Genomic DNA, 44,303 nt, shown 5'->3' with positions numbered 1-44,303 from the left:
GCCCGCCATGACGTTGACGTTGTCGGTGAGGTCCTTCCAGACGCCCGACACGCCCCGGACCTGCGCCTGGCCGCCCAGCTGGCCCTCGGTGCCCACCTCGCGGGCCACCCGGGTGACCTCCTCGGCGAAGGCCGACAGCTGGTCCACCATCGTGTTCACGGTGTTCTTCAGCTCGAACATCTCGCCGACGGCGTCGACGGTGACCTTGCGGCTCAGGTCGCCCTTGGCGACCGCGGTGGTGACCGCCGCGATGTCGCGCACCTGGGCCGAGACGCGGCTCGACATGGTGTTGACGGCCTCGGTGAGGTCGCGCCAGCTGCCCGACATGCCCCGGACGTTCGCCCGCCCGCCCAGGCGCCCCTCGGTGCCGACCTCGCGGGCCACCCGGGTCACCTCGGAGGTGAACAGGGAGAGCTGGTCGACCATGCCGTTGATCGCCTTGCCCAGGCGGCGCACCTCGCCCCGCGAGCCGCGGTCGAGGTCGATGCGGCGCGACAGGTCGCCCTTGGCCACGGCGTCGATCACGTCCGCCGCGCCGGTGACCGGCCCGACCAGGGCGTCGATCAACGCGTTGACCGAGTCGACGCTCTCGGTCCAGGAGCCCACGCCCGGACCGGGGGTGAGGCGCTCGCCGAAGCGGCCCTCCCTGACGACCTCGCGGCGGACCCGGTGGAGCTCGTTGGCCAGGTGCTCGCGGCGGTCGGCGACCTCGTTGAGCAGCAGGCGGATCTCGCTCAGGATTCCAGGTGGCGCGTGCGGCACCCGGCGGCGGAAGTCTCCGTCCCGCCACGTGATGAGCGTCTGCAGGATCGGCTGTAGATCTGATTCGCTGTAACGCCGTTCCTCGACGTCGGGCATCGCGTCGGCCGTGGTCATTAGACCTCCTTGACTCCCGAGGGGGGCTACCGCGGGCAGCACCAGTCTGTCACGGTGCGCAACTTCGAGTCCCACCTTCGATTTACCCCATGTCAGCGGGAAGTGTGGTAGTCACGGAACAATGACCAGTGTTCCCCGCGCTGTCCTGGCCGCGACCTTCGCTCCGGGAGATACCGCAGTACCCGCCACGAAGAGGTTCACTCGTGAAGTGATGACCGCATGGGCCGCGTTGTCCGTCCTGGACTCCGCGGAACAACTGGCGGGTGAGCTGGCCGCCCATGCCGTGGAGGGCCCTTTCGAGGTGGTCTGGAACCACATGGGTGACGGCGTCCAGGTGGAGGTGCGGCAGAAGGGCGCGGCGGAGGCCGGTTCCGTCGGCCCCGTCAGCCCGGGGGTGCCGGTGGAGGAGTGGGGGGTCAGTTTCGCGGGCCAGCACCGCACCCACTGGGCCCGTCTCGCCCTGCCCGGCTCCAGCGGCCATGTGGCCACCGAGTGGGCCGAGGAGGAGACCGGCAGGGGGCCGATCGGCTGGCTGCGGTTCCTGGCCGACGCCAGCGACCTGCTGGCCGGCACGCTCAACCCGGACATGGTGCCCGCGATCATCGCGCAGATCGCGGTGCCCCGGCTGGCCGCCTGGTGCGCCGTCTACACCTGGCCCGACAGCAGCGGATCGCACCGCCCGGCCTACCTGTGGCACACCGACGAGAGCCGCATCGACGACCTCCGCCAGGACCTCGCGGGCCTGAACATCCCGGATACCGGCGGCTCGATGCAGCTGGGCGACTCGCACGTGCTGGTCGTCCCCCTGCTGGCGCGGGGCCGGGCGCTGGGCGCGATGTGCCTGGGCCGGTCCGACCGGTTCGCCGAGGACGTCATCCAGTACGCCGGGGACATCGGCCGCCGCGCCGCGCTCGCCCTGGACAACGCCCTTCTCTACGCCCAGCAGGCGGAGGCCAACCAGGCGCTGCAGCGGAGCCTGCTGCCGCCCAACGACCCCGGGGAGATCCCCGGCCTCGACTCCGCCGTGGTCTACGAGCCGGCGGGTGAGACCAACGAGGTCGGCGGCGACTTCTACGACCTGTTCGCGGCCGGGGACGGGAGCTGGCGGTTCGCGGTCGGCGACGTCTGCGGGACCGGTCCCGTCGCCGCCGCGGTCACCGGGCTGGCCCGCCACACGCTGCGCCTGCTGTCCAGGGAGGGGTACGGCGTCGCCGCGGTCCTGGGCCGGCTCAACCAGGCGATCCTGGAAGAGGGGGAACGGGCCCGGTTCCTCACCCTGCTCCACGGGGAGATCACCCCCGTGCCCACCGGGCTGGAGCTGCGCCTGGTCTCGGCCGGTCACCCGGAGGCCCTGCGGCTGAAGCCCAACGGGGTCGTGGAGCCGGTGGTGACCTCCCAGTCGCTGCTGGGCGTCTTCCCCGAGGCGGCCTTCGAGGCGGACCTGGTCCACCTCGACCACGGCGACGTGCTCCTCGCGGTGACCGACGGGGTCACCGAGCGGCGCCAGGGCAGCAGACTGCTCGACGACGACGGAGGGCTGGCCAAGCTGCTCGCCGAGTGCGTGGGCCTGTCGGCGGGCGCCGTCGCCACGCGGATCCGCCGGGCCGTACAGGAGTTCGCCCCCGAGCCGAGCGCCGACGACATGGCGATCGTGGTCCTGCGGGCCCGCTAGGCGGTCACCGCCGGTCCCGGGGCGGGGTCAGTCGTGGTGGAGGTGGGCGGCGCCGCCCGCGCCGTCGGGCTTGATGTGCCTGCGGACGAAGTCGAGCTGGGCGGCCATCTGGGCGATGCGCTCGGAGACGACCAGCGAGCCGTGGCCCGCGTCGTACCGGTAGACCTCGTGCGTGTGCCCCCGCCCGGCGAGCCGGGACACGTAGCCCTCGATCTGGCGGATCGGGCAGCGGGGGTCGTTCTCCCCGGCCAGGATCAGTACGGGCGCCTCGACGCCGTCGACGTAGGTGATCGGCGAACAGTTGGCGTAGCGCTCCGGCTGCTCGGCGGGCGAGCCGCCCAGCAGCGCGCGGTGGTAGGCCCGCAGCGACTCGGGCTCGTCCTCGTAGGTCGCCAGATGGTCGGCGATCGGCACGGTGGCCAGGCCCGCGGACCACACCGTGGGCTGGGTGCCCAGGCCGAGCAGCGTGAGATAGCCGCCCCAGGAACTGCCGGCCAGCACCAGCCGCTCGGGGTCGGCCAGACCGCGTGCGATCATCGCCTCGCGGACGGCGGTCACGTCGGCCAGCTCGATGTGGCCGACCTCGCCGGCGAGGGCGTCGCGCCAGGCGGAGCCGTACCCGGTGGAGCCGCGGTAGTTGACCCGCACGACCGCGAAGCCGTGGTCGACCCACGCGGCCACCTGCGGCACGAAGGAGTCGTCGTCCTGCGAGGTGGGCCCGCCGTGCAGGAGGAAGACGGTCGGGTACGGCCCGGCGCCGCGCTCGGGCCGCGAGACCAGGGCGTGGATGCGCCCGCCGGGCCCGTCCACGTCCACGTCCTCGACCGGGACGGAGGGCGGCGAGGAGGGCCCGCCGTGGCCCAGCACCACCTGGCCGTTGGTCGACCGGATGACCGGCGGGTGGGACCCGCTGGACCAGGAGTACTCCACCGAGCCGTCGGGGCGGGGCGCGGCGGCCTCGATCACGCCGTGCTTGGTCTCGATGGCGGTGAGCACGCCCCCGGGCAGGTCGTAGCGGTGCAGGTGGGTACGGGCGCGGTTGGCCCGCACGACCAGCAGGGAACGGCCGTCGTCGTACCAGTCGGCGGTGATCTCGCCGGGGTCGGGCAGCCAGATCTCCCGCTGGTCGTCGCTCACCGGGTCCCAGACCAGCGGTTCGCGGCGGCCCCGGCGCTCGTGCAGGGCCAGCAGCCGCCGGTCGCCGGCGACGGGGGAGAAGCCCAGGCCGACGATGCCCTTGCCGGGACCGTCGTGCAGCTCGCCGACGACCTGACCGCACTGCCGGATCACCCGCAGCGCGGGGTGCCGGGAGTCGCCGTGCTCGCTGTGGTTGATCGCGACCAGCGAACCGTCCAGGGACATGGAGCACACCGAGGCGGCCTCGGCGTGCTCGTAGATCACTTTCGCCGGGGAGCCCGGCCGTACCACGGAGACGGTGAAGCCCTTGCCCGGCCGGGCCATGCCGATCACCGCGTCGCCCGTCGCGGACAGCGCGATGCCGGCCGGGTGACCGGGTTCGAGGTCGATCGGCTCGTCCGGGCCGCCGCCGAACGGCTGGCGCATCCAGCCGCCCCACTCGTCGCCGTCGGTGTCGGCGAACCACCAGATCCACTGCCCGGTGGGATCGATCGTGCCGTGGGCGGTGCCCTTGGGGCGTGAGGTCACCTGGCGGACGGAACCGTCGGAGCGGTCCCAGGCGTAGATCTCCCAGGCCCCGGAGGCGTTGCTGCGGTACACCGAGCGAGCGGGAGCCTGCCTGGCCCACACCGGCAACGTCACCCGCGGCGCCCGGAACCTGGCCTGCCAGCGTTCCTCCGCCTTCATATGGCGCGTCCCTCCGTCAAGGCATCGGCTTCACGCGGACGAGCGCGGGCTCGCCGGATCGCCGTCCAGTATGTCGCGTCCACCCCTGGTCTGCTTTGAAATAGCGGAATTTCGGACTAAATGTCACTTCAGTAACATGTGTTATGAAGGTGGCTGTCAAGTCACCTTCCTTGCCTACACCCGCACGGCGAAGGTAGACATGCGGAAAGAGGCGATCACCTCGCTGTTCTCCGGCAGCCGCGCGACTCTCTCCCGCATGACCTCGGGATCGGTGTGCCGGGCGCTCGGCCCCATGCCCACCACGGCCTCGACGGCGGCACGCCCCAGTTCCATCGCGAACTCGTGGACGTCCTGCCCGGTCTCCACGAAGTGGCCGCCGAGGCTCTCGGTCACGCGGCGCTCCTTCGACTCGTCCACCGACAGCAGGCCCAGCCGGTCCACCAGCGGTTCGAGGTGCCGTGAGGTGGGCGTCACGACGACGAGCACGCCCCCGGGCCTCAGCACGCGCGCGAACTCCGCCCCGTTGCGCGGGGCGAAGACGTTGAGCAGGACGTCGGCGGAGCGGTCGCGGACGGGCAGCGGGCGCCACACGTCGGCCACCACCGCCCCCAGCCGGGCGTGCGCCCGCGCGGCCCGCCTGACCGCGTGCTTGGAGACGTCCAGGGCGATCCCGGCGGCGTACGGCAGGCGGTCGAGCACCCGGGCCAGGTAGTAGCCGGTCCCGGCCCCGGCGTCCACGATCACCGGCCCCTCGTCCTCCGCTCGCGGGGCCGTACGGCAGGCCTCGGCGACCGTGTCCGCCAGCGGGCCGAAGTGCCCCGCCCCGAGGAAGTCGTCCCTGGCGGCCACCATGGCCGGGCTGTCGGCCGTCCCGGGGGTCTGGGAGCCGGTCAGGAGGCTGACGTAGCCCTGCCGGGCGACGTCGAAGGCGTGCCCCAGAGGGCAGCGCAGCACCCGCTCGCCGAGGGCCAGCCCGTCTCCGCAGACCGGGCAGATGAGGTGTTCGACGACGTCAGCCAGCATGACCCCATCATCCCGCCTCACGGCGACGTGATCGTACTGTCATCCCCCGTCCCTACGATGACCGCCGTCCTGCCCGAGGTGCCCGCGGACGGAAGGAGCCCGCCGTGTCCGGAGATCCGCCGGCAACCCCCGCCGCGAAGGCGGTGCGGTTCCGGCCCCGCAGAGCGGCGTGGTTCCAGTGGGCCGCGGCCTTCGCCCTGGCGCTGGCCGAGGTCGTCTACTGGCGGTTCATCGGCCCGGATTCCTACAGCTACGGCTATGCCCTCCTCGGCGACCCGGCAAGGTGCCTGGGAAACGAGTTCATGGACGACCACGGCTACGAGATCCTCGCAGTCGTCTTCGCGATCCCCCTCTTCTGGCTGGGGATTCTGCCGTTCGTGGTGGTGTCCTTCGCGGCGTGGCTGGCCGGCAACCGGTGGGGCCGGCCGCGGATCGGCCGGATCGTCACCCGCGTCGCCGTCGCCGTGATCGGGCTGGTCGCCTTCCTTCCCCTTCTGCCGACCGGGCTGGACGCCGCACTGGATGTCATGCTGGGCACCAATTGTCTGGATGTGTGGGGCGGGCCCGCCATCCTGTCCATTTCCCTCGGGCAAGCCCTGGTCACCCTCGTGTGCCTGGTCCTCATGCTGCGTGCCGTACGGCCGTCGCGTGCTCGCCGCTCCGCCGTGGCCCGGGTGGCGCTGAGCCTCCTCCTGGTGCCGCCGCTGCTCTTCCTCCCCGTCTCGGATGCCGTCCCGGGCCGGATCTCCGGCTCTGAGATCTGCCATGACGACGAAGGTCTCGAGATCGAGGACCTGACGGGGGAGGCGAAGTTCCTCTGCCAGGTCCGGGGCGGTCCCTGGGCGGAGTACGGCGGGCTCTCCGAGTTCGAGGGCATGCCGGACGAGCAGGTGCTCGTATACGGCCGCCACCTCTGCGCCGCGGTGGTGCGGGCCGGCCGCGACACCTACAACGCCGAGGTGTACGACGACGTGGGGTTCTCGTACAGCGTGAACCTGGCCGACGCGCTGGAGTCGATCTGCCCGCAGGCGGTCGCGTTCCGGAAGGAGCGGGAGGAACGGCAACGTCTGGCCGACGAGCGGGAGCAGGCGGCGCTGGACGCCAAGTGCGCGGCCTACCCCCGGCACCGCCCGCTGATCAGGCCGGTGCGGCGGGCGGTGGGCGCCGTGGACACCGACTACAACGCACTCGTCGCCCTTGAGGACGAGATCGAGATGATCGAGTCCAGCCCGCTGTGGGTGGAGGGCCTGGCCGGGGCCGAGCCCGGGATCCTGCAGGTGACGGTCGGCGACGAGTTCGTCCCCGTGTGTGTGACGGCCGAGGTCTACGACCGCCGACCTCCGCTGGAGCGGCGCGGCTGGGACGAGGTGGAGGAGATCTCCTACCGGAGCACCCGCGGGCGGTTGAGGTTCGTCGACTTCTACGGCGGGCCACGGCTGGTCGACCTCACCGCCGCGGGCAAGGGCGCCTATCGGGTCCGCGTCCACGTGCGCGGCAGCGGGGAGGCCTGGAAGAAGGAGCCCATGGAGCAGTTCCTGATCATGGTATATCCCGCCAAGCGGCGATAAGCGGGACGCAAGTGCTTTTCAAGTGACCTCCGGTACAAATGGTGCCCATGAGGAAGAGAACTGTCATCGGTGGTGGATTGCTGGCTCTCGTGCTCGCGGGGAGCCTGACCGGAACGGCCCAGGCCGCCGCGGGGGACCGCGTGCACCACTGGGGCCCGGTCCAGTCCAAGAGCGGCCACGGCGGCCACGCCAAGGCCGACGTGTGGCTGAGCAGCTTCGACTCCGAGCGGTTCGTGGTCTCCGGCAAGCTGTACGACCGCGACTATCACTCCGGTCACTGCGCCTACGTCCGTGCCAAGTTCCACTACGCGAGCGGCGGCACCGGCTGGTCGCAGGTCCGCTACACCTGCTCCTCCAAGGGCGCGAACTTCAAGCTGTCCTCGGACGGCGAGGTCACCCGGGCCGACGTGCGGGTCTGCCTGGTCAGCTACAAGACCAACGCCATCTTCAGGTGCCACACCGACGCCATCAAGGCCTCGACCGTCGCCAACTGGCCGCAGTAATCCCGTTGGAGTCGGATCCCGGTGGGCTCCCGCCGGGATGTGACCGGATTGTCGTCTTATATCCCTAGAGTTGCTCGCCGTGACTCGGCGATCTCGGCTGCTCTGGAGTGCCGCCCTGCTGTGGGCGGTGGCTCCGGCCGTCCACTCGTGGATCCTGGAACTCCACTCGTGGATCCGGGACCTGCTGACCCCGCCGGAGGAGTACGGGGAGTACGGCGAGTCGGGCGTCATCTACGGGATGGTCCAGCTCTTTTCCGGCGGCCGCATCTTGAAGATCGCCGCATTGCTGGAGGACATCCACGACATTCCGATCTTCGCCCTCGGCGTCGCGCCGTACGTCCTGCTCAGCCTCGGGGCGTGCCTGCTCGCCGCCCGGCGGGGCAGGCCGGGCCCGGGCCGGGTGGTGACCCGGTTCCTCCCCGCCGTCCTGGTCCTGGTGTACTGCGCCCGCCCCCTGTTCTTCCTGACGGAGGCCGCCAAGGGGTCCACGTATGTATGGGAACCGCAGAGGCGACTTTTCTCCGCCACCGTCTGGGACCTCTGCCAGCTCGTCGCGATATTTCTGATGGTGCTCGCGCTCCGATATGCCGGGGCGGGCAAGGAGACGGTCGTCCACCGGACGGGCTGAGGGCTCCGGGGTCAGGTGGTCTGGCGGACCTGCTGGAGGAAGGCGGCGTTGGAGGGGGTCTCGCCGAGGCGGTCGAGGAGGACCTCCAGGGCCTGCTGCCTTTCCAGGCCGCCGAGGGTGCGGCGCAGGCGCCAGGAGAGCTGCCGCTCGGCGGGGTCGAGGAGGATCTCCTCACGCCGGGTGCCGGAGGCGTCCAGGTCCACGGCGGGGTAGATCCGCTTGTCGGCCAGGTCGCGGCGCAGGCGCAGTTCCATGTTGCCGGTGCCCTTGAACTCCTCGAAGAGGTTGTCGTCCATCCGGGAGCCGGTCTCGACGAGGGCGGTGGCGAGGATGGTCAGCGAGCCGCCGTCGCGCAGGTTGCGGGCGGCGCCGAAGAAGCGGCGCGGCGGCAGGAGGGCGGCGGCGTCGATGCCTCCGGCGAGGGTGCGGCCGCCGCCGGGGGCGAGGTTGTTGTAGGCGCGGCCCAGGCGGGTCAGCGAGTCCAGCAGCACGACGACGTCGTGGCCGGTCTCGGCCAGGCGCTTGGCGCGCTCGATGGCCAGTTCGGCGACCGCCGTGTGGTCGCGGTCGGGGCGGTCGAAGGTGGAGGCGGCGACCTCTCCCCGGATGGACTCGCGCATCTCGGTGACCTCCTCGGGCCGCTCCCCGACGAGCACGACCATGAGGTGGACGTCCGGGTGGTTGCGGGAGATCGCCGCGGCCAGCTCCCGCAGGACGAGGGTCTTGCCCGCCTTGGGCGGGGCCACGATCAGGCCGCGCTGCCCCTTGCCGATCGGGGCGAACAGGTCGACGACCCGGGTGGTGAGCGAGTCGGTCTCCAGCCGGAGCCGCTCGTCCGGGTGGACCGGGGTCATGTCCGCGAAGTGCGGCCGGGCGGCGGGGACCGGGCGGGCGGCGCCGGTCTCGACGCCGTTGACGGCCAGTACCCCGGCCAGCTTCTCGTACGGCCTGTGCGCGGTGGCGACGACGTGGTCGCCGGGGCGCAGGCCGTACTGCCTGACCTGGGCCGGCGGGACCTTCACATCGGCGCGGCCGGGGAGGTAGCCGCCGGTCCTGAGGTAGGCGACCTTGTCGCGGACGTCGAGGAGGCCGGACACGGTCTCGGCGGGAGACCGAGGGGGAGCGGGGGCCTGGGCGGGAACGGAGACTGCGGGCGCGCCGCTCTCGAAGTCCTCGGAGACGGGGGACGCGGGCGCGCCGTTCCCGGAGACGGGCGAGGCGGCGCTCTTACGGCGGCGCGGAGGCTTCTTGACGATGGTTTCTACGGTCATGGGTGACCTTTCACGATGGAACGGACGTACGGAAACGTCCAGAGAGCCCCACGCGGACGCGTGGGCGAAGAACCGGGTGCGCGCGGTGCGCGCCGGAGGAGAACCGCATGCCACGAGGGATGCGGTATGAGAAAAAGGGCGGATCGGTCGCATGCGGCCTGGCCGACTGTGCGTCACGCCCGATATGACAGTAGCACCGCTGATTCATCTCCAGAAGGAGGAAAGGTGCTCCACCAGTCCATAACGGTGGCAGGTGTCGAGGTGTTCCCGCTGTGCGACGCGGTGGGGCCGATGGGAGAGGCCATCCGGCGCCCGCTGCCGGAGATGTTCCCCGGGGGCTGTCACGAGGACGGCGAGTGGACCCTGCACTTCCACTGCTACCTGCTGCGCGACGCGGCGGGCCGGACCGTGCTGGTGGACACCGGGATCGGGCCGGCGGACTCACCGGCGGCGGGCTGGGCCCCCGTGCCGGGAGCGCTCACCTCCGAACTCGCGCGGGTGGGGGTCGCGCCGCAGGAGGTGGACGCGGTGGTCATCACCCACCTGCACAGCGACCACGCGAGCGGGGCGGTGGCAGGCGGCGTGCCGGTCTTCCCCAACGCCCGGCACCTGCTGCAGCGGACCGAGGTCGAGGCGGCCGCCGAGGGGGTCCTCGACCATGTCGTGCGGCCGCTGGGCGAGCGGGTCCAGATCGTCGACGGGCGGGCGGACGCGCTGCCCGGCATCCGGGTGCTGCTCGCCCCCGGCCACACCCCGGGACACCAGGTCGTCCAGGTGGGCGAGCTGACCCTCACCGGCGACCTGGTCCTGCATCCCGTGCAGCTCGCCGACCCGAAGGTGCCCTATCTCTACGACGGAGATCCGGACCTCGCCGCCAGGACCCGGACCGAGGTGCTGGAGCGGATCAGGGCGGAGGGCGGCATGATCGGCACGGCCCACTTCGCGGAGCCGTTCACCAGGCTCACCTGACGGAGCCCGGCGGTGAAGGGCGGCGGATCCGCCAGGAAGGCGTCCGCCGTCGCCTCTCTCACGGCCGGCCGTACGCGGGGCGCGCCGTACGGGTCTCTCCCCTTCACACCCTGACCGTGTGGAGGGGAGAGGCCCTGCTGCGCCGAGCCGCCGTGCCTCCATGAAACTTTCATGACCCGGGACACCGGCGGGATGAATTTCGATCATGGCCTTGGCCAGGGGGAACGCGGTCCGCGGCGGGGTTTTCCCGGACGGCCGGGCGACCGTGATTTCAGCTTCCTCCATGGCCTATACATCGCAAACTGCTAAAAATCGCTCAGGTCTTGCGGTGTGCGGGCGGAAGCGGCCCGCCACCCCACCGACCCGTGAAGCGCAGAGCGCCCGAAAGGCCGTCCGCGGTCTCCCGCGACGGCCGACCTCGAACGCGAAAGGCCACTGTTGTGAAATTCCCCATGCGCCCACGCCGAGCCCGCGGTCTCCTGACGATCGGCGCCACCGCCGGGCTCGTCATCGGGACGCTGGCGGCCATGCCGGCCGCGGGCGCCACGGCCGCCACCGGTTGTGCGGTCACCTACACCACCAACAGCTGGCAGGGCGGGTTCACCGCCAATATCAGCATCAAGAACCTCGGGGACCCCATCAAGGGCTGGACCCTCGGTTTCACCTTCCCGAACTCCGGTCAGAAGGTCGTGCAGGGCTGGTCGGCGACCTACGGCCAGACCGGCTCCGCCGTCACCGCCAAGAGCCTGGACTACAACGGGTCGCTGGGCACCGGGGCCTCGGCGGGCATCGGGTTCAACGGCAGCTGGAGCGGGAGCAACCCGGTGCCGACGTCCTTCACCCTCAACGGCGTCACGTGCACCGGTTCGACCGGCCCCACGGCCACCCCGACCGCCACTCCGACCGTGAAGCCCACGGCGACGCCCACCGCGACCCCGACCGCCACGCCCACCGTCACCCCGACGTCGGGCGGCGGTACCCCGCTCGGGATCAACGGCAGGTTGCACGTGTGCGGCGTCAAGCTGTGCAACCAGTACAACCGCCCGATCCAGCTGCGCGGCATGAGCACCCACGGCATCCAGTGGTTCTCCAGGTGCTACAACGACAGCTCGCTGAACGCCCTGGCGAACGACTGGAAGGCCGACCTGTTCCGGATCTCGATGTACGTGCAGGAGCAGGGGTACGAGACCAACCCGTCGGGCTTCACCGACCTGGTCAACAGGTACGTCGACATGGCCGAGTCCCGCGGCCTGTACTCGATCATCGACTTCCACACCCTGACGCCGGGTGACCCCAACTACAACCTGGCCCGCGCCAAGACCTTCTTCGCCTCGGTCGCCGCGCGCAACGCCGCCAAGAAGGGCGTCATCTACGAGATCGCCAACGAGCCCAACGGGGTGAGCTGGGCGTCGATCAAGAGCTACGCCGAGCAGGTCATCCCGGTGATCCGGGCGGCGGACCCGGACGCGGTGATCATCGTCGGCACCCGCGGCTGGTCGTCGCTGGGCGTCTCGGACGGCTCCAGCGAGTCCGAGATCGTCAGCAACCCGGTCAACGCCACGAACATCATGTACGCCTTCCACTTCTACGCCGCCTCGCACAAGGACAACTACCGGTCCACGCTGAGCCGGGCGGCGGCGAGGCTCCCGATGTTCGTCAGCGAGTTCGGCACGGTGAGCGCCAGCGGTGACGGCGCGGTGGACGTCACCAGCACCAACGCCTGGCTGGACCTGCTGGACAGCCTGAAGATCGGCTACGCCAACTGGACCTACTCGGACGCCGGCGAGGGCAGCGCGGCCTTCAGGCCGGGCACCTGCTCGGGCGGGACCTACACCGGCACCGGCGTGCTCACCCAGTCGGGCGCCCTCATCCGGGACCGGATCCGCACCGCGGACAACTTCCCCACCGGCTGACCCGATCGCCCCGGATCCCCGCATCCGGACGCCCTCGATCAGGAGGCCCGCCCGTTTCCCGGGCGGGCCTTCCCTCGTTCCCGGCGGGTCAGGAGTCCCCGGCGGGTCAGGAGTTCTGGGCGGCGAGCAGCAGGCGGCGGGTGATCGTCCGGTAGCGGAGCACCTGGACCGCCCCGAGCAGCCAGAACGGATACTGCACGGCGAACGCCCAGCGGTAGGCGTCCGGGCCGCTCCCGCCGTACAGGTCGAGGGCGATGCCGATCAGGGCGATCACCGACATGGACGCCACGAAGCCGCCGCCGTTGACGATCCCGGTCGCCGCGCCGATCCGGGTGGCCGGGTTGAAGGTCCTGGCGTAGTCGAAGCCGATCATCGAGCCGGGGCCGTTGGCCGCCAGGACCACCACGAGCAGGACGAGCAGCCAGAGCGGGGCCCGGCCGGGCCAGGCCAGTACGGCGGTCCACGCCCCCGCGGTGGTGCCGATCACGATGAGGACCATCCGGGAGCGGTGGAACGGGAAGCGTCCGGCCAGATAGCCGAGCAGCGGTCCGCAGGCCATGCCGCACAGCGTCAGCGTGGACAGCAGCACGCCCGCCGTCGACGGGTCCAGGCCCTGTCCCTGAACCAGGAACGGGTACCCCCACAGGAGCAGGAAGGCGGCGGCCGAGCACTGGGTGGCGGCGTGGGTCCACATGCCCAGCCGGGTGCCGGGCTCGGCCCACGCGGCCTTCAGCCCCGGCGGCTCGTCCCCGGCCGGCTCCGGGCGGGAGTCGCGCAGGAACGTCAGGAGCAGCAGCACGGCCACCGCCCCGAGGGCCGCGGCGCCCAGGAAGGTCGGCGTCCAGCCGTACGAGCGCAGGGAGTGGATCAGCGGGACCGTGGAGGCGAGCGCGCCGAGCTGCCCGACCAGGCCGGTGATCTGGACCAGCAGGGGGTTGACGCGCGCGGGGAAGTGCAGGCTCACCAGCCGGATCACGCTGATGAACGTCATCGCGTCCCCGCACCCGATCAGCGCCCGGCCCGCGACGCCGGGCAGGAGCCCGGAGGAGAAGGCGAAGACGAGCTCACCGGCGGACATCACCGTGGCCCCGATGAGCAGCATGCGCTTGGAGCCGAGCCGGTCGACCAGGACGCCGACGGGCACCTGCATGCCGGCGTAGACCAGGAGCTGGATCATCGCCAGCAGGGAGAGCCCGGCCGCGCCCACGCCGAGCCGTGCGGCGGCCTCGATGCTCGCGACGCCGAGGGACTGGCGGTGGAAGACGGCGATGACGTAGGCCAGGACCCCCGTGGCCCAGAAGATCAGAGCTTTGGACCGTGGCGTCATGTACCAAATATTACTTTTGCGCAATTTGTGGTTGAGGACGGGGTGGCGGATTGTCGGTGCGGGTGGGTACCTTCGAAGAAGGCGCCGTCCCGCGCCCGACCTCCTTCACCGGTGCTCACGCCACCGGCTCGCGGAGGTAGAGGGGGCCCTGGAGTTCTCGGGACGCCGGTTGTGCATGCCCCAGATCCGGCGGGGCGGCGGGAGCGTGGGTCCCGGCGCGACGCCGTGTCCAGGAGCATGAGATGACCGGCAACAAGTCCTTCAAGAACCGCGTCCGCACCCGCATGGCCAAGACCGGCGAGAGCTACACCGCCGCCCGCCGCCGGCTCCTCCCCGCCGCCGGCGAGCAGGAGCCCGCCGCCGAGGAGCGGCCGCCCGCCGTGCCCGCCGCAGAGCAGGAGCCCGCCGCTCCGGCCGCCGACCGGGGGGTGCCCGCTCCCGACGCGGACGCCCCGGCCTCCGCGGTCCGCGACACGATCGTCTCCGACGACGCGATGACCGTGCGGACCGGCCGGTCCCACGAGGAGTGGTTCGCGCTGCTGGACGCCTGGGGCGCCACCGGCCGGACGCACGGGGAGATCGCCCGCCGGCTGGTCGAGGAGCACGGCGTCGAGGGCTGGTGGGCGCAGAGCATCACCGTCGCCTACGAACGGGCACGCGGCCTGCGGGCCCCGGGCCAGTCCCGCACCGGTGACTTCTCCATCAGCGCCGGCAAAATCATCAACGTCCCGGCCGAGCGCGTCATCGAGGCCTTCACCGACGACGACCTGCGCGCCCGGTGGCTGTCCGGCGCCCCCTTCGAGATCCGCACCTCGCGCCCCGGCAAGTCCGTCACCGCCAACTGGGAGGGCCGCGCCGCCCTCACGATCGGAGTCATCGCCAAGGGCGGGAAGAAGACCCAGCTCGGCCTCCAGCACGGCAAACTCCCCGACGCCGCCACGGCCGCCGAGATGAAGACCTACTGGCGCGAGCGCGTCACCGCCCTGAAGCGGCTCCTCGAGGGCTGACCTCCCCCGGCTCCCGGACCGGCCCGTCCGGGAGCCCGTTCCGCAGCCGGGGATAGCGGATCAGGAGGCTGGCGTGGACGTCCTGGTCGCCGAGGGTGGCGTAGGTGTGGGGGACGTCCGACCGCCAGGTGACGTAGTCGCCGGGGCCGGCCAGGAGGGGGGTGTCGGCGGGGCCGGCGCGCAGGAGGCCGGCGAAGACGGTGAGGTGCTCGGTGACGCCCTGGTGGTGGGCGGGGGAGAGCTGCGACGATCCGGCGGGGAAGACGAGGCGGTAGAGCTCGTAGGTGGCCCCCTCCTCCTCGAAGGCCTGCAGGAGTACGCCCTGCACGGCGGTGCCGTGCACCACGGGGCCGGTGCCGACGACGGAGGCCAGGCCCACGCCGAGCTGGGCGGTCACCGCCCACAGGGTCTCCAGCGTCGGGTTGCGGGTGCCGTTCTCCAGGCCGGAGAGCGTGGCCTTGCCCACCCCCGCCCGCCGGGCCAGCTCTGACAGTGAGATGCCGCGTTCCTCCCGAAGGCTGCGGATTCGCCGGCCTACGTGGGATGTGCCGGCGTCCGCGGTCGGATAAGGGTTTTGTGCGCCGGAGGTCATAAAGCTATCCTGCAACATGACGATCGTTCCGTTTACGGAACGACACGACGGCCCCGGACCGGGACGGCCCGGGAAGTGTGAGAAGGACGACGGATGAACCGCCTGTTGCAGCCCGTGCTGGCCGGTGTGGTGACCGCGCTGGTCGGCTTCGCCAGTTCCTTCGCCGTCGTGCTGGCCGGGCTGCGGGCGGTGGGGGCGGACCCGGAGCAGGCGGCGTCCGGTCTGCTCGCGCTCTGCCTGGCCGTGGGCGGCACGGCGATCTGGCTGAGCCTGCGGCTGCGGATACCCGTGGCCATCGCCTGGTCCACGCCCGGTGCGGCGCTGCTCGTCTCCACCGGCGTCCCCGAGGGGGGATTCCCCGCCGCCGTCGGCGCGTTCGTCGTCTGCGGGCTGCTCATCGTGGTCGCCGGGCTGTTCCCGGTGCTCGGCCGCTGGATCGCGGCCATCCCGGGGCCGATCGCGGGCGCGATGCTCGCGGGGGTCCTGCTCGACCTGTGCGTGGCCCCGGTCAGGGCACTGGTGGAGATTCCGCACATGGCCGTGCCCATCGTGCTGACCTGGGCCGTGCTGAGCCGGGTGGCCCGCACGTGGGCGGTGCCGGGGGCCCTGCTCGTCGCGGTCGCGGCCATCGCGCTGACCGGGCCGGGGCTCGGTGCGGTGGACGTGCGCCCGGTGGCTGAGGTGACCGCGCCGTCCTGGAGCCTTCCGGCGATGGTCAGCATCGCGCTCCCGCTGTTCCTGGTCACCATGGCCGCGCAGAACGTGCCGGGCATGGCGGTCCTGGCGGGGTACGGCTACCGCCCGCCGCTGAGGGGGGTCCTGACCGCCACCGGCCTGGCGAGCGCCGCCGCCGCGCCCCTGGGCGGGCACGCGGTGAACCTGGCCGCCATCACCGCGGCCCTGGCCGCCGGCCCCGACGCCGACCCCGATCCCGGCCGCCGGTGGATCGCCTCGGCCACCGCCGGGGTCTCGATGATCGTGCTGGGCGTCGGGGCGGGACTGGCGACGGCCCTGGTCCTGCTGTCCCCGCCGGTGCTCATCGAGGCCGTCGCCGGGCTCGCCCTCGTCGGCGCGCTGGCCTCGGCGATCACCGCGGCCGTCGCCGAGCCGGAGGGCCGGGAGGCCGCGGTGGTCACCTTCGTGGTCACCGCCTCGGGGATGACCCTGCTGGGCGTGGGGGCCGCCTTCTGGGGGCTGGTGGCGGGAGGGCTGATGACGCTCCTGCACCGGCGCAGGACCCCGCGCGCCGTACCTGAAGCGGTGTCGGACGAATCCCGGCCGGCGGGGTCGGACGCGGGCCGCCGGAGGTGAAAAAGTCCGGACTCGCGCCGTCCCCTTAGAAATCCCCATATTCTGGGACATGATCGAGTCGGGAGGCACACGTGTCCGAACCGCGTCCGCTGCGCCCGGACGAGCCGGCACTCCTGGGGGACTACCGCCTGCTCGGGCGGGTGGGGCAGGGCGGGCAGGGAGTCGTGTACCTCGGAGAGTCCTCTTCGGGGGCACGGGTGGCGGTCAAGATCCTGCACGGCCACGCCGCCGGCGATCCCAAGAACCGCAGGCGCTTCCTCCGCGAGGTGGAGGCGGCCCGGCAGGTGCCCCAGTTCTGCACCGCGCCCATCCTGGACGTCGGCCTGGCGGGCGACCAGCCGTACGTGGTGAGCGAGTTCATCGAGGGCGAGTCCCTGGAGCAGCGGGTCGCCTCGCGCGGGCCGCTCGACCCGCGTGACCTGGAGCGGCTGGCGGTCGGCACGGCCACCGCCCTGGCGGCCATCCACCGCGCCGGGATCGTCCACCGCGACTTCAAGCCCGCCAACGTGCTGCTCGGCCCGGACGGGCCGCGGGTGGTCGACTTCGGCATCGCCCGCAGCGTGAACATGACCGCCACGTCCGCCAGCGTGGTCGGCACCCCGCCGTACATGTCGCCGGAGCAGCTCTCCGGGGACGACGTGGGCCCGCCCTCGGACATGTTCAGCTGGGCCGGCACCATCCTGTTCGCCGGGACGGGGAGGACGCCGTTCGGCCGTGACATCGCCATCGCGGCCCTGGTGTACCGGATCCTCCACCAGGAGTGCGACCTCACCGGCCTGCCCGAGGGCCTGCGGGAGATCGCCGGCCGGTGCCTGGCCAAGGCGCCCGAGCGGCGTCCCACGGCCGAGGGGGTCCTGCTCGAGCTCATCACCGGCAAGGGCGCGGCGCGTCCCGGTGCGGCGATGCCCGTGAGCGACCTGCTCAGCACGGCCATGGGGATGGCGCAGCCGTCCGTCCCGGGCACGCCGTCGCGGGACGTCCCACCGGCCGGACCGCCGGTTTGGGAACGGTCCAACACGGGACCGTCCCCCACCGGCCCGTCCCCCACCGGCCCGTCCAGTGGATCCTTCCGGATGCCGCCACCGGCCGCCGACGTGTCCGCAGGCCCGTCCGGTACGGCCCCGCCCGCCCATCCGCCCGGCGGGCAGTTCCACGCGGCACCGCCCCACACCGATCCCTCCGGCGGGCAGTTCCACGCGGCACCGCCTCACACCGATCCCTCCGGCGGGCAGTTCCACGCGGCGCCGCTCCCCACGGGTCCTTCCTGGGGCGGGCCGCCCCACACGCACCCGTCCGGCGGGCAGTTCGCGCCGCCTCCCGGCGGGGGCGGGATCTCCCGCCGGAGCCTGCTGATCGGCGGGGCCGCGCTGGCCACCGGGGCGGTGGCGGCGGCCGCGGTGCTGGTCCCCCGCTACCTGGACGACCGCAACGGCACGGTCGGGAGCTCGCCCGGCCGGAGCACGGGGACCGGGAACACGGGAACCGGGAGCACCTCCCCGGCCACGCCGGAGACGGCGGGCCCGTCGGCCTCCCCGTCCCCGACGTCGCCCACGGCCACCCCGAGCGCGTCCGCGCTGATCTCCACCGGCGCGGGCCGGCCGCTGGTGCTCGGCAACGGTGAGCTGGTGCAGGGCCTGGCGGTCTCGGCCGACGGCCGTACGGTGGCCGCCGGATGCTGGGACGGCAGGATCCGGCTGTGGGAGGTGCCCTCCGGCAAGATGATCGGAGAGCTCAAGGACAGGAAGTTCTACGTCGAGGGCCTGGCGCTGAGCCCGGACGACCGGACGCTGATCAGCGTCGGCGGGGTGAGCGACACCGAGACGCACGTGTGGGACCTCGACTCCAGGCGCCGCGTGTCGAAGTCCGTGATCGGCTCGGTCTTCGTGAGGTTCAGCCCCGACGGCAGGCGGTTCGTCACCGGCAGCGGGTTCGAGTGGGTCCGGCTGTGGAGGACCTCCGACCGCAAGCAGGCGGGCGCCTCCATGCGTCACGACGAACTGGTCAAGAACGCGGACTTCAGCCCCGACGGACGCCTGCTGGCCACCGCGGGGTGGGACCGCACGGTCCGGTTCTGGCGCACCTCCGACGGCACGGCGGTCGGCGGCCCGCTGAAGGGGCACACCGAGGAGGTCAACGCCGTCGTGTTCCTCGACGACGGGGAGACCCTGGCGAGCGCGGGATACGACAAGGTCGTGCGACTGTGGGACGTGTCCTCCCGCAAGGCGAAGAAGGAGACCTTCAAGGGGGCGAAGTCGACGATCAACGCCATGGCCGTCAGCCCCGACGGGACCCTCCTCGCCGCCGCGACCGACAAGGAGGGAGTCCGGCTGTGGGACGTCGCCACCCGGCGCGAGTTCCGCCAGCCGCTGGACCGGGGGCAGATCCAGAACGTGGCCTTCAGCGGCAACGGGCTCGTCCTGGCGGTGGCCATGGGAAACGACGTGCTGCTGTACGACGTCGGCGGCCTGCGCACCGCCTGACCCGTCGTCCGCGCGGTCAGGCGGTGCGGCGGCCGGTTCAGCCGACGGTGACCGTCGTCCGCCCGGCGGGTACGGCGTCGGGGTCGTCCGGGCCGCCCGGGGCGTCGTCCTCGCCGGAGCCGTGCTCCAGCGTCGGCAGCCAGCCCAGCCAGCGCGGCAGGTACCAGTTGGCCTCGCCGAGCAGCCGCATGGTCGCGGGCAGCAGGACCGCCCTGACGATCGTGGCGTCGATCAGGATGGCCGCGGCCAGGCCGATGCCCATCTCCTTGAAGGAGAGCAGCGACATCGTGCCGAAGATCGCGAACACTCCGACCATGATGAACGCCGCGCTGCTCACCACCCCGGCGGTCGTCCTGATCCCGTGGGTCACCGCCTGCTCGGTGGGCATGCCCCGGTCGAAGGCCTCACGGATCCGGCTCAGGATGAACACGTGATAGTCCATCGAGAGCCCGAAGAGGATCACGAACAGGAACAGCGGCAGCCAGCTCACGATCGAGCCGGTCGACTCGAAGTTCAGCAGGTTCTCGCCCCAGCCGTACTGGAAGACCATGACCAGCACGCCGTACGCCGCGGCCACCGACAGCAGGTTCAGCACGATCGCCGTCACCGCCACCACCAGTGACCGGAACGACGCCAGCAGCAGCACGAAGGCCAGCAGCAGGACGAAGGTGAAGACCAGCGGCACGGACCTGCCGAGCTGGGTGTTGAAGTCCATCACCCCGGCCACGCTGCCGTAGACGTAGGTCTCGGCGACCAGTCCGACGGTCGGCGGGACCACCCGTTCCCGCAGGGTGCGCACGGCGTGCTCGGAGACCTCGTCGGAGGGGCCCGCGCCCTTCAGGCCGAGGCGGATGATCCCCACGGTCCTGTCCGGGTTCGCGCTGACGCCGAAGAAGGCGGGGTCGATCTCGCCGGTGCCGATCGCCATCTCCCGCAGGCGCCGGACCTCCTTGAGGACGTACGGCGCGGTCACGTCGTCGGCCTTCAGCACGATGGTGGCCGGGGCCTTGTTGCCGGGGAAGGCGCCCTTGATCCGGCGGGAGGTCTCCACGATCGGGTGGTCGCCCTGCACGTCGGAGGTGCCGGGCTCGCCGGTGCGCAGGTCGAAGGCGGGGATCGCCAGGCCGACCAGCAGGCCCCCGGCCAGCAGGACCGAGACGACCGGGCGGCGCAGCACCGCGGTGAGGACGGCGTTCCACACGCGCCCGCCGCCTTCGCGTCCGCCGAGGATCCGCCGCCAGGTGCGCCCGGTGAGCCTGCGGACGCCGCCGTGCACGACCCGGGCGTCGATCTTGTCGCCGATCAGGGACAGGATGGCGGGCAGCACGGTCATCGAGCCGATCATCGCGACCAGCACCACCAGGATCGTGCCCTGGGCGAAGCCGATGAAGATGCCGTTGCCGGTCAGGAACATGCCCGCCATGGCGACGATCACGGTGACGCCGGAGATCAGCACCGCCCGCCCGGAGGTCGCCGCCGCGATCTCCAGGGCCCGCTCCCTGCCCCTGCCCTTGGCCCGCTCCTCGCGCTCGCGGCGGATGTAGAACAGGGAGTAGTCGACGCCGACGGCCAGGCCGATCAGCAGCATGAGGTTGGTGGTGGCCGAGTCGACGTGCAGGAGCTGGCTGGTCAGCGCGAGCAGGCCGATCGAGCCGAGATAGGCGGTGAAGGCCACCACCAGCGGGACCACGGCGGCCAGCAGCGCGCCGAAGGCGGCCAGCAGGATGCCGAACGTCAACGGGATGGACAGCAGCTCGGCCCGGATCAGGTCGTCGTCGAGCACCTCGCCGACCGTCAGGCCGCTGCTCGCCCTGCCCGCCTGGCCGACCCACAGGGAGGGATGCGCCCGCTGGACGCCGGCCACGGCGTCGATCACGGGCTGGACCCGCTCCTTGGCGGTCTTCCCCTCGCCCTTCATGTCGAAGGTCACCAGGGCCGAACGCCGGTCCCGGCTGATCGGGGAGGGCTCCTGCGCGTCGTACGGCGTGCGCACCTTCTCCACCAGGCCGGTGGCGAGCACCGCCTCCTTGACCTCCTCCGCCACCGCCCGGAAGTCGGCGGGAGCGGTGGAGCCCCGGGCCTGGATCAGCACCGTCTCCCCGGCGACGTCGGGGAACCCGGCCGCGTCCAGGACCATCGCGGCCTTGCGCGACTCCCCGTTGTCGTCCTCCCAGGGCTCCATCCCCCTGGTGCCGACCGCGTTGCCCGCCAGGGTCGCGGCCACGACGAACCCCACCCAGATCAGCAGCGCGGACCAGCGATGGCGCGCGCTCCAGCCGCCCACCGCGGCGGCGATATTCCTCCGGCGTGCCATTCCCGCTCCCTGCTCATTTTTATTCATGAAGGTAGAGGCCGGAAGGACGGAGGACATCGTCCCCGGTGACCGGTCGCGGCCCCCTCCGTGAGGGTAGGGAAGGTCATCCTTGAGACGTAGGGGTTTTCCGGGGGACGTTCCGGAGGACGGCCCGGATCCGGCGGTGGTGGACGGTCAGCGCCGCGGCGGCGACCACGCACAGCACCGCCACCGCGACCATCACGGAGGTGTAGCCGGCGGTCTGCTCCAGTCCCGCCCCGCCCAGCGGGCCGAGCGCGGTCATCAGCGCGATCGGCAGGGTGGCGGCGCCCGCGATCGCCCCGTAGCCGGCGACGCCGAAGTGCTCGGCGAACAGCACCGGGCGGGCGATCGTGCCCACGCCGTACCCGATCCCGAACAGCAGGACGCAGGCGACCGCCCCGGCCGCCGTTCCGCCCAGCACCGGGAGCAGGGCGGCGCCCGAGGCCTGCACGGTGAACATGACGGCCGCGACCGTCGCGGCCGGCCAGCGCCGTTGCAGGCCGGTGGTGGCCAGGCGGCCGGTCACGGAGAGTACACCGACCAGGCCGGTCACCAGGGAGGCGAAGGGACCGGGATGGCCGAGCGAGGTCAGATAGGAGACCAGGTGCAGGGCGAGGGTGTAGACCGCGCCGCTCTGCGCCACGAACGCCCCGGTCAGCAGCCAGAACGCGGGGTCGCGCAGGGCGTCGCCGACCGCCCCGGTCTTCGGCGGGTGCGCGCTGTCCGGGCCGCGCCTGACGACGAGCAGGTGCAGCGGTACGGTGACCGTCCCGAGGACGACGGCCAGCACGACCAGGGCCTGGCGCCAGCCGTACCACTCGTTGAGCAGTCCGGCCAGCGGCGAGAAGATCGTCGTGGCGAACCCGGCCACCACGGTCACCGCGAGCAGCGCCGTGGCCCGGCTCCTGCCGTCGAACCAGCTCACCACGACGGCGAAGGCCGGTTCGTACAGGGTCAGCGCCATGGCCACCCCCATGCACGCGAACACCGCGTACAGGGCGGGCAGGCTCTCCACCCGGGACCACGCCAGGACGGTGAGCGTGCCGAGGACCGAACCGCCCGTCATGAGCCAGCGCCCGCCGTACCGGTCGAGCAGTCTGCCGACGAGCGGCGCGGCGGCGGCGTTGACCACGATGGCGAGGGTGAGCGCGGCGGTGACCTGCGCGGAACCCGCGCCGAGGTCGCGGGCCACGGGGGTGAGGAAGATCGCGAAGGCGTAGAACATCACGCCGTAGCCGACCGTGGAGGTGACGGCCAGGGCGGCGACGAGGTCCCAGGGTCGTGATCCGGTACGGCGGAGCACGGCTATCGGCCGTTCGATCGGATCATGATTCTGGAGTTTATAGAAGGTGATTTTTCAGGTTATTTAGGGGTCGCAGGAAAAGATTCCGCCGGCACGGATGCGGCCGTGCCGGCGGAGATCAGAGATTCTTGTTCGGTTGTCCGCGCTCATCGATGTCCGCGTCTACCTGCTGTCCACCGTGCGCTGGTGGCGGCCGGCCACGAGCTGGTCGTTGGACTGACGGGGAACGTCGACCCGCGGGTGCGGGCCGGTCGGCTCGTCACGGTCGTCGACGCCGTTCCGGTTGCGGTCCACGGCCGGAGCCGGGGCCGGGGCCGGAGCCGGGGTCGCAGGGGCGGACTCGAGCTTGCGCTCCAGCTCGCGCTTCTCCTCCTCCAGCTGGGCGACGCGGTCACGCGCCTCCGTCCGGGTGGCCCGCAGCTGCCTGCGGTGCGCCGCGGAACGGCGCATGCCGGCGAACAGCAGGGCGATGCCGAGCAGGAGGACCGCTCCGGTGGCGACACCGGCGAAGAAGAACTCCAGCTGCGTGAACTGGACCGTGCGGTCGAAGACCGTGAACGACGCGGTGGCGGTGGATGCGGCGGTCTCGTCCCAGGAGACCGCGATCGCGGCCGCGCCGGCGAGCACGATCAAGAGAAGTCCCAGCACTATCATCGTGACCTCACCTCGGGTGTTTGTGTCGTGGGGGTCCGCTGCCCCCGGAGCGCCGGATTATTCGCGAGCCCGTCCGTGTTCGACGGGATGTGACGGACATCGACGTGGTGGTGATCGGGGCCGGACAGGCCGGACTGTCCACATCCCACTTCCTGACCAGGGACGGGATCGACCACGTGGTGCTCGACCGGTCCCCGCGCCCGGGCGGCGCCTGGCAGTTCCGCTGGCCGTCCCTGACCCTGGGCGCCGCGCACCGCGTGCACGACCTGCCCGGCCTGCCGCTGGGCGTCGCCGACACCGGCCGCCCGTCGTCGGAGGTCGTCTCCGAGTACTTCGCCGCCTACGAGCGGGCCTTCGGCCTGCCGGTGCGCCGGCCGGTCGAGGTGCGACAGGTGCGCGAGGGCCGTGACGGCCGGTTGCTGGTGGCGTCCTCAGGCGGCGAGTGGTCCGCGCGCGCCCTGGTCAACGCCACCGGCACCTGGGAGCGGCCCTTCTGGCCGCGCTATCCGGGCCAGGAGACGTTCCGCGGGCGGCAGCTGCACACCGTCGGCTACACCCGCGAGGAGGACTTCGCCGGCGAACGGGTCGTGGTCGTCGGCGCCGGGGCCTCGGCGGTCCAGCTCCTGATGGAGATCGCCCGGGTGGCCCGGTCCACCACGTGGGTCACCCGCCGGCCCCCGGTCTTCCGGGACGGGCCGTTCGACGAGGAGGCGGGCCGTACGGCCGTCGCCCGGGTGGACGCCCGCGTGCGCGCCGGGCTCCCGCCGGGCAGCGTGGTCGGGGCGACGGGCTATCCGCTGACCCCCGAGGTCGGAGCGGCCATGGCGGCCGGCGTCCTGGACCGGCTGCCGATGTTCGACCGGATCGTCCCCGAGGGGGTCGTCTGGGACGGCGACGGTTCCGGTCGCTTGGGCGAGGGCCGCCTGGTCGAGGCCGACACGATCCTGTGGGCCACCGGGTTCCGGCCCGTCATCGGCCACCTGGCGCCCCTGCGGCTGCGCGAGCCCGGCGGCGGCATCCGGGTCGAGGACACCGTGGCCGTCCGGGACCCCCGGGTGCACCTGGTCGGATACGGGCCCTCCGCCAGCACCGTCGGCGCCAACCGGGCCGGCCGTACCGCGGCCCGGCACATCCGCCGCCTGCTGGCCGGCCCCCTGGCCGCCTGACGGGCGTCCGGAGGACGGCTTACGCCGACGGCGCACGAGGCCTAAGCTGACCGGATGGATCGCACGCGCCTGTACCGGGACGGCGTCCTGGTCAAGGAGAACTTCCCGATCGACGACATCTCCGAGTGCGTCGGCGATCCGGGGGCCGTCGTCTGGTTCGACCTCTGCGAGCCGGCGGGCGGGGACCTGGCCAAGATCAGCGAAGAGCTCGGTCTGCACGAGCTGGCCGTCGAGGACGCGCTCCACGATCGCCAGCGTCCCAAGGTGGACGCCTACGACGGCCACCTGTTCATCACGGTCTACGCCGCCGGACTGGTGGACGGGGAGATCGACTTCGTCGAGCTGTCGCTGTTCGTGACGAGGAACGCCCTCGTCACGGTGCGGTCGAGCGCGGACTTCGACATCGACGCGGTGCTCAGACGCTGGGACGCCGACCCCGAGATGGCCAGGTACGGCGTGGCGTACCTGCTGCACGGCCTGCTCGACCACATCGTGGACGGCTACTTCGAGGTGCTGCAGCCGCTGGACGACCGGGTCGAGGCGCTGGAGGACGAGCTCTTCGACGGGGGGGTGACGGACCTGCGCGGCCGGCACCGCGAGACCTTCACCCTGCGCAAGAACCTGCTCAGGTTCCGGCGGATGGCGTTGCCGGTGCGCGAGGTCGTCGGCGGGCTGATCCGCCGCGGCGCCGAGGTGATCGACCCCGCGCTGATGCCGTACTACCAGGACGTCTACGACCACACCCTGCGCGCCTCCGAGTGGACCGACTCGCTGCGGGAGCTGGTGGGCAACATCCGCGAGGCCTACCAGAACCAGCAGGGCTTCAAGCTCAACGAGATCATGAAGAAGGTCACCAGCTGGGCGGCCATCATCGCGGTCCCCACTCTGATCACCGGTTTCTACGGGCAGAACGTGCCCTATCCCGGCTCGGGCGAGCCGATCGGGTTCTGGTCCTCGACGATTCTGATCATCGTGGGCGGCGTTCTGCTCTACCGTGCCTTCAAGAAGCGCGACTGGCTGTAGGCACCCGGCCCGGGGCCCGGTGTCAACCAAGCCGATCGCGGGAATGAGTCAAATCTGGGCCTTGTGACCCTGTGGAGGCGCCGGTGAGCGTGCGGGGGGTTGCCTTCGCTCTGCTGGGAGCTCTGGTGATGTTCTCGCTGACGACCCGGGAGGACGTCGGGACCGTCGAGGCCAGGGCGGCGCCGCTGGACAACCCCGAGGGGATCAGGCCGGGGCTGGCGCCGGTCACCACAGGGGACAGGAGCGAGGCCAGGCGGCTGATCGGCAGGCTGCGGGTGGCCCGGATGGGCTCGAAGGCCGGCTACAGCCGCACCCGGTTCGGCAAGAACTGGGCGGACACCGCCGCCGGCGTGCCGTACGCCCGCAACGGCTGCCGCACCCGCGACGACCTGCTCGCCAGAGATGGGGAGAACATCAGATACCGCGGCGGATCCGAGTGCGTCGTGGTCGCGATGGACCTGCGCGACCCCTACACCGGCAGGACCCTGCGGTGGAGCAAGCGGCGGGCGGACGAGGTCCAGGTCGACCACGTCGTCCCGCTGTCCTACGAGTGGAGGATGGGCGCCTCCCGGTGGACCCCGGCCAAACGGGCGCGGATCGCCAACGACCCGCTCAACCTCCTGCCCGTCGACGGCGACGTCAACGAGGACAAGGGCGGCTCGGGCCCGGCCGGGTGGCTGCCGCCGTGGCGGAAGGTCCGCTGCGCCTACGTCGTGCGCTTCGCCCAGGTCGCGCTGAAGTACGACCTGCCGGTGACCCGGGCCGACAAGGCCGTCATGCTGTCCCAGTGCCGCTAGGGAGCGCCTGGATCTCCGGGCCGCCGGGGCGCGAGGCCGTCCAGGAGAAGGGCGAACAGGTGCTCGCGCCGCTCCTCCAGGGACGGGGCCTGGTCGGTGATCCAGCTCAGGGCGTTGGCGAGGGCGAACAGGTCGGTGCGGTCGACGTCCGCGCGGACGCGGCCCGCGGCCTGGGCGCGTTCCAGCAGGCGGCGGGCGTCGGCGCGGGGTGCGCGGTCGGCGGTCCGGAGGTCCTGACCTACGAGGAGATCGCCCGCCCCGAGCCGGGTCCGGCGAGGCGCTGATCCGCGTCCACGCCGCCGCGGCCGGCACGCGGGGGAGTCGGTGGTGACGCCCGTCAGAAGCGCCGCAGGATCGCCTGCTTGGCCAGGGCGAACTCCTCCTCGGTGAGCACGCCCTCCCGGTGCAGGTCGCCCAGTTCGCGCAGGCGCCGCAGGAGCGCGTCGTGGTCGGTCGTCTCCGCGGCGGGAGGGGCGGGCTCCGGGGTGACCTCGGCGGCCCTCTCGACGGCCTGTTCCGGAGAGGGGGCGGCGGGGACCTCCGCGGGATCGGGGGCCGAGGGATGCGGCAGCCGGGCGAGGACGGCCGCCAGGAACAGGGCGGTGGTGCGGGTCTCCTTCTCCAGGCCCCACAGCACCAGGCAGTGCGGGTCGTGCTTGGGGGCCAGCTTGGGAGCGAGCTTGTGCGCCGAGCCCCTGACGTGGAAACGGACATGGCCGTTCTCCAGGCCGGCGGCCGGGATCCACTCCACGCCCGTCAGGTCCTTCAGCGTGAACTGCTGCGGACCGGCCTCCTTCTTCGAGCCCTCCACCGCCCAGTTCCACTGGATGCGGATCGTCTCGCCGTCGAACGTGGCCGTCCCGTCGCCGGCCGCCACCGTCCGCGGCACGTCCGGGCCCGGCATCAGATAGCGGTCGGCGGGACCGGACGGCACCTGCTCGATGATCAGGGCGTTGCGGACCTCGTCCACGAGGTACTCGGCGGCGCCGCCCCGGCCGGGGTCGACGGTCATCTGGTAGGGATCGGCCGCCTCGGAGATCCGGCCGCCCGCGGCCTGGGTGAAGGGGTCGGCGCCCTCCCTCAGGCGCAGCCGGAGCCGCCCGCCCTTCTTGCCGGGCTCGTAGGAGATCCCGGCCACCGCGGCCAGCGGGACGGTCACCTCTCCCATCAGCTGCCGCAGCTTGTTGACCCCCCGATCGCGGCCGGGCACGATCCGTACGATCTCCCCGTCGAACGTCCACGCCCCGTCGCGTCCCATGACCTCAGCCATGACCTGATCTTATGCGGCCCCGGAGTCCGGATCTGTCCGGACTCCGGGCCCGGCGCCGAGGGGCGGGTCCGGCGGCGTCCGGGCGGGTCTTCTATCCTTCGGAGGCGAACCCCCGATCCCGCGGCGAAGGAACACCCGTGACCTCTTCGGCCTCTGCCATCTCCCCGGCCCTGAGCGGCGACGAGCTGGCCGTTCTGCGCGACCGTGCTCTCCGCGACTACGACGAGCTGGTACGGCGCGGCCTGTCCCTCGACCTCACCCGGGGCAAGCCGTCCCCGGCCCAGCTCGACCTGTCCGCCGAGCTGCTGACGCTGCCGGTGAAGGGCCACCACGCGGCCGACGGGACCGACACCCGCAACTACGGCGGGCTGCAGGGCCTCGCCGAGCTCCGCGAGATCTTCAGCGGCCCGCTCCAGGTCCCGGCGGCGCAGCTGGTCGCCGGAGGGAACTCCAGCCTCACGTTCATGCACGACAGCGTCGTCCACGCGCTGCTCAGCCCGCTGCCGGGGGCCGCCCGCCGCTGGGCGGACGAGCCCCGGATCGCCTTCCTGTGCCCGGTCCCCGGCTACGACCGGCACTTCGCCCTGTGCGAGCGCTTCGGCATCGAGCTCATCCCGGTGCCGATGACCGCCGAGGGGCCGGACATGGACGTCGTGGAGCGCCTGGTCGCCGGGGACGCCCAGATCAAGGGCATCTGGTGCGTGCCCAAGTACAGCAACCCGGACGGCGTCTGCTACGGCGACGAGACCGTGCGCCGCCTGGCGGCCATGGAGACCGCCGCCCCGGACTTCCGGATCTTCTGGGACAACGCCTACGCCGTCCACCACCTGACCGACACCCACGCCGAGATCGCCGACGTGCTGGCGCTGTGCGCCGAGAACGGCAACCCCGACCGGCCCTTCGTCTTCGGCTCCACCTCGAAGATCACCTTCGCCGGCGCCGGGGTGTCCTTCTTCGGCTCGTCCCCGGCCAACGTGGCCTGGTTCCTCGGTCACCTGGGCAAGGGCACCATCGGTCCCGACAAGATCAACCAGCTCCGCCACGTGGAGTTCCTCCGCGACGAGGCCGGGGTGCTGGAGCACATGCGCCGCCACCGCGAGCTGCTGCGGCCGAAGTTCGACGCGGTCGAGGCGATCCTGTCCAAGGAGCTGGGCGGGACCGGCCTGGCCTCCTGGTCCACCCCGGCGGGCGGCTACTTCGTCAGCCTCGACGTGCTGGAGGGCTGCGCCCGCGAGGTGGTGCGCCGCGCCGCCGAGGCCGGCATCGCCCTGACCCCCGCCGGCGCCACCCACCCCTACGGCGACGACCCCCGCGACGGCAACATCCGCATCGCACCCAGCTATCCGAGCCTGGAGGAGCTGGAGGCGGCCATCACCGGCCTGACCGTCTGCGTGCGCCTCGTGGCGACGGAGAAGCTGCTGGCGGACGCCCGGTAACCACCTCTCCGCACGCGGTCTCCGATCCCGGTCGGAACCGGATGTCACACAACGCGGGGCTGCCTCGTCCTCATGGCGTGAACGATGAAGATCTCGGCCGTCACGTGGGCGACGAGGAACCGCGCATGGGCGACGAGGGGTTGCGCGTGGGCGACGAGGAGCTCGCCGCGGAGTTCACCGCCATCCGGCCCCGGCTGGTGGGGGTGGCCTACGGCCTTCTCGGCAGCGTGGACGAGGCCGACGACGTGGTGCAGGACGCCTGGCTGCGCCTGGTCCACGCCGACCGGGCGCAGATCCACGACATCACCGGGTGGCTGGTGGTCACGGTCTCCCGGCTCGCTCTGGACGTGCTGCGCTCGGCCCGTGTGCGCCGGGAGGAGTACGTGGGGCCGTGGCTGCCCGAGCCCGTCGTGCAGGGCGGGGACCCGGCGGATCGCGTGACGCTGGACGAGTCGATGAGCATGGCCATGCTGGTCGTGCTGGAGTCGCTCAGTCCGGCCGAGCGCACCGCGTTCGTCCTGCACGACGTGTTCGGCCTGCCGTTCACCGAGGTGGGCCGGGCCGTGGGGCGCACCCCCGCGGCCTGCCGTCAGCTCGCGGCCCGGGCCAGGAAGCACGTCTCGGCGCGCGCCCCCCGGTTCGACGTGGACACGGCCGAGCACCGCAAGGTGGTGGACGCCTTCGTCGAGGCGACCGGCGGCCGGAACATGGACGCCCTGCTCGCGCTGCTCGATCCGGACGTGGTGCTGGTCAGCGACGGCGGCGGAGTCGTGAGCGCGGCCCGGCGGCCGATCCTCGGCGCGGCGAAGGTCGCCCGTTTCGTCCTCGGTACGGCCGAGCGCTTCGGCGCCGGTCAACGGCTGCGCCCCTCGACGGTCAACGGCTCGCCGGGGCTGCTCCGGTTCCACGGGGAGGAGCTCGTCGGCGTGCTGAGCCTGACCGTCTCCGGCGGGCGGATCACCGAGATCGACATCGTGATGAATCCGAACAAGCTGAGGAGACTCAAGTGAAGCCACGGATGAACGTCGCGGAACTCGCCCCGGAGGCGTACAACGCGATGCTGGGCCTGGAGCGGTTCCTGCGCACGAGCAGCCTGCCGCACAGCACGCTGGAGCTGGTGAAGCTGCGCGCCAGCCAGATCAACGGCTGCGGCTTCTGCGTGGACATGCACTCCCACGACATGAAGCAGGCCGGGGAGAGCGACGAGCGGATCTTCGCGGTCGCCGCCTGGCGGGAGGCGCCGTACTTCACCGACGCCGAGCGCGCCGCGTTCGCCCTGACCGAGGAGGCCACCCGGCTGGCCGACCGCGGCGAGGCCGTACCCGACGCGGTGTGGGACGAGGCGGCGCGGCACTACGACGAGGAGACGCTGGCCGCGCTGGTGGTGGCGATCGCCACGATCAACGCGTGGAACCGGATCGGCGTGACCACCCGCCTGGTCGCCGGCTCCCACCGCCACGCCTGAACCCGGCCCGGGCCCGGACTGCCGGGCCCGGGAGTCCGGGTCCCTCCCGGGGTCCTCATCTCGTTCCCGGGACCCCGGTCCGGCTCAGGACGAGGTCGTCACGGCTCTCGGAGATGCTCCGCGATCCGGCTGCGGGACCCGACGGACTTGGCCCGGGTCTGCAGGCCGTGCTCGCCGTCGCCGAGATCCTCCCCCTCCGCGGGATCACGCGGGATCGAGCGCAGGATCTCGTCGATGCTGTCGTAGGTCCCCAGCGGCAGCGCGGACAGCGCCTTGATGGCCTCATCCCGCGCTCCGGCGCCGATCGCGTGCCGTACCACCGTCTGCTTGTCGGCCGGATAGTCCAGGCTCATCAGAGCGCTGCGGACGAGATCGGGGTCGGTTTTCAGCGTCATGTCACTCCCCCTCCCCGCCCCGGGTCGGCCGTTCGGCCTTGGGACCGTCGGCACGGTCGCCGCCGACCTTGCGCGGACGCTTGGCCGGATCCGAGTGCATGGTCTTGTCGACGCGGTTCTTGAGCTCCTTCTCGCTCATCCCCCGATCGTGCTCCAGATTCTTGCGGAGCCGGGCGCGTTCGGTGTCATATGAGTGACTGCCAGGACGAGGCATGAAATATCACTCCTTTCCCCCATACCTCGGTCCGTTACCCCGCTCACCTGCGGTCACACCTCCATCACGGAGCGCCTCATCCCGGGAGCGCGAGAACCCCGGCGGCCGGTGGCTCAGTGCTCGAGTTCGCCGAGCAGGAGGCGGTTGCAGAAGTAGCACTTGTAGAAGATCGTCCCGACCTCGCGCCATCTGCGGTCGAGGAGGAGGATCCGCAGGACGGTGTGCGGGACGCCCGCGCCGGCCTCCTCCATGAACGCCTCCCACTCCCGCCGGCCCGGCAGGAACACCCGGGAGCGGGCGATCCTGCGCAGTCTGTCGGGGTCGGCGTCGGCTCCGAGCGCCTGCAGGGCGTCGGCGAGGTCCTCGATCGCGTCGTCGCACTCGGCGTGGAGGGACCTGATCGGCGGCATGCGCGAGGAGAGACCGGAGAAGTAGAGCCTGGCGAGGTCGGCGGCCGTCCGGAAGGGGTTGTCGTCGTCGATGCGGTCGAGGTCGGGCAGGAGTTCGACGAGGCGCTCGGCCAGCTCGTCGAACCGGTCGCCCCAGTCCTGGACCGGGTCGTCCGCGTCGCCGGAGGGGCCGCGCCGGCGGCGGTCCCGATCCGTGCGCCGGGGGAGCGGGCGCAGGTCCCGCTCGGTGAGGGGCTCAGACCGCAGATACATGACGAGCACGCCGACGATCACGGCCACGGTGATGATCGTGACGGCGGCGAGGAGCCACAGCACGATCGTCACGACGGCCCCGACGATCGCCCCGGCCGCCTCGCCGGCCGAGGGATAGTTGATCGCCACCCAGACGAAGACCCCGACGGCGCCGCAGAACAGCAGCATCTTGATCAGCCGCCAGCCCGCCCGGCTGCCGAGGAAGGCCAGGAGTACGGCCAGCAGGACGGCGAAGAGCGGATCCTTGAGCACGGTGAGCGCGCCGTCCCACACGTCGGTGCCTGCCAGGTCCATGGCTGCGCCTCCTCCGGCGTCCTGCGGCGGCCTCGGTCAGGACAGCAGGATGGGCGAGGAGGGTTGCAGCCCGGTGGAAGAACGCTTATCCGGTGATCTCGGGGCGGTGCCAGGGCAGCACGATCGGCTCCTGCGGCGGGCCGGAGAGCAGCCGGTCCAGCAGGTCCGCGAGATCGACGGGGATGGTGAACTCGCCGCCGGTCCGGAGCTCGGGCAGGGTCCACCAGCGGAAGGTGTCGAGCAGGGAGTGCTCGAGATCCTCCATGCCGGAGACGTCCACGATCGGCTCGGACAGGCGCAGCAGGAAGTAGGAGTCCTCGGCGAAAAACAGCCTGCCGTCGCGGTGGCGCCAGTAGCCGGAGCTGACCGCCACCACCGGGCCGAAGTTCTCTGGGGAGACGGTGTTGCCGGTCTCCTCGCGCAGCTCCCGGGCGGCCGCCGCGGTGAGGGTCTCCCCCGGGTCCACACCGCCGCCCGGTGTGAACCAGGCGTACTCGGGGCTCTCGGTCGGGCCGCGACCGCGCCACAACAGGATCCGGTCGTCGTCGTCGAGCAGGAGGACGCGGGCGGTGGGACGGTAGATCGCTTCAGGCACGAAGGTGAGCATAGACACGGCCGCCCGGAGGCGACCATCGCTTTCTCCGCCCGGCCGCCCGGGTCGTACGGCGCCGCCGAGGCCGGTTGCGCGGGCCGTACGGCGTCACCCGGGTCGTACGGCGTGGCCGGGCTACGCCCCGCGTGGTTTAGCGCGGACGTGCACGCGCTCGCCCTGGGGCCCGAACAGGCTGAGGACCTCCACCGGCGCCTCCCCGGTGCTGCCGAACCAGTGCGGCAGCCGGGTGTCGAACTCCGCGGCCTCGCCCGACTTGAGCACGATGTCGTGCTCGGCGAGCACCAGCCGCAGCCTCCCGCTGAGCACGTACAGCCACTCGTACCCCTCGTGCGTGCGCGGCTCGGGGTCGCACCGGGTGACGTCGATGACCATCTTGAACGCCTGCAACCCGCCGGGGTGCTGGGTCAGCGGCACGATCGTCGAGTCGTCCCTCTTGAACGGCTTGAGCCGTACCCGCGGGTCGCCCACCGGCGGCGCGCCGACGAGCTCGTCGAGCGGCACCTGGTAGGCGCGCGCGAGCGGCAGCAGCAGCTCCAGGTTGGGCTTGCGCTCGCCGGATTCGAGACGGGACAGGGTGCTGACCGAGATGCCGGTGGCCTCCGCGAGCCGGGTCAGGGTCATGCCGCGCCTGGCGCGCAGCTCGCGCAGCCGCGGGCCCACGGAGGCCAGGACCGCGGCGTCGTCGTTTGCCATATCGGCAACTTTACTTTGCTGTCTTCATCGGTGGAGGGCACCGTGGGCACGGCCCGCACCACGTCCGGTACGGCCGAGCCCACGGAACGGAGTCCACGGTGAAGTCACCTGTCGCGGGAGGAAACGAGGCGCCCACCGGACCCGCGGAACGGGCGCCCTCGGTCCGGTGGGCGCTCGCCGGCCTCTCGCTGTCCATGCTGCTGTCCTCACTCGGCATCAGCGTCGCCAACGTCGCCCTGCCGACGCTGGCGCAGGCTTTCACCGCCTCCTTCCAGGCGGTCCAGTGGATCGTCCTCGCCTATCTCCTGGCCATCACCACCATGGTCGTCAGCGTCGGGCGGCTGGGTGACATCGTCGGCCGCCGGCGGCTGCTGCTGGCGGGGATCCTGCTGTTCACGGCGGCCTCGGTGCTGTGCGGCGTCGCTCCGTCGCTCTGGACGCTGATCGCCGCCAGGGCGGTGCAGGGGCTCGGGGCGGCCGTCATGATGGCCCTCACCATGGCGTTCGTCGGCGAGACGGTCCCCAAGGACAGGACCGGCAGCGCCATGGGGCTGCTCGGGACGATGTCCGCGATCGGCACCGCCCTCGGCCCGTCGCTCGGCGGCCTTCTGATCTCCGGGCTCGGCTGGCGGGCGATCTTCCTGGTCAACGTGCCGCTGGGCGTCCTGGCCCTCGTCCTCGCGCGCCGCCACCTGCCCGCCGGCGGCCGGGGGCCGGAGACCGGCCGGGTCCGCTTCGACCGGGTGGGCACGCTGCTGCTCGCCCTGGCGCTCGGGGCCTACGCGCTGGCGATGACGACCGGGAACGGCGCCTTCGGCCCGCTCAACACGGTCCTGCTGCTGGCCGCCGTCGCCGGAGCCGGGCTTTTCGTCCTCGTCGAGACGAGGACGGCCTCGCCCCTGATCCGGCCGGCGATGTTCCGCGATCCGGCGCTGAGCGCGAGCCTCGCCATGAACGCGCTCGTCTCGACGGTGATGATGGCGACGCTGGTGGTCGGGCCGTTCTATCTGTCCCGCGCGCTCGGTCTCGGCGCGGCCGCCGTCGGGCTCGTCATGTCGGCCGGCCCGCTCGTCTCCGCGCTGACCGGTGTGCCCGCCGGCCGGGTCGTGGACCGTCTCGGCACGCGCCGTATGACCGTCGCCGGGCTCACCGGCACGGCGGCCGGCTGCCTCGGCCTGTCCGCGGCGCCGTCCGCGTTCGGCGTTTTCGGCTACGTCGTCCCCATCGCCGTCACCACCGCCGGCTACGCCCTGTTCCAGGCGGCCAACAACACCGCCGTCATGGCGGACGTCGGCCCCGACCGGCGGGGTGTCGTGTCGGGCATGCTCACCCTGTCGCGCAACCTCGGGCTCGTCACCGGCGCGTCCGTCATGGGCGCCGTGTTCGCGCTCGCGTCGGCGACGACCGACATCACGACGGCGGGCCCCGAGGCCGTGGCCACCGGCATGCGCACCACCTTCGCGGTCGCGGCCGTCGTGATCGTCGTCGCCCTCGTGATCTCGACCCTCAGCCGGTCACCGTCAGCGCGTCCTTCCCTCCAGGCAGGCCCAGCTCCCCGGTAGGGACGCGGTAGGTCTCCCGGGCGGTGGCGACGGCCACGGCGCTGATCGTGCACAGGATGCCGGTGAAGATCGCGACACCGACCCAGCCCTGCAGGCCCAGCCAGCCCTCCGGGGTGACGATCCCGGCGGCGGTGGCCACCGCGAAGCCGGCGATGGCGAAGCCGATCTGGGTGCCGATCGCCATGCCGGACAGCCGGACGCGGGTGGTGAACATCTCGCCGTACAGCGAGGGCCAGATGCCGTTGGAGGCGCTGTAGACGACGCCGAGGGTGAGGATCCCCACAAGGAAGATCAGGGGGTAGCTCTTGGAGTTGATGGCCGCCAGGTAGAAGAAGATCATGATCGGGCTGCCGACGGCGCCGATGAGGAAGACGGGCTTGCGGCCGATGCGGTCCGACAGGGTCGCCCAGAGCGGCAGCGCCAGGAGGGCGACGGCGTTGGCGGCGGTGCTGACCCAGAGCATGGTGGCCTTGTCCAGGCCGACGGCGTCGCCGGTGGCGTAGTTGAGCGCCCAGACGGTGAAGATGGTGCTGACCGTGGCGATCAGGGCGGCGCACACCACCCGGAGCACGCTGCGCCAGTGGTCGCGGAAGAGGTCGGCCAGCGGGAGCTTCGGCACGGTGCCCTGGGCGACCTCCTGCTCGAAGGCGGGGGTCTCGTCGAGCTTGCGCCGGATGACCCAGCCCACCACGGCGACGGCGACGCTGAGCCAGAACGGCACCCGCCAGCCCCAGCTCAGCAGCTGCTCCTCGGGGAGGGCGGCGACGGGGATGAAGACGAGGGTGGCCAGGATCTGGCCGAACTGCGTGCCGTTCAGGGTGAAGCTGGTGTAGTAGCCGCGGCGGTTCTGCGGGGCGTGCTCCAGGGTCATGGAGTTGGCGCTGGCCTGCTCGCCGGCGGCCGACAGTCCCTGCATGACGCGCAGGATCACCAGCAGCACGGGGGCGAGGCCGCCGACCTGCTCGCGGGTGGGCAGGCAGCCGATGAGGAAGGTGGACACGCCCATCAGGATCAGCGTGAACACCATGATCTTCTTGCGGCCGAACCGGTCGCCGTAGTGGCCGAGGAAGAACGCGCCGACCGGCCGGGCGGCGTAGGCGACCCCGAAGGTGGCCAGCGACTGGAGCGTCGCGGTGGCCGGGTCGGAGGCGTCGAAGAAGACCTTGGAGAAGATCAGGGCGGCGGCGCTGCCGTAGATGAAGAAGTCGTAGTACTCCAGCGCGCTGCCGATCCAGGCGGCGACGGCCGCCTTGCGAGGTGTGCCCCGATGAACGGCGTGTGGAGAGTCGGTCACGATGGCTCCTTGGTGTCTGTCGCCGTGTCGGTAACCGGCACCCCCCACCGCCGGACCATGTTACGAACTAGATAGTTAATTAATGTGGCTGCAATGGTGCGGTGGCCTGCCCGGCGTGTCAAGAGGGCTTCACGTACGGGGTTGCGTGGCCTATAACTAACTCACTGGTTCGTACATTAGGGAGTGCCGCCCGGCTCACCCGCTGGAGGAGAGGAACCGATGAAGTCGTATCTGATCGGGCTGATCGGTTCCGGCATAACGACGTCGCTGAGCCCGGCCCTGCACGAGGACGAGGCCGTCCACCACGGGCTGCACTACGTCTACCGGGTGCTCGACACCGACGTGCTGGGCGGGGACGTGGGCGAGCTGGTCCGTACGGCCCGCCGCATGGGCTACGACGGGCTGAACATCACCCACCCGTGCAAACAGGCCGTCATCCCGCACCTGGACGAGCTGTCGGCCGACGCGGCCACGCTCGGCGCGGTCAACACCGTGGTCTTCGACGGCGACCGGGCCGTCGGCCACAACACCGACTGGACGGGCTTCGCGGAGTCCTTCGCGCGCGGCCTGCCGGACGCGCCGGCGCGCCGGGTCGTCCAGCTCGGCGCCGGGGGCGCGGGCGCGGCCGTCGCCCACGCGCTCCTGACCCTGGGCGCCGACCGGCTCACCGTGGTCGACGCCGAACCGGAGCGCGCGGCCCGGCTCGCCACCGGGCTGGCGGGCCGGTTCGGGGCCGGGCGGGCGCGCTGCGCGGCCCGGGACGACCTGCCCCGGCTGCTCGCCGACGCCGACGGCCTGGCCCATGCCACGCCCGTCGGGATGGAGCGCCATCCGGGCCTGCCGTTCCCGGCCGAGCTGCTCCGCCCCGGCCTGTGGGTGGCCGACATCGTCTACCGGCCGCTGGAGACCGAGCTGCTCAGGCAGGCCCGCGCGGCCGGCTGCCGGACGCTGGACGGCGGCGGCATGGTCGTCTTCCAGGCCGCGCACGCCTTCCGGCTGTTCACCGGCCGCGCGCCCGACGCCGAGCGGATGCTCGCCCATCTGGTCGACCTGGTCGCCGCCTGAGGGAGGGAACGTGCGCAAGTCCATCGCCACCGTGTCGGTGAGCGGCACTCTGGCCGGGAAGCTGGAGGCGGTCGCCGCCGCCGGGTTCGACGGTGTGGAGATCTTCGAGAACGACCTGCTGACCTGTCCCCTGCCGCCGGAGGAGATCCGGTCGCGCGCCGCGGACCTCGGCCTGACGATCGAGATGTACCAGCCGTTCCGCGACTTCGAGGCCATGCCGGAGCTGGACCTGCGCCGGGCGGAGCGCAAGTTCCAGATCATGGAGCGGCTCGGCGCACGCCTGCTGCTGGTCTGCTCCAACGTCTCCCCCCGCGCCGTCGACGACGACGATCTCGCCGCGGAGCAGCTGCGGCTGCTGGCCGAGCGGGCGGCCGGGCACGGCATCCGCGTCGCCTACGAGGCGCTGGCCTGGGGCCGGCACGTGAACGAGTATCTGCACTCCTGGCGGATCGTGCGCATGGCCGACCACCCGAACCTCGGGGTCTGCCTGGACAGCTTCCACATCCTGTCGCGCGGCTCCGACCCGATCGGCATCGAGGCGATCCCGGGCGAGAAGATCTTCTTCCTCCAGCTGGCCGACGCGCCGCTCCTGGCCATGGACGTGCTGCAGTGGAGCCGCCACTACCGCTGCTTCCCCGGCCAGGGGGGCTTCGACGTGGCCGGGCTCCTCACCCACGTGCGGAACGCCGGTTACACCGGGCCGCTGTCCCTGGAGGTCTTCAACGACCACTTCCGCCAGGCCGACGCGCACCGGACCGCCGTGGACGCGATGCGCTCGCTGGTCGCCCTGGAGGGCTCCGCCCACCCCGCCGATCCGCCCACCGGCTTCGCCTTCGCCGAGCTGGCCGTCCCGCGGGACCCGGCCGGGCTGCGCGACCTGCTCACCGCCCTGGGGTTCGCCCGATCGGGCACGCACGGCAGCAAACCCGTGGAGCTGTGGGAGCGGGGCCGGGCGCGGCTGCTGCTGAACCGCACGGGCGGGGAGGCCGCGCTGTCCGCGATCGGGCTGGAGAGCCCCGAGCCCGCCGACGCCGTCAAGCGCGCCGAGTCGCTGCTGGCGCCGGTGCTGCCGCGGGAGCGCGCACCGCGCGAGGCGCCGCTGGAGGCGATCGCCGCCCCCGACGCCACGCAGATCTTCCTGTGCCGCACGGCGCAGCCGTACGGCTGGCGCGAGGACTTCACGCGGGACGGGCCGGCGGCGGGGTCCGCCATGAGCGGGCAGGAGGGGGAGATCACCCATCTGGACCACGTCGCGCTCGCCCAGCCCTGGCACTACTTCGACGAGGCCGAGCTGTTCTACCGCAGCGTGCTGGGCCTCACCCCGCAGGAGAGCCTCGAATTCCCCGACCCGTACGGCCTGCTGCGCAGCAAGGCGATGACCGGCCCGGGGGGCGGGCCGCGCATGGTGCTCAACGTCGCCCAGGTGGGCGCCGGGCAGGCACCCTCCCAGCACATCGCCCTGGCCTGCGACGACATCCTGGCGATCGCCCGCAGGCTCCGGGCCGGGCGCCCGGACCTGCTGCTGCCCATCCCCGGCAACTACTACGACGACCTGGAGGCCCGCCACGACGTCGACCCCGCGCTGCGCGAGCTGGGCGTGCTGTACGACAGGGACGAGGACGGCGAGTTCCTGCACCTCTACACGGTCACCGTGGGGCGGGTCTTCTTCGAGATCGTCCAGAGGGTGGGCGGCTACCACGGGTACGGCGCCGTCAACGCGCCCGTCAGGCTCGCCGTACAGCACGCACCTGCTCACTAAGATGGACGGATGACCTCTCAGCCCGCCTCAGCGGAACGGCAGCGCGACGCCGACCGTACCCGGGCGGAGATCCTCGAGGTCGCCCAGCGGGAGTTCGCACGGCGCGGATACGCCGGGGCGCGGGTGGATGAGATCGCCGATCTCATCCGCACCACCAAGCGCATGATCTACTACTACTTCGGCAGCAAGGAACAGCTCTACATCGCGGTCCTGGAGAAGGCCTACACCGAGGTCCGGGAGGCCGAGCGGCTGGTCGACGTGGAGCACCTGGCCCCCGTCGAGGCCATCCGCACGCTGGCCGAGCTCACCTTCGACCACCACGACGCGCACCGCGAGTTCATCAAGCTCGTCGCGATCGAGAACATCCACCGGGCCGAGCACATCCGCAAGTCCGAGGTGCTGGCCAACCTCGGCACCCCGGTGCTCGACCTCATCGGCCGCATCCTCCAGGCCGGTACGGCGAGCGGCGACTTCGTCACCGAGGCCGACGCCGTCGACGTGCACATGATGATCAGCTCGTTCTGCTTCTTCCGGGTGGCCAACCAGCACACCTTCGGCGCCCTCTTCGGCCGCGACATGGCCGCCCGGGAGCACCGCGACAGACTGCGCCGGATGGTGGGCGAGATGGTGGTGGCCTATCTCCGCGGGGCCGGTTCCCCGGAGGACCCCCGGTAAGACCCCAGGTCGGACGCGTCGCCGCCGGCGCCCCATCCTCCGAACGGAGGATGCCGGCCGTCGTCCGTCCGCCGCGGACATGCGCCCTGTCGCGCGATTCGGTGACCGGGCCCTTCCTCGCACACTCGGTGGGAACCCATCGAACCGAGGAGGAAAGATGGTCACCACCCTGGGACTGCGGCCGGTCCGGCAAAGCGAACGGCAGCTCGCCCCCGATCTCGCCAGGGGGGTCATGCTGGCGCTGATCGCCGTGGCCAACTCCGCGATCTACCTGTACGGCCGGCCGTACGGCATCCGGCAGCACGTCATCGAGCACGACCTGCTGAACCGGGTGACGGCGACGCTGAGCATGACATTCGTGGACGGGCGGGCCTACCCGATGTTCGCGGCGCTGTTCGGCTACGGCATGGTGCAGATCTGGAACCGGCGGCGCGACGACGCCGAGGGACGGCGGGTCCTGAAGCGGCGGAGCCTGTGGCTGCTCGCGTTCGGGGCGGCCCACGCCGTGCTGCTGTTCTCCGGGGACGTGCTCGGAGTGTACGGACTGCTCGGGCTCCTGATAGTCCGGCTGCTGCGCGTGCGTGACCGGACCCTGCTGATCCTGGCCGGAGTCTGGCTCGTCCCCGTCGCCCTGCTGTCCGCCCTGGCCTACAACACGCCCCAGGCCACGGGGCAGCGGACCATCTTCTGGTCCCTCGCGATCGAGGACCCGCTGACGGCGCTGGCGTTGCGGCCGATCGAGTGGGTGATGACCCCGGTCGGGATGACGGGCGTGTTCACCGCCGGGCTCGTGGGCCTCTGGGCGGGGCGGCGGGAGCTGCTGGCCGTACCGGACGGGCTGGTACGGCGGGCCGCGGTGTGGGGACCGGTCATCGGGGTGCTCGGCGGGCTGCCCGTGGGCCTGACCGCGACCGGTTTCCTCGCCGCGGGCGATCCCGTCACGGTGATGGCGCTCAACGCCGTCCACGTGGTGTCGGGCATCGCCGCAGGTCTGGGCTACGCGGCACTGATCGCCCTGCTCGCGCGGCGGATCGGGACGCGGCGCGGCCGGTTGGTGACCGCGCTGTCGGCCTGCGGCCAGCGCTCGATGACGAGTTATCTTCTCCAGTCGGTGCTCTTCGTGGCGCTTCTGCCCCCTTATACGATCGGGCTCGGCGGGCGGCTGGGCTCCGCCGCCACGGTCGCGCTGGCGATCGGCGTGTGGGCCGCGACGGTGGCCGTGGCCGAGTTCATGCGCAGGACCGGAGCGCGCGGGCCCGCCGAGACGCTGCTGCGGCGCCTGACCTATCCGCGCGGCTGAGAGCGAGGGTGGCATGCTGCGCATCGACGTCTGGGACAGGGCATGGCGCATCCTGCCGCTGGTCCTCCTGGGAGTGGCGGCCCTGATCGCGGTGACCGACCCGTCGGTGCCGCCGCGGGACCGGGCCGTCACGGCCGCGCTGTCCGCCGCCGTGGCGGTGTGGCACTGGTGGATGGTGCTGGCGCACCCCCACTGGCCGGAGCGGACGCTGGCGCCGATGGCGCTCTACTTCGCCGGGTTCATCGTGCTGACGTGGGCGCTGTTCTCGCGTCATCCGGTGTACGGGCTCCTGGTGCTCGCCTGCTTCCCCACGGCCTTCGCGACGCTTCCCGGCCGGTACGCCTATCTCGGGGTGGCCGCCACGGCGATCGTCATCGTGGGCGGCCCGCTCGCCCTTCTGGACGCCGGTGATCCCTGGCCGATCGTGCTGGCGCTCAGCGGAGCGGCGCTGGCGGCGTTCATCGGCTGGAGCATCAGGGCCCTGGAAACCGAGGTCAAACGCCGGAACGCGGCCAACCGGGCACTGGAGAGCGCCAACCGGGCACTGGAGAGCGCGAATCTCCGTCTCGCCCAGCTCGGCGAGGAGAACGCCGAGCTGCAGGGAAAGCTGCTGGCCGCGGCCCGCCAGACCGGCGTCGCCGGCGAGCGCGGCCGGCTGGCGAGGGAGATCCACGACACCGTCGCCCAGGGCCTGGCGGGCATCGTCACCCAGCTCGAAGCGGCCGAGGAGGCCGCGAACGACGCCGAGACGGTACGGCGGCGCCTGGCCGTCGCGCGGGACCTGGCCAGGGAGAGCCTGACCGAGGTCCGCCGTTCCCTGGACGACCTGCGCCCCGGGCCGCTGGCGGAGACCAGGCTGCCCGAGGCGCTGTCGGCGCTGGTCTCCGGCTGGGGCGCCGCCAACGAGCTGCCCGCCACGCTCACCGTCACCGGCACCGCCCGGCTGCTGCACCCCGAGGTCGAGGTGGCCCTGTACCGGGCCGTGCAGGAGGCCCTGGCCAACGTGACCCGGCACGCCGGGGCAGGCAAGATCGGTGTCACCCTGTCGTACATGGAGGATGTGGTGGTGGCCGACGTCCGGGACGACGGGGTGGGGTTCACCCCGTCCGAGGCGGGCGGCTCCGAATCGGGCGGCGGGGGTTTCGGGCTCACCGCCATGCGGCAGCGGGTCGTCAGGCTCGCCGGGAACGTCGAGGTGGAGTCGGCGCCGGGTCAGGGCACCGCGATCAGTGTGACGGTCCCCGCGATCCCCGCCGCCGCCGAGCGGGAGGCGACATGAGCGTACGGCTGGTGATCGTGGACGACCACCCCGTCGTGCGCGACGGCCTGCGCGGAATGTTCGTCGAGCAGGCCGACCTGGAGGTCGTGGGCGAGGCGGAGGACGGCGAGCGCGGGCTCGCCGTGGCCGAACGGGAGCGCCCCGACGTCGTGCTGACCGACCTGCGCATGCCCGGCCTCGGGGGAGCGGATTTCATCCGGCTGCTGGCGGAGCGGGTGCCGTCGGCCCGCGTACTGGTCCTGACCACCTACGACGGCGACGACGACGTGCTGCCCGCGCTGACCGCGGGCGCGATCGGCTATCTGCTCAAGGACTCTCCGCGGGAGGAGGTCTTCCGCGCCGTGCGCGCGGCGGCGGCGGGAGAGACGGTGCTGTCCCCGTCCGTGGCCGCCCGCGTGCTCAACCGGGTCCGCACGCCGGCTCCCGCCGAGCTGAGCGAGCGTGAACGGGCCGTGCTCGGCCTGGTCGCGCGGGGCTGCACCAACAAGGAGACGGCCGCGGAGCTGTTCATCAGCGAGACGACGGTCAAGACCCACCTGGCGCACATCTACACGAAGCTGGGCGTCTCCGATCGGGCCTCGGCCGTGGCGACCGCCTACAGCCGCGGCCTGCTGCCGTGACACACCGGGCCGGCCGGGTGGTGGCCGCAATGTGGCGGTCTCGGCATCGTGGAAGTACAGATGCGGGAATACGCTGTGCGTCGTATCACCCAGGGAATTTTCGTGCCGGCGACGAAGAGGCGCCGGCCGGGAGAACCAGGGGGGTCCGATGTCGATCCTTCCCGCTTTCGCGACGATGTCGCGGGTGCCGCGAAGGAACGGATCCCGGCGAAGGCGTGGATCCCGGTGCCGGAGGACGACCGGCATGGCCGCGGCCACGTGCGTGGTGCTCTCCGCCGCACCGCCCGCCCCGGGTGGGCCGGTCCCGCCGGAGCCGGCACCCGGCCGGCCCGGCGACGTGCGGGCCGCCGCCTGCACCCTGACGCCGACCGGCGGCACCGTCGTCAGGAACGTCGGCGGCACGGGCCGGCCGTACCGGGTCCATGTTCCCGCCGGGCTGACCGGGCGGGCACCGCTGCTGCTCAGCCTGCACGGCGGCGGCCAGGAGCCGGTGGCGCACGAGAACGCGAGCGGATGGAACGGCTTCGCCGCCGAGAGGAAGTTCATCGTCGCCTACCCGCGGGGCGGCTCTCCGCTGAACGCCCCCTCCTGGTTGCTCAGCCCGGCCTCCGGGGACGTCGCCTATCTCCGCGACGTCGTCGGCGACATCGCACGGCAGTGGTGCGTCGACCCCCGGCGGGTGCACGCGGCGGGCTTCTCCAACGGCGGGCAGATGGCCGGCCGGCTGGCCTGCGACGAGTCGGACCTGATCGCCTCCGCGGCGACGCACGCCGGTCCTCTGCTGACCCTCCGGTGCGCGATGCGGCGTCCGATCGGGTTCGGGATATCCGTTTACCAGGGCGACATCCTGTGGCAGCTCATGCAGGGCCATCGCGACGCGTGGATCGCCGACGACCGGTGCGCCCGCCCTCCCCATCAGGAGTCCGGGGCGGGGGTCCTCGTGGGAGAGCGGTACGACTGCGCCGGCGGCACCGGGATCTACTGGCGGGTGTACGGCGACGGCGCGCACCGGTGGCCGACCGGCGAGCAGGGCGCCGACCTCCGTGAACGGATGTGGGCGCTTTTCCAGGCCCATCCCCTTCCCTGACGCGAATAGTGATCGAAGCAGAATTAACGGCTTTGTCGCGTGCGGGCTGGGGCACAATGTCAGCGCTGAGGTTTTCTCCCGACCGGGAGGTCCAGAGATGCTGGACGAACAGGAAAACGGAGCGGTCGCGGCGCTGCTGGAGGCGCTGGCCGGTCGGATGGGGGAGGACCCGCTGGGCGCCGACGTCCGGCGGGTGGCCACGGTGTTGCGCACGCGCCGTGACGGAGTCCGCGGGAGCGGGCCCGGAGTGCCCCAGCGCGGCCGGGTGCGGAATCGGACAGCAGAGCAGCGTGACCAGGCGGCCGATCAGCGTGACCAGGCGGCCGATCAGCGTGACCAGGCGGCCGATCAGCGTGACCAGGCGGCCGATCAGCGTGA

41 protein-coding genes are annotated in these 44,303 nt (G+C 72.1%); 24 read left to right on the top strand and 17 right to left on the bottom strand.

Features of this window, described 5'->3' with window-relative positions:
• A partial coding sequence (locus tag Pta02_RS18010; RefSeq protein ID WP_203876006.1) for a HAMP domain-containing protein occupies positions 1–876 on the bottom strand: 876 nt, incomplete at its 3' end.
• 211 nt (positions 877–1,087) lie between these two features.
• Between Pta02_RS18010 and Pta02_RS18005 the strand changes: the two genes are divergently transcribed.
• Positions 1,088–2,548, top strand: coding sequence for a PP2C family protein-serine/threonine phosphatase (locus Pta02_RS18005; RefSeq protein WP_239130851.1), 1,461 nt, complete (start codon positions 1,088–1,090; stop codon positions 2,546–2,548).
• Between the two features lie 27 nt (positions 2,549–2,575).
• Here Pta02_RS18005 and Pta02_RS18000 read toward each other — a convergent pair whose 3' ends face one another.
• Entirely contained in the window at positions 2,576–4,372 is a 1,797-nt protein-coding gene (locus tag Pta02_RS18000) for a S9 family peptidase (RefSeq protein WP_203876005.1), read from the bottom strand.
• A gap of 174 nt (positions 4,373–4,546) precedes the next feature.
• Positions 4,547–5,395 (bottom strand): putative RNA methyltransferase, encoded by an 849-nt coding sequence (locus tag Pta02_RS17995; RefSeq protein ID WP_203876004.1) that lies wholly within the window; start codon positions 5,393–5,395, stop codon positions 4,547–4,549.
• 104 nt (positions 5,396–5,499) lie between these two features.
• Between Pta02_RS17995 and Pta02_RS17990 the strand changes: the two genes are divergently transcribed.
• From Pta02_RS17990 to Pta02_RS17980, 3 genes are all read left to right on the top strand, one after another.
• Positions 5,500–6,963, top strand: coding sequence for a hypothetical protein (locus Pta02_RS17990; RefSeq protein ID WP_203876003.1), 1,464 nt, complete (start codon positions 5,500–5,502; stop codon positions 6,961–6,963).
• A 47-nt stretch (positions 6,964–7,010) separates the two neighbouring features.
• Complete coding sequence (locus tag Pta02_RS17985) at positions 7,011–7,466, top strand: hypothetical protein (RefSeq protein WP_203876002.1); 456 nt, start codon at positions 7,011–7,013, stop codon at positions 7,464–7,466.
• Positions 7,467–7,545: 79 nt separating this feature from the next.
• The gene (locus Pta02_RS17980) at positions 7,546–8,094 is read left to right on the top strand and encodes a hypothetical protein (protein ID WP_203876001.1); all 549 of its coding nucleotides are present in this window, start codon (positions 7,546–7,548) and stop codon (positions 8,092–8,094) included.
• Positions 8,095–8,105: 11 nt separating this feature from the next.
• On the opposite strand, the gene rho is transcribed toward Pta02_RS17980, so the two are convergent.
• Positions 8,106–9,365 carry a transcription termination factor Rho gene (gene rho / locus Pta02_RS17975; protein ID WP_203876000.1) on the bottom strand — a complete coding sequence of 420 codons (1,260 nt, stop codon included), beginning with the start codon at positions 9,363–9,365 and terminating at the stop codon, positions 8,106–8,108.
• A gap of 225 nt (positions 9,366–9,590) precedes the next feature.
• On the opposite strand from rho, the gene Pta02_RS17970 reads away from it, so the two are divergent.
• A complete protein-coding gene (locus tag Pta02_RS17970) occupies positions 9,591–10,334 on the top strand; it encodes an MBL fold metallo-hydrolase (RefSeq protein ID WP_203875999.1) in 744 nt (247 codons plus the stop codon).
• A gap of 452 nt (positions 10,335–10,786) precedes the next feature.
• A complete protein-coding gene (locus Pta02_RS17965; RefSeq protein WP_203875998.1) occupies positions 10,787–12,247 on the top strand; it encodes a cellulase family glycosylhydrolase in 1,461 nt (486 codons plus the stop codon).
• A gap of 106 nt (positions 12,248–12,353) precedes the next feature.
• Here Pta02_RS17965 and Pta02_RS17960 read toward each other — a convergent pair whose 3' ends face one another.
• Positions 12,354–13,574 (bottom strand): MFS transporter, encoded by a 1,221-nt coding sequence (locus tag Pta02_RS17960; RefSeq protein WP_239130849.1) that lies wholly within the window; start codon positions 13,572–13,574, stop codon positions 12,354–12,356.
• A gap of 242 nt (positions 13,575–13,816) precedes the next feature.
• Here Pta02_RS17960 and Pta02_RS17955 point away from each other — a divergent pair, with 242 nt between their 5' ends.
• Positions 13,817–14,581, top strand: coding sequence for a hypothetical protein (locus Pta02_RS17955; protein ID WP_203875997.1), 765 nt, complete (start codon positions 13,817–13,819; stop codon positions 14,579–14,581).
• Here the strand turns inward: Pta02_RS17955 and Pta02_RS17950 are convergent.
• On the bottom strand, positions 14,550–15,173 hold the full coding sequence (locus Pta02_RS17950; RefSeq protein ID WP_239130847.1) for a helix-turn-helix domain-containing protein: 624 nt from the start codon (positions 15,171–15,173) through the stop codon (positions 14,550–14,552). The genes Pta02_RS17955 and Pta02_RS17950 overlap by 32 nt on opposite strands.
• A gap of 93 nt (positions 15,174–15,266) precedes the next feature.
• Here Pta02_RS17950 and Pta02_RS17945 point away from each other — a divergent pair, with 93 nt between their 5' ends.
• On the top strand, positions 15,267–16,484 hold the full coding sequence (locus tag Pta02_RS17945; RefSeq protein WP_203875995.1) for a benzoate/H(+) symporter BenE family transporter: 1,218 nt from the start codon (positions 15,267–15,269) through the stop codon (positions 16,482–16,484).
• A gap of 71 nt (positions 16,485–16,555) precedes the next feature.
• Entirely contained in the window at positions 16,556–18,964 is a 2,409-nt protein-coding gene (locus Pta02_RS17940) for a WD40 repeat domain-containing serine/threonine protein kinase (protein ID WP_203875994.1), read from the top strand.
• A gap of 37 nt (positions 18,965–19,001) precedes the next feature.
• On the opposite strand, the gene Pta02_RS17935 is transcribed toward Pta02_RS17940, so the two are convergent.
• The 3 genes from Pta02_RS17935 to Pta02_RS17925 all read right to left on the bottom strand — a co-directional run bounded on the left by Pta02_RS17935 (position 19,002) and on the right by Pta02_RS17925 (position 23,250).
• Positions 19,002–21,278 carry an MMPL family transporter gene (locus Pta02_RS17935; RefSeq protein WP_203875993.1) on the bottom strand — a complete coding sequence of 759 codons (2,277 nt, stop codon included), beginning with the start codon at positions 21,276–21,278 and terminating at the stop codon, positions 19,002–19,004.
• Positions 21,279–21,381: 103 nt separating this feature from the next.
• Positions 21,382–22,602, bottom strand: coding sequence for an MFS transporter (locus tag Pta02_RS17930; protein WP_239130845.1), 1,221 nt, complete (start codon positions 22,600–22,602; stop codon positions 21,382–21,384).
• A 162-nt stretch (positions 22,603–22,764) separates the two neighbouring features.
• Positions 22,765–23,250: a hypothetical protein gene (locus Pta02_RS17925; RefSeq protein WP_203875992.1), complete on the bottom strand. Its 486-nt coding sequence runs from the start codon at positions 23,248–23,250 to the stop codon at positions 22,765–22,767.
• Positions 23,251–23,345: 95 nt separating this feature from the next.
• Here Pta02_RS17925 and Pta02_RS17920 point away from each other — a divergent pair, with 95 nt between their 5' ends.
• From Pta02_RS17920 to Pta02_RS17910, 3 genes are all read left to right on the top strand, one after another.
• Positions 23,346–24,422 carry an FAD-dependent oxidoreductase gene (locus Pta02_RS17920; protein ID WP_307837476.1) on the top strand — a complete coding sequence of 359 codons (1,077 nt, stop codon included), beginning with the start codon at positions 23,346–23,348 and terminating at the stop codon, positions 24,420–24,422.
• A 54-nt stretch (positions 24,423–24,476) separates the two neighbouring features.
• On the top strand, positions 24,477–25,445 hold the full coding sequence (locus Pta02_RS17915; RefSeq protein ID WP_203875991.1) for a magnesium transporter CorA family protein: 969 nt from the start codon (positions 24,477–24,479) through the stop codon (positions 25,443–25,445).
• An 83-nt stretch (positions 25,446–25,528) separates the two neighbouring features.
• Positions 25,529–26,242 carry an HNH endonuclease family protein gene (locus Pta02_RS17910; RefSeq protein WP_203875990.1) on the top strand — a complete coding sequence of 238 codons (714 nt, stop codon included), beginning with the start codon at positions 25,529–25,531 and terminating at the stop codon, positions 26,240–26,242.
• Here Pta02_RS17910 and Pta02_RS42310 read toward each other — a convergent pair.
• Positions 26,239–26,427: an SbtR family transcriptional regulator gene (locus Pta02_RS42310; protein WP_373872394.1), complete on the bottom strand. Its 189-nt coding sequence runs from the start codon at positions 26,425–26,427 to the stop codon at positions 26,239–26,241. The two genes, Pta02_RS17910 and Pta02_RS42310, sit on opposite strands and share 4 nt — an antisense overlap.
• A 152-nt stretch (positions 26,428–26,579) precedes the next feature.
• The gene (locus Pta02_RS17900) at positions 26,580–27,512 is read right to left on the bottom strand and encodes a DUF4429 domain-containing protein (protein ID WP_203875988.1); all 933 of its coding nucleotides are present in this window, start codon (positions 27,510–27,512) and stop codon (positions 26,580–26,582) included.
• A gap of 158 nt (positions 27,513–27,670) precedes the next feature.
• On the opposite strand from Pta02_RS17900, the gene Pta02_RS17895 reads away from it, so the two are divergent.
• The 3 genes from Pta02_RS17895 (at position 27,671) to Pta02_RS17885 (ending at position 30,413) form a co-directional block, all read left to right on the top strand.
• Entirely contained in the window at positions 27,671–28,948 is a 1,278-nt protein-coding gene (locus tag Pta02_RS17895; protein WP_307837477.1) for an aspartate aminotransferase type Ic, read from the top strand.
• A gap of 77 nt (positions 28,949–29,025) precedes the next feature.
• Entirely contained in the window at positions 29,026–29,958 is a 933-nt protein-coding gene (gene sigJ, locus Pta02_RS17890; protein ID WP_239130837.1) for an RNA polymerase sigma factor SigJ, read from the top strand.
• Positions 29,955–30,413 (top strand): carboxymuconolactone decarboxylase family protein, encoded by a 459-nt coding sequence (locus tag Pta02_RS17885; RefSeq protein WP_203875986.1) that lies wholly within the window; start codon positions 29,955–29,957, stop codon positions 30,411–30,413. The genes sigJ and Pta02_RS17885 overlap by 4 nt, the downstream gene beginning before the upstream one ends.
• Before the next feature lie 98 nt (positions 30,414–30,511).
• Here Pta02_RS17885 and Pta02_RS17880 read toward each other — a convergent pair whose 3' ends face one another.
• The 5 genes from Pta02_RS17880 to Pta02_RS17860 all read right to left on the bottom strand — a co-directional run bounded on the left by Pta02_RS17880 (position 30,512) and on the right by Pta02_RS17860 (position 33,284).
• Positions 30,512–30,808 carry a DUF2795 domain-containing protein gene (locus Pta02_RS17880; RefSeq protein WP_203875985.1) on the bottom strand — a complete coding sequence of 99 codons (297 nt, stop codon included), beginning with the start codon at positions 30,806–30,808 and terminating at the stop codon, positions 30,512–30,514.
• Between the two features lies 1 nt (position 30,809).
• Complete coding sequence (locus tag Pta02_RS17875) at positions 30,810–30,947, bottom strand: hypothetical protein (RefSeq protein ID WP_203875984.1); 138 nt, start codon at positions 30,945–30,947, stop codon at positions 30,810–30,812.
• 188 nt (positions 30,948–31,135) lie between these two features.
• On the bottom strand, positions 31,136–31,978 hold the full coding sequence (locus Pta02_RS17870; RefSeq protein WP_203875983.1) for a hypothetical protein: 843 nt from the start codon (positions 31,976–31,978) through the stop codon (positions 31,136–31,138).
• Between the two features lie 85 nt (positions 31,979–32,063).
• Complete coding sequence (locus tag Pta02_RS17865; protein WP_203875982.1) at positions 32,064–32,573, bottom strand: NUDIX domain-containing protein; 510 nt, start codon at positions 32,571–32,573, stop codon at positions 32,064–32,066.
• Positions 32,574–32,705: 132 nt separating this feature from the next.
• Complete coding sequence (locus Pta02_RS17860; protein WP_203875981.1) at positions 32,706–33,284, bottom strand: helix-turn-helix domain-containing protein; 579 nt, start codon at positions 33,282–33,284, stop codon at positions 32,706–32,708.
• Positions 33,285–33,382: 98 nt separating this feature from the next.
• Here Pta02_RS17860 and Pta02_RS17855 point away from each other — a divergent pair, with 98 nt between their 5' ends.
• A complete protein-coding gene (locus Pta02_RS17855) occupies positions 33,383–34,846 on the top strand; it encodes an MFS transporter (RefSeq protein WP_203875980.1) in 1,464 nt (487 codons plus the stop codon).
• Here the strand turns inward: Pta02_RS17855 and Pta02_RS17850 are convergent.
• Positions 34,791–36,140, bottom strand: coding sequence for an MFS transporter (locus Pta02_RS17850; protein ID WP_239130835.1), 1,350 nt, complete (start codon positions 36,138–36,140; stop codon positions 34,791–34,793). The genes Pta02_RS17855 and Pta02_RS17850 overlap by 56 nt on opposite strands.
• 219 nt (positions 36,141–36,359) lie before the next feature.
• Between Pta02_RS17850 and Pta02_RS17845 the strand changes: the two genes are divergently transcribed.
• The 8 genes from Pta02_RS17845 to Pta02_RS17810 form a co-directional block, all read left to right on the top strand.
• On the top strand, positions 36,360–37,205 hold the full coding sequence (locus tag Pta02_RS17845; RefSeq protein ID WP_203875979.1) for a shikimate dehydrogenase: 846 nt from the start codon (positions 36,360–36,362) through the stop codon (positions 37,203–37,205).
• Between the two features lie 10 nt (positions 37,206–37,215).
• A complete protein-coding gene (locus Pta02_RS17840; RefSeq protein ID WP_203875978.1) occupies positions 37,216–38,964 on the top strand; it encodes a bifunctional sugar phosphate isomerase/epimerase/4-hydroxyphenylpyruvate dioxygenase family protein in 1,749 nt (582 codons plus the stop codon).
• Between the two features lie 9 nt (positions 38,965–38,973).
• A complete protein-coding gene (locus Pta02_RS17835; protein WP_203875977.1) occupies positions 38,974–39,639 on the top strand; it encodes a TetR/AcrR family transcriptional regulator in 666 nt (221 codons plus the stop codon).
• Positions 39,640–39,796: 157 nt separating this feature from the next.
• A complete protein-coding gene (locus Pta02_RS17830; RefSeq protein ID WP_203875976.1) occupies positions 39,797–40,939 on the top strand; it encodes a DUF418 domain-containing protein in 1,143 nt (380 codons plus the stop codon).
• 13 nt (positions 40,940–40,952) lie between these two features.
• Complete coding sequence (locus Pta02_RS17825) at positions 40,953–42,218, top strand: sensor histidine kinase (protein ID WP_203875975.1); 1,266 nt, start codon at positions 40,953–40,955, stop codon at positions 42,216–42,218.
• Positions 42,215–42,838 (top strand): response regulator, encoded by a 624-nt coding sequence (locus tag Pta02_RS17820; protein WP_203875974.1) that lies wholly within the window; start codon positions 42,215–42,217, stop codon positions 42,836–42,838. Before Pta02_RS17825 ends, Pta02_RS17820 begins: the two co-directional genes overlap by 4 nt.
• Positions 42,839–43,082: 244 nt before the next feature.
• Complete coding sequence (locus tag Pta02_RS17815; protein WP_203875973.1) at positions 43,083–43,925, top strand: CE1 family esterase; 843 nt, start codon at positions 43,083–43,085, stop codon at positions 43,923–43,925.
• A 97-nt stretch (positions 43,926–44,022) separates the two neighbouring features.
• Positions 44,023–44,303 (top strand): hypothetical protein (locus tag Pta02_RS17810; RefSeq protein ID WP_203875972.1); only part of this gene is annotated, 281 nt, incomplete at its 3' end.

Origin of the sequence: Paraplanobispora takensis (assembly GCF_016863195.1) — a bacterium.
Lineage (GTDB): Bacteria > Actinomycetota > Actinomycetes > Streptosporangiales > Streptosporangiaceae > Planobispora > Planobispora takensis.
Note: the sequence above shows the minus strand (reverse complement) of the source record. Positions and strands in the feature narration are given on the sequence as shown.

Bases quoted from the DNA above. Each gene is read 5' to 3' on its own strand.
- Pta02_RS18005 (WP_239130851.1), top strand. From the start codon at position 1,088: ATGACCGCATGGGCCGCGTTGTCCGTCCTGGACTCCGCGGAACAACTG.
- Pta02_RS18000 (WP_203876005.1), bottom strand. From the start codon at position 4,372: ATGAAGGCGGAGGAACGCTGGCAGGCCAGGTTCCGGGCGCCGCGGGTG.
- Pta02_RS17995 (WP_203876004.1), bottom strand. From the start codon at position 5,395: ATGCTGGCTGACGTCGTCGAACACCTCATCTGCCCGGTCTGCGGAGAC.
- Pta02_RS17985 (WP_203876002.1), top strand. From the start codon at position 7,011: ATGAGGAAGAGAACTGTCATCGGTGGTGGATTGCTGGCTCTCGTGCTC.
- rho (WP_203876000.1), bottom strand. From the start codon at position 9,365: ATGACCGTAGAAACCATCGTCAAGAAGCCTCCGCGCCGCCGTAAGAGC.
- Pta02_RS17965 (WP_203875998.1), top strand. From the start codon at position 10,787: ATGCGCCCACGCCGAGCCCGCGGTCTCCTGACGATCGGCGCCACCGCC.
- Pta02_RS17960 (WP_239130849.1), bottom strand. From the start codon at position 13,574: ATGACGCCACGGTCCAAAGCTCTGATCTTCTGGGCCACGGGGGTCCTG.
- Pta02_RS17955 (WP_203875997.1), top strand. From the start codon at position 13,817: ATGACCGGCAACAAGTCCTTCAAGAACCGCGTCCGCACCCGCATGGCC.
- Pta02_RS17950 (WP_239130847.1), bottom strand. From the start codon at position 15,173: ATGACCTCCGGCGCACAAAACCCTTATCCGACCGCGGACGCCGGCACA.
- Pta02_RS17945 (WP_203875995.1), top strand. From the start codon at position 15,267: ATGAACCGCCTGTTGCAGCCCGTGCTGGCCGGTGTGGTGACCGCGCTG.
- Pta02_RS17935 (WP_203875993.1), bottom strand. From the start codon at position 21,278: ATGGCACGCCGGAGGAATATCGCCGCCGCGGTGGGCGGCTGGAGCGCG.
- Pta02_RS17915 (WP_203875991.1), top strand. From the start codon at position 24,477: ATGGATCGCACGCGCCTGTACCGGGACGGCGTCCTGGTCAAGGAGAAC.
- Pta02_RS17900 (WP_203875988.1), bottom strand. From the start codon at position 27,512: ATGGCTGAGGTCATGGGACGCGACGGGGCGTGGACGTTCGACGGGGAG.
- Pta02_RS17880 (WP_203875985.1), bottom strand. From the start codon at position 30,808: ATGACGCTGAAAACCGACCCCGATCTCGTCCGCAGCGCTCTGATGAGC.
- Pta02_RS17875 (WP_203875984.1), bottom strand. From the start codon at position 30,947: ATGAGCGAGAAGGAGCTCAAGAACCGCGTCGACAAGACCATGCACTCG.
- Pta02_RS17870 (WP_203875983.1), bottom strand. From the start codon at position 31,978: ATGGACCTGGCAGGCACCGACGTGTGGGACGGCGCGCTCACCGTGCTC.
- Pta02_RS17860 (WP_203875981.1), bottom strand. From the start codon at position 33,284: ATGGCAAACGACGACGCCGCGGTCCTGGCCTCCGTGGGCCCGCGGCTG.
- Pta02_RS17845 (WP_203875979.1), top strand. From the start codon at position 36,360: ATGAAGTCGTATCTGATCGGGCTGATCGGTTCCGGCATAACGACGTCG.
- Pta02_RS17835 (WP_203875977.1), top strand. From the start codon at position 38,974: ATGACCTCTCAGCCCGCCTCAGCGGAACGGCAGCGCGACGCCGACCGT.
- Pta02_RS17830 (WP_203875976.1), top strand. From the start codon at position 39,797: ATGGTCACCACCCTGGGACTGCGGCCGGTCCGGCAAAGCGAACGGCAG.
- Pta02_RS17825 (WP_203875975.1), top strand. From the start codon at position 40,953: ATGCTGCGCATCGACGTCTGGGACAGGGCATGGCGCATCCTGCCGCTG.
- Pta02_RS17820 (WP_203875974.1), top strand. From the start codon at position 42,215: ATGAGCGTACGGCTGGTGATCGTGGACGACCACCCCGTCGTGCGCGAC.
- Pta02_RS17815 (WP_203875973.1), top strand. From the start codon at position 43,083: ATGGCCGCGGCCACGTGCGTGGTGCTCTCCGCCGCACCGCCCGCCCCG.